This window comes from Streptomyces sp. NPDC034099 (genome assembly GCF_055575415.1).
Window position 1 is genome coordinate 1 of the sequence record NZ_JBVISR010000006.1, and the last position, 57,671, is coordinate 57,671.

Here is a 57,671-nt window from a genome sequence, read left to right on the forward strand (position 1 = left end):
TCGGCGTCACCGAGGCCGGCCCCGCCTTCCAGGGCACCATCAAGTCGGCCGTCGCCTTCGGCGCCCTGCTCTCCCAGGGCATCGGCGACACCATCAGGGTGTCGTTGAGCGCTCCGCCGGTCGAGGAGATCAAGGTCGGCATCCAGATCCTCCAGTCGCTCGGGCTCAGGGAACGCCGGCTGGAGATCGTCTCCTGCCCGTCCTGCGGCCGCGCCCAGGTCGACGTGTACAAGCTGGCCGAGGAGGTCACCGCCGGTCTGGAGGGCATGGAGGTGCCGTTGCGCGTCGCCGTGATGGGCTGCGTCGTCAACGGCCCCGGCGAGGCCCGCGAGGCCGACCTCGGCGTCGCCTCCGGCAACGGCAAGGGGCAGATCTTCGTCAAGGGCGAGGTCGTCAAGACCGTCCCCGAGTCGAAGATCGTGGAGACCCTCATCGAGGAGGCGATGAGGATCGCCGAGCAGATGGAGAAGGACGGCGCGTCGGGGGAGCCGGCCGTCACCGTGAGCTGAAACGCGGACCGAAGGGGGCCCGAGCGTGACGATTCTGGAGAACATCCGGGGACCACGCGACCTGAAAGCGCTGTCCGAGGCGGAACTCGGTGAACTGTCCGACGAGATACGTGACTTCCTGGTGCACGCGGTCGCCCGCACCGGCGGTCACCTCGGACCCAACCTCGGCGTGGTGGAACTCACCGTCGCCCTGCACCGGGTCTTCGAGTCGCCGGACGACCGCATCCTGTGGGACACCGGCCACCAGAGCTACGTACACAAACTCCTGACCGGCCGTCAGGACTTCTCCAAGCTGCGCGGCAAGGGCGGCCTGTCCGGCTACCCCTCGCGCGAGGAGTCCGAGCACGACGTCATCGAGAACAGCCACGCCTCCACCGTCCTCGGCTGGGCCGACGGCCTCGCCAAGGCGCGGCAGGTGCGGGGGGAGCGCAGCCACGTCGTGGCCGTGATCGGGGACGGCGCGCTCACCGGCGGCATGGCCTGGGAGGCGCTGAACAACATCGCGGCGGCCAGGGACCGGCCGCTGATCATCGTCGTCAACGACAACGAACGCTCGTACGCGCCGACCATCGGCGGCCTCGCCAACCACCTGGCGACCCTGCGCACCACCGACGGCTACGAGCGGGCCCTGGCCTGGGGCAAGGACGTGCTCCAGCGCACGCCCGTGGTCGGCAACACCGTCTACGAGGCCCTGCACGGCGCCAAGAAGGGCTTCAAGGACGCCTTCGCGCCGCAGGGCCTCTTCGAGGACCTCGGGCTGAAGTACCTCGGCCCGATCGACGGGCACGACATCGGCGCCGTCGAGTCGGCGCTGCGCCGTGCCAAACGCTTCCACGGTCCGGTACTGGTGCACTGCCTCACCGAGAAGGGCCGCGGCTACGAACCCGCCCTGCGCGACGAGGAGGACCACTTCCACACCGTCGGCGTGATGGACCCGCTCACCTGCGAGCCGCTGAGCCCGGCCGGCGGGCCGTCCTGGACCTCGGTGTTCGGTGAGGAGATCGTCCGGATCGGCGAGGAGCGCGAGGACGTGGTCGCGATCACCGCGGCCATGCTGCACCCGGTCGGCCTGGCGCCGTTCGCCGCGCGCTTCCCCGACCGGGTCTGGGACGTCGGCATCGCCGAGCAGCACGCCGCCGTGTCCGCCGCCGGTCTCGCCACCGGCGGACTGCACCCGGTCGTCGCCGTCTACGCCACCTTCCTCAACCGCGCCTTCGACCAGCTCCTGATGGACGTGGCGCTGCACCGCTGCGGCGTCACCTTCGTCCTGGACCGGGCCGGCGTCACCGGCGTCGACGGGGCCTCGCACAACGGCATGTGGGACATGTCCGTCCTCCAGGTCGTCCCCGGGCTGCGCATCGCCGCGCCGCGCGACGCCGACCAGCTGCGCGCCCAGCTGCGCGAGGCGGTCGCCGTGGACGACGCGCCGACGCTGCTGCGCTTCCCGAAGGAGTCCGCCGGCCCCGCCGTACCCGCCGTCGACCGGATCGGCGGTCTGGACGTCCTGCACACCGCGGACCGGCCCGAGGTGCTCCTCGTGTCCGTGGGCGTGATGGCGCCCGTCTGCCTCGGGGCCGCCGACCTCCTGGAGGCCCGCGGCATCGGCTGCACCGTCGTCGACCCCCGCTGGGTCAAGCCCGTCGACCCGGCGCTCGCGCCCCTCGCGGCCCGGCACCGGCTGGTGGCCGTCGTCGAGGACAACAGCCGTGCCGCCGGGGTCGGTTCCGCGGTGGCCCTGGCGCTCGGCGACGCCGAGGTCGACGTCCCCGTGCGCCGCTTCGGCATCCCCGAGCAGTTCCTCGCGCACGCCAAACGCGCCGAAGTGCTCGCGGACATCGGCCTCACCCCGGTCGACGTCGCCGGCCGGATCGCCGCGAGCCTGGCCCTCGCCGAAGGGGCGGGCGGGCCGGCAGTGGAACAGTCCGGCGACGGACGGATCGTCATGCCAGCGCAAGGAGAGAACTGAATGACCAAGGAGTTCGACCTCGCCGCGCTCTTGGCCGAGCGCGGGGCCGAGCGGTACGAGCTGCACGCCAGGCACCTCAACCACCAGCTGCCGCGCATGCTGCACACCATCGGCTTCGACAAGGTCTACGAGCGGGCCGAGGGCGCGCACTTCTGGGACGCGGACGGCAACGACTACCTGGACATGCTCGCCGGGTTCGCGGTCATGGGCCTGGGCCGCCACCACCCCGTCGTCCGCAAGGCGCTGCACGACGTCCTCGACGCCTCGCTCGCCGACCTGACCCGCTTCGACTGCCCGCCGCTGCCCGGACTGCTGGCCGAGAAGCTGCTCTCCTACAGCCCCCACCTGGACCGCGTCTTCTTCGGCAACAGCGGCACCGAGGCCGTCGAGACCGCCCTGAAGTTCGCCCGGTACGCGACCGGCCGGCAGCGGATCCTGTACTGCACGCACGCCTTCCACGGACTCACCACCGGCTCGCTCTCCGTCAACGGCGAGGACGGCTTCCGCAAGGGCTTCGCACCCCTGCTGCCCGACACCGCCGTCCCGCTCGGCGACCTGGACGCCCTGGCGCGCGAGCTGAGGAAGGGCGACGTGGCCGCCCTGATCGTGGAGCCGGTCCAGGGCAAGGGCGTGCACGAGGCCCCGCCCGGCTACCTGCTCGCCGCGCAGGAGCTGCTGCGCCGGCACAAGGCGCTCCTCATCGCCGACGAGGTGCAGACGGGCCTCGGCCGGACCGGCAGGTTCTACGCCTACCAGCACTCGGACGGCGTCGAACCCGACCTGGTCTGCGTCGCCAAGGCGCTGTCCGGCGGGTACGTGCCGGTGGGGGCCACCCTGGGCAAGGACTGGATCTTCCAGAAGGTGTACTCCTCGATGGACCGCGTGCAGGTCCACTCGGCGAGCTTCGGGTCCAACGCGCAGGCCATGGCCGCCGGGCTCGCGGTGCTGTCGGTGATGGAGAACGAGGAGATCGTCGCGAACGCGGCCGCGGTGGGGGAGCGGCTGAAGTCCCGGCTGGCGGAACTGGTGGACCGCTACGAAATGCTCGCCGACGTCCGGGGCCGCGGGCTGATGATCGGCATCGAGTTCGGCCGGCCCCGGTCCCTGAAGCTGCGCAGCCGCTGGACGATGCTCCAGGCCGCGCGGAAGGGACTGTTCGCGCAGATGGTGGTCGTGCCGCTGCTGCAGCGGCACCGGATCCTGACCCAGGTGTCCGGCGACCACCTGGAGGTGATCAAGCTGATCCCACCGCTGATCATCGACACCGCCGACGCCGACCGGTTCGTCGACGCCTTCACGGAGGTGATGGAGGACGCGCACAACGGCGGCGGCCTGATGTGGGACTTCGGGAAGACCCTGGTCAAGCAGGCGGTGGCCAACCGCTGAGAGGGACTTTGGGAACTTTTGCCTATGAGGCAAGAAATTTGCCCAGCGGGCAAGAATCGGGCTGAATGGAGGCATGAGTCCCTCCGAGACCGGCCCCGCCGAAGGGCCGGTCACCGCCGTCGCACCTCAGCTGCGTGAGCTGCGGCGGCGGGCCGCCCTCACCCTGGAGGCCGCGGCCCGCGCCGCAGGGCTCTCGCCCGCCCACCTGTCCCGCCTGGAGACCGGGCAGCGCCAGCCCTCGCTGCCGATGCTGCTCTCCCTCGCCCGCGTCTACGGTACGACCGTCGCCGAGCTGCTGGGGGAGACGGCCGCCGACCGGGACGCCGTGGTGCGCGCCGCCGACATGGAGCCCACGAGCGCGGGCGGCTGGACGTACTACCGGGCCGGGGCGCCGGGCCGCGGCATGCACGCCCTGCGCGTCCTGGTGCCGTACGGCTCCGAGGGCGACGTCGTGCGCGTGCACCCCGGTGAGGAGTGGCTCCACGTCCTCAGGGGCCGGCTGCGACTGCGCCTCGGCGACACCGAGCACCGGCTCACCGCGGGGGACAGCGCCCACTTCGACTCGACGACCCCGCACCGGATCGCCGCGCAGGACCCCGACGGGGTCGAGCTGCTCTTCGTCCACACCCTGCTGCAGAGCCCGACGGCCGCGCTGTGCCTCGGCCCGGCCCCCGGCCCGAACCCTGGAGAGACGCCATGAGCACCATGCAGGAGAAGTTCCCGCGCGCCCTGTGGGTGCGACTGCTCGTCTACATCGCCCTGGGGCACGTCTTCGGCGGCTTCCTCTACCTGCTGTTCGAGGTGGGCGCCAAGTAGCGCCGTCCGCGAGCGGGTGACCCGGCTCAGTCCAGCATCCGCTCGCGCAGCCGCTCCCGGGTCCCGGGCGTGAGCCGCAGGCCCTTCTCCAGGTACGCGTCGACGCCGCCCCACGTCTCCTCGATGGTCTCGAAGGCCGCCGCCAGGTACTCGGCGCGCGCGTCGAACAGGGGGCTGAGCAGCTCCATGACCTCGGGGGAGTAGGCCGAGGCGGCGGAGCCGCTGCGGCGCACCTTGTAGCGGCGGTGCGCGGCGTTCGACTTCAGGTAGTCCTCGACGACGGCCTCGCGCTCGACGCCCAGGGCGAGCAGGGTGACGGCGATGGACAGACCCGCACGGTCCTTTCCGGCCGCGCAGTGCATCAGCGCGGGGACGCTGTCCTCGGCGAGCGCGTGCAGGATCCGGGAGTGCTCCGCCGTGCGCTCCGTGACGATCGAGCGGTAGGAGCCGATCATCCGGTCGGCGCCCTTGCCGTCGGCGAGGATCTCGCGCAGCTGGTCGAGGTCTCCGTCCCGGACCATCTTCCAGAACTCGGCGCCGTCGGCCGGATCGCTCAGCGGCAGGTTCACATTGCGCACGCCCGGCAGGTCGACGTCCGGGCCGTCGAGCTTCTGGTCGGCCGCGTTGCGGAAGTCGAAGACCGTGTGCAGGCCCAGGGAGGCCAGGAACGCGGCGTCCTCACCGGTGGCGTGCGCCAGGTGACCGCTGCGGAACAGCACCCCCTGCCGTACCCGCCGCCCGTCCACGGTCGGCAGTCCGCCCACGTCCCGGAAGTTGCGCACACCGGTCAGCTCGGGTTCGGTCGACGGGACCTGCTGCGTCACGGGGGCTCCTCCCACTCCACCCCGCCGCCGCTGCTCGCCGGCGGGCACGACCCGACGATACGGCATCCCCCGTGCGTGAAATCGTGCTCCGAGGGATATTGCGAGCCGATAAGAGCCTTCTGTCCGAATTGGCGCCTTAATAACAACTGGCCCTGAAATGGCGGAGCGTGCGTGAGGAGCGCGTGAGCAGCGTCATATCCGTGACCGTGCGTGGCCCGTCATGTTCACGTAATTGGGCTGCATTCCAAGGGCCTTTCAGGAAAACGACGCGACGGAAATCGACGCAGGGTTACCGGTCATTCCCGTAAAGGATCAATCGGAACGCCGGTCGCGGGAAACCCTCGCTTGTCCCGGTGCGTCCTGGTCCCTTACGTTCACCACCGATCCGGGCGGACGCCTAATCCTGCCGCCGACCGGAGCCCGCACTCATCGACCACCCGTACACGGCAGGAGCGGGGGACCCACAGGTAGAACTGCCTGTTCCGGTTCCCGGAACGGCTTGGGGTAAAGCCGCGTTCCGACGCGGCCGGGCATCTCCAGCCCGCACCCGACAGCTCACCTCGCAGGCGCCGGAGAGGAATTCGCCATGCCCGCGAAGGGTAAGCACCGCCGTACCAGGGCCATGCGCCTGACCCGCACCATCGCCGTCGCCGGAACCGGTGGCGCCGCGCTCGCGCTCCCGCTGATGGGCGCCGCCGCCGCCAACGCCGCCCCCGCGCACTCCGTTTCCGAGCAGGCCGTGCAGGCCGTTCCGACGTCGGCCAAGAAGGCCGCCGCGAGCGGCGCCGAGAAGAACTCGGATTCCCGGACGTACACCGTGAAGAGCGGTGACTACCTTTCGAAGATCGCCGACGAGCAGCACGTCGACGGCGGCTGGAAGAAGCTCTACGCGGACAACCGCGAGGCCGTCGGTTCCGACCCGTCGCTGATCCACCCCGGTCTGAAGCTCTCGATCGGCGGCCACGCCGCCAAGTCGTCGGCGCCGTCCTCCGCGCAGTCCCAGAAGCCCGCGCAGAAGTCCGCCGAGAAGCCCGCCGCCGAGAAGCCGGCCCAGAAGTCGACGGACGCCGAGAAGGCCGCCTCCTCCTCGGACTCCTCGAACACCGGCACCCAGTCCGCGGGCACCACCAGCGGCTACACCTCCCCCGTCGAGGGCGGCACCGTCGGCACCCCGTACCACCAGTCCGGCAGCATGTGGTCCAGCGGCTACCACACCGGCACCGACTTCGTCGTCCCGACCGGCACCTCGCTGAAGGCCGTCGGCGCGGGTACCGTCGTCTCCGCCGGCTGGGGCGGCGCGTACGGCAACCAGGTCGTCATCCAGCTCGCCGACGGCCACTACGCCCAGTACGCCCACCTCTCCTCGCTCTCCGTCTCCGCCGGTCAGTCGGTGACGGCGGGTCAGCAGGTCGGCCTCTCGGGCGCCACCGGCAACGTGACCGGACCGCACCTGCACTTCGAGATCCGCACCACGCCGGACTACGGCTCGGACATCGACCCGATCGCGTTCCTGCGCTCGCACGGCGTCTCCGTCTGACGACCGGTTCCGCGCAGCCCCCGCGCCCCGAAGGTCGGACCCCGATCCCCGGGTCCGGCCTTCGGCGTATCCGGCCATGGCTGTACGGGCCGTGGATGTGTCCGACCTCCGCCGTATTCCGGAATTGACGAACACTTTAGGCGTGGCCTTTCTCACCGACCGTCAACCCCTTCCTACGGTCGCGTAGGTCACATTCCAAGGTGAATCATGGGCCGATGTGGCAGACGATTCGAAGAGTGACAGCAGAGCAGTGATCGGGTCGTACGTGGCGGTGGGGGACAGCTTCACCGAGGGCGTCGGCGATCCCGGCCCCGACGGGGCGTTCCTCGGCTGGGCCGACCGGCTCGCCGTACTGCTCGCGGACCGGCGCCCCGAGGGCGACTTCACGTACACGAACCTCGCCGTGCGCGGCAGGCTCCTCGACCAGATCGTGGCGGAACAGGTCCCGCGGGTCGTACGACTCGCCCCGGACCTGGTCTCGTTCGCGGCCGGCGGCAACGACATCCTCCGGCCCGGCACCGACCCCGACGAGGTCGCCGAGCGGTTCGAACTGGCGGTGGCCGCGCTGACCGCCGCGGCCGGCACCGTCCTGGTGACCACCGGGTTCGACACCCGGGGGGTGCCCGTGCTCAAGCACCTGCGGGGCAAGATCGCCACGTACAACGGGCACGTCCGCGCCATCGCCGACCGCTACGGCTGCCCGGTGCTCGACCTGTGGTCGCTCCGCAGCGTCCAGGACCGCAGGGCGTGGGACGCCGACCGGCTGCACCTGTCGCCGGAGGGCCACACCCGCGTGGCGCTGCGCGCGGGACAGGCCCTCGGCCTGCGCGTCCCGGCCGACCCGGACCAGCCGTGGCCGCCCCTGCCGCCGCGCGGCACGCTCGACGTCCGGCGCGACGACGTGCACTGGGCGCGCGAGTACCTGGTGCCGTGGATCGGGCGCCGGCTGCGCGGCGAGTCGTCGGGCGACCACGTGACGGCCAAGGGCACCCTGTCGCCGGACGACATCAAGACGTGGATCGCCCCGGTGGCCTGAGGCGGGGCGGGCGGCCGGCCGGGGCCCGTGCGACACCCTGGCGTCTAACGTCGCGTGGGCGCCAGGGCCGAGCGCTCCAGACCCAGTTCCCCGGCCAGTGCCTCGTCCACCCACTCCTTGGCCCGGGCCCGCGACACCGTTCCCGTGTACGACGTGAGCTGCACCGCCAGCCCGTCCAGCAACGCCGTCAGCCGCAGGGCCGCGGCGTCCGGCTCGGGGCAGGAGAACTCACCGGCGGCCACGCCCTCGGCGATGACCTCGGCGATCGCGGTCTTCCACTGGCGGTCCAGCTCGCGGGTGACCTCCCGCAGCGCGGGCTCGCGCGGCGCCGCCGCCCAGCCCTCGATCCACAGCCGCCAGCCCTTGGCCGGACCGGTCGGCGCGTACCACCGCACGGCCGCCCGCAGGCGGCGCAGCGCCGACGTACGACGGGCGAGCAGCCCCCGCAGATGGGCGAGGTCGTCCTCGGCGGCATGGGTGAACGCGGCGGCGACCAGGCGCTCCTTCGTGGCGAAGTGATAGAGCACCAGGGCGTTGCTGACGCCGAGCGCCGCGGCCACGTCGGCGATCCGCAACGCCGCCACGCCCCGCGCCGATATCTGCTCGATGGCGGCGCCCAGCAGCTCCTCGCGCCGCTCCGCCACGCTCAACCGGACTCTCCCCACGCACGTCACCCTATACAGGCGCCCGGACGTGCGATGACGCCCTTCCCGGTCGCGGTGGACCGGGGGAACACGGATGTGACATCCGTCGTTCGAGGTGACGTAGGACGAGACGACGACAACGAGAGCCTGAACCACCCCACCTGGAGGTACCGTGCCCGCTTTCCGTTCCCCGAGTCCCGGGTTCAGCGTGCCCCGGCCCGCGGCCTTCGGCGTGGACCCGAGCGGTGAGCGCATGGCGCGCATCCGCAGATCGCCGCACTTCCGCGACGGCGTCTTCCAGAACCCCGGGGGCACCGCCCGGACCCGGCCCTCCGGATCGGCCGCCGAATTCGCCAGGATCTACTTCGACAAGGAGGCGCGGCTGCGCCGGTCCCCGCGGGGGCCCGTTCCGGTGCACGCCACCACCCTGGCCGACCTCGCCCGGCCACCGGCCACCGGGCTCCGGCTGACCTGGATGGGCCACTCCAGCGTGCTCGCCGAGATCGACGGGCAGCGCGTGCTCTTCGACCCGGTGTGGGGCGAGCGCTGCTCCCCGTTCCCCTTCGCCGGCCCCAAGCGCCTGCACCCGGCGCCGCTGCCGCTCGCCGCCCTCGGCCCGGTCGACGTCGTCGTCATCTCCCACGACCACTACGACCACCTGGACATGCCGACGATCAAGGCGCTGGCCGGCACGGACACCCTGTTCGCCGTGCCGCTCGGCGTCGGCGGCCACCTCGAACACTGGGGTGTCTCCCCCGACCGGCTGCGCGAGCTGGACTGGCACGAGTCGACGCGCGTCGGCGGCCTCACCCTCACCGCGACCCCGGCCCGGCACTTCTGCGGGCGCGGGCTGCGCAACACCCAGCACACCCTGTGGGCGTCCTGGGTCGTCGCCGGTGACGAGCACCGCGTCTACCACAGCGGGGACACCGGCTACTTCGACGGCTTCCGCGACATCGGCGCCGCGCACGGCCCGTTCGACGCCACGATGATCCAGCTCGGCGCGTACGCGGAGTTCTGGCCGGACATCCACATGACCCCCGAGGAGGGCGTCCGGGCCCACCTCGACCTCCAGGGCGGCCGGTCGCACGGCGCCCTGCTGCCGATCCACTGGGGGACCTTCAACCTGGCGCCGCACGCGTGGGCGGAGCCCGGTGAGTGGACGAGGGACGCGGCCGAGGAGGCCGGCCAGGCGGTGGCGTTCCCGCGCCCGGGGGAGCCGTTCGAGCCGGCGGGGGAGTTGCCGGTGGAGCCGTGGTGGCGGGCGGTGTCGCAGCCGATCGCGCGTCCCTGGCGCCGTCCGCGGATCGCCGAGGGCGTGGCCGGGACGAACAAGGGGGATCTCGACCTCGCCGGTGAGCGGTGAGGGCGGTCGGAGACGAGGCCGCCTGAGGGGACCGGCGGGCGGCGGCACCCGCCTGCCGCCCGGCTGCCTCAGTACAGCTTCTTCCCCTCCGCCAGCATGGCGACGAACTTCTCGATGCGGGCCGCCCGGGTCTCCGCCTTCTTGGCGTCCTCGACCCGGTGCAGGATCGCGAACCGGTTGCGGCTGTCCAGGGTGGCGAAGAAGTCACGGGCCGCCGGCGCCGCGTCCAGGGCGGCCTGGAGGTCGTCGGGCACCGTCGCCTTGCTCTGCGACGCGTACGCCGCCTCCCAGCGGCCGTCCTTCTTGGCCCGGTCCACCTCGCGCTGCCCGGCCGGCCGCATCCGGCCGGCCTTGATCAGCTCGGTGGCCTTCTCCCGGTTCACCTTCGACCACTTGCTGCCGGACCGCCGGGGTGTGAAGCGCTGCAGCCAGTGCTGCTCGTCCTGCTTCTTCTTCTGCCCGTCGATCCAGCCGTAGCACAGGGCGGACTCCAGCGCGTGGGCGTAGTCGACGCCGTCGACCCCGGAGCCGGTCTTCGGGATCCGGAACCAGATCCCCGTGGTGTCCTCATGGTTTTCCTCCAGCCACTTCTCCCACTCCTCCTGCGTGGCGAAGGACAGGACCGGATCGGACGGCTTCCGCGCTCCCTCAGACATGGAGGCCATGAAATCCCACCCCCGGGGGCGGGTCAACAACCCCACCGGGTCACCCGGGCACGGGCCGCGCCGCCGCCCGCCCGGCCGTGCACAAAGTTGAGCAGCCGACCGGCGACGCCACGGCGTACCGTCCCCGCTGGTCGAGCGACACACCGAAAGGCGGACGCATGACGACGATGTACGAGCACGTCGGTGGGGAAGCGGCGCTGCGGCGGCTGGCGGAGCACTTCCACCACCTGGTGCTGGAGGACCCGCTGCTGGGCGACCTGTTCCGGGCCGGATCGCCGTACCACGCCGACCATCTCACCGCGTTCCTCGCCGAGATGCTCGGCGGCCCCGCCCGCTACACCGACGAACTCGGCGGTTTCATCGCGCTGTTGCGGGCCCACGCCGGCATGCGGATCACCCCCGAGCAGAGCGACCGCTTCGTCGCCCTGCTGCTCCGGGCCGCCGACGACGTCGGGCTGCCCGACGACGACCGCTTCCGCAAGGCGTTCACCGGCAGCCTCGAGAAGGCCGCCGGCTTCACCACCAAGGCCTCCCAGGAGGACGACCACCCCATGCTCCAGCCGCCGTACCCGGTGCTGGGCCGCTGGCAGTGGTGAAGCGGCGCCGCTGAGACCGACCGACGAGACGAGGGGGAACGTTGAAGTCCGCGGAGCCCGTCCCCGTGTCATCCGCCGAGGTGACCGCCGGCACCACCTGTGAGCGACTGCTCCGCGTCCTGGAGCCCCTGGTCACCCGGACCGGGCCGCTCGACCCGGACACCGACCTGGCCGACGCCGGACTCTCCTCGCTCGCCGCCGTCCGGCTGATGCTGGAGATCGAGACCGAGTTCGGCGCCGAAGTGCCGCTCTCCCTGCTCCTGGAGTGCCGCACCCCCCGCGACCTCGCCCACCGGATCGACCGCGCCGACCACGCCGACGGCGGGGGCCGCGGGGACGGCAACGGCGCCGCCGGTCGCGTGGAGGTGGTGGCCGAGCCCGCGTCCCGCCACGCGCCCGTCCCGGCGACCCCCATGCAGGAGGCGTACGTCGTCGGCAAGTATCCGGAGCTGGACCCGGACGCCCTCGGCTGCCACCACTACCACGAGTTCGCCCTCGACGGGCTGGACACCGACCGGCTGGCCCGCGCCTGGCGGCGGCTCGTCGAACACTTCGACGCCCTCCGGCTCACCGGCGTCGGCCGCAACCAGCACGTCCGGGAGAGCGCGCCGGTGCCCGAACCCGTCGTCCACGAGACGGCGGACGCCGACGCCCTGGAGGCCGAGGCGAGCGCCGTACGCCGCCGGCTGTCCCACCACCGCTACCCGCCGGGCCACTGGCCGCCGTTCCAGGTCGAGATCTGCCGGGAGCCCGCCGGCCGCGCCGTGGTCCATCTCAGCCTCGACGGCACGGTCACCGACGCGCACGGCACCGACCTGCTGCTGCACCACTGGTGGCACGCCTACACGGCGGAGGAACACCCGCTGCCCGAGGCGCCGTTCAGCCTCCGCGACACCCTGGACGCGCTCGCCCGCCACCGCGGCTCCGCCGCCCACCGCGCCGCCCTGTCCCGGGCCGCCGAACGGCACAAGGGCCTGCCCGGCGGCCCGCCCGTACTGCTCGCCGAACCCCCCGAGCCGCCGCCCGGCCTCGACGGCCACCCGCGCACCCCGCGCCGCGGCCGGCTCACCCCGGCCCAGTGGGCAGGCCTGCGCGCGCGGGCCGCCGAACTGCGCGTCTCACCCACCTCGCTGGTGCTGACGGCCTTCGCCGAAGCCCTGACACCGGCCGGTTCGGACGAACCGTTCACCCTCGTCCTGACCACCACCGACCGGCCCCGGCTGCCGTCCGCCGCCGAGCGGCTCGTCGGCCCCTACACCTCCGGTTGCCTGCTCGTCGTCGACGCGCGGCCACCCGCCCCGGACGAGGCCGCGCGCGCCCTCCACCAGAGGGTGTGGGAGGCGCTGTCCCACGCGAACGTCGGCAGCGTCGAGGTGCTGCGCGAACTGCGCGCCCAGGGCACCCGGGCGCCTGCACTGCCCGTGGTCTTCACCAGCCTGCTCGACCTGAGCCTCGACGGTGCCGGGCGGGGCAGCATGGCCGATCACGAGCGGTACGCCGTCGGCCAGACCTCCGGCATCGCCCTCGACCACCAGATGCGGGAGCGCGACGACGGCCTGGACTTCCGCTGGGACACCGCCGACGGCCTCTTCCCGCCGGGCACGCCCGACGCCCTCTTCGGCCGCTTCTGCCGGCTGCTGCAGGGGCTGTGCGAACCGGCGCCCGACACCCCCCTGCCCGCCCGGGAACTCCAGCAGGCGTACCTGGTGGCGCGGCTCGACGGCCACACCGGCCGCGGCTGCCAGTACCACCAGAGCTTCCACGTGGACGACCTGGACCTCGCACGGCTGCGCGGCGTCTGGCGGGAACTCGTCGCCGCACACGAGGCACTGCGGCTGCGCACCGGCGCCGACGGCACGCTCGGTGTGCTCTCCACGGCTCCGGCCGACACGTGGATCCCGGTCCTGGACGTCCCCGAAGGCGCGGACCCCGACGCCGTCGACCGTGCCGTACGCGCCGAGATGACCCACCGGCCGTTCGGGCTCGGCCGGGGAGCGCACACCGATCTCAGGGTCGTCCGCGCCTCCGGACGACCCGCCACCGTGCACCTGTCCGCCGACCTGCTCGTCGGGGACGCCCGCAGCATCGTGCTGCTCGCCCGCGACCTGCTGCGCCGGTACGCCGACCCCCTCGGCGCCCCGCCGGTCCCGACCAGGCTGCCCCGCGCGTCCCGGCCGGTGACCGAGGAGGCCCGCGCCCACTGGCGGGACCGGCTCGCCGGTCTGCCGGCCGGGCCGGAGCTGCGGGACGCGCGGCAGCCCTCGCGCCCGCGGCGCCGCGAGCGCCTCCTCACCCACCGCACGGCCCTCGCGGCATGGGCCGACCGGCACTCGGTGAGCCTCGACGCCACTCTGCTGGCCGCCTACTGCACCGCACTCGGAGCCCTCTGCGACAAGCCGTTCGCGCTGCCCGTGGTCTGCTTCACCGGCCCCGACGCGCAGCGCCCCGCGGAGTTCACCGAACTGACCTGGGTCCGCTCCCCGGCGCCCGGCACCGACCCGGCGGCCCTCGCCCGCGCCTACTGCCGACAGCTGGCCGAGGATCTGGAGCGGGGCGGCGGCGCCGGTCTCGCCGAGATGCGCTCCCTCGTCGTACGGCGCCGCAGGGACGCGGACTTCGCGCATCCCGTGGTCTTCACCACCGTCCTCGACGTCTCGGACCGCCCCCTGCCGGCCGGTGTGCGCCCCGGTCCCGCGGGCACGGCCACCACCGACGTCGCCCTCGACTGCGTGACGGTCGACGACGGAACGGCGCTGCACCTGGCCTGGGACGCGCTGGACGAGCGGTTCGAGGACGGCGTGCTGGACGAGGCGTTCCAGCGGTACGCCGACCTGCTCACCGCGCTGGCCACGGAGCCCGGCCCGGCCCCGGAAGACGGTCCGGACCCGGAAGACGGTCCGGCGACGGGCGGCGGTGCTGCGAAGGGCGGCGCCCCGGCCGACGCCGAGCGCCACCGCCTCCTGTACGGCTTCAACGACACCGCCCGCCCCTACCCGGCCGAGGGCCCCGTCCACCTGCTCTTCGAACAGCAGGCCCGCAGCCGCCCCGACGCGGTCGCGCTGCGCTGGCGCGAGGGCACCATGACGTACGGCGAACTGAACCGCCGGGCCAACCTGCTCGCGCACCGGCTGCGGCGAGCGGGCGTCACGGACGGCACCTCCGTGGGTATCAGTGTGCGGCGCGGCCCGGCGATGGCCGTGTCCGTGTTCGCCGTGCTGAAGGCGGGCGGCGCCTACGTCCCCGTGGACCCGACTCTGCCCCGCGACCGGGCGCACGGCATGCTCCAGGACACCGGCACCCGGCACCTGCTGGTCACGGCGGGCGGCCCCGGCTGGCAGGTGCCGGACGGCGTGGACGTCCTCGACCTGGACGCCCCCGGGGCCACCGGAACGGACCTGCCCGACCCCGGCGATCCCGAGCCCGTCACGGGCCCGGACTCGGTCGCCTACCGGCTGTTCACCTCCGGCAGTACCGGGCGCCCCAAGTGCGTGGTGGTGGCACACCGCTCCCTGCACAACCTCCTCGACTGGTGCCGGCGCACCTTCGACTTCGGTCCGGGCGACACCGGGCTGTGCGTCACCTCCCTCGGCTTCGACCTGTCCGTCTTCGACATCCTCGGACTCCTCGCCTACGGCGGCGGCCTGTACATCGCCGACGAGGCCGAGCAGCGCGACCCCGAACTGCTCGTCGACGCCCTGCTGCGCGAGCCGGTCACCTTCTGGAACTCGGCGCCCACCACCCTGGCCCGGCTCGCACCGCACCTGGCCGAACACCGCGGACGTCCCGGCACCGCCGACCTGCGCCTGGTCTTCCTCAGCGGCGACTGGATCCCGCTGTCCCTCCCCGACGACGTGCGCGAGGTGTTCGGCGGGGCCCGGGTGATCAGTCTCGGCGGTGCCACCGAGGCCACCGTCTGGTCCAACTGGTACTCCGTCGGCACCGTCGACCCCGAGTGGCGCAGCATCCCGTACGGCAGGCCCATCGACAACGCCCGCTACTACGTGCTGGACGGGCACATGGAGCCCTGCCCCGTCGGCGAGGAGGGCGACCTCTACATCGCGGGCGACTGCCTCAGCCTCGGCTACCACGGACAGCCCGGACTGACCCGGGAGCGGTTCGTCCCCGAGCCCTTCGGGAACGGCCCGGACTCCCGCATGTACGCCACCGGGGACCGGGCGGCCTACCGCGACGACGGCGTCCTGGTGTTCCTGGGACGACGCGACCACCAGGTGAAGATCCGGGGCTTCCGGGTCGAACTCGGCGAGATCGAGCACCGGTTGTGCGCCCACCCCGCCGTGCACGACGCGGTGGTGGTGGCCCGGCCCGACGGCAGCGGGGACCGGCGCGTGGTCGCGTACCTGATCGCCGAACCGGGCGCCGCCCGGCCCTCCGTGTCCGAGCTGCGCGCCCACGCGGCCCGGACCCTGCCCGACTACATGGTCCCGAACTTCGTGGCGTTCCTGCCGTCCTTCCCCGCGACGGACAACGGCAAGCTGGACCGGGACGCCCTGCCGTGGCCGCTGCCCGCCGGGCCGTCCGTGTCCGGCGAGCCGGACCAACCCACCCCCGCCCGACGCCCCGCCACCGGCACCCCGTTCCCGTCCGCCGGTGAACTGGCCGAGGAGATCGGCGCGTTGCTGGCCGACCTGATCGGCGTGCCCCAACTGGACGCCACGCTCGACCTGTGGGACCAGGGCGCCACCTCCTTCACCCTGGCCCAGCTGTCCTCGGCCCTGCGGTCCCGGTACGGCCGCCGCGTCCCCGTCTCGGCCCTGCTGGCGGAGCCGACCATCGCCGGGATGGCCCGCCACCTCGCGGGCGGCGATCCGGCGACGGCGCCCGCCGAGCCCGCGGAGCCCGCGCGGGAGGAGCCGTCCCCGCAGGGCCGTCCCCCGGCGCCGGAGGCCGTGGAGTTCTTCTCCGCCGAGGACCGCGACCGCTTCAAGTCGGGCGCCTGGCACCTGCGGCAGCGCAGTGACGACGAACCCCTCCTCGCGCTCGACGGCCCGCTCCCGCCCGCCGAGCGGTACCGGGAACGCGCCACCCACCGGGACTTCGCCGACGGCCCGCTGGCCCACGACGCCTTCCTCCGCTTCCTGGCCGCCCTGCGCTCCCGGCCGGCCGGTGACGGCCCACGCCGCCTGTACGCCTCCGCCGGCGACACCTACGCCGTACAGACCTATCTGCACGTCAAGCCGGGCGCCGTCGAGGGCGTCCCGGGCGGCGTCTACTACCACCGCCCCGACGACCACGTCCTGCAACGCGTGAGCACCGGCCCCGGGATCGACCGCACCGTCCACTTCGCCTACAACCGGCCCGTCTTCGACCGCGCGGCGTTCGAGGTGTACCTGGTCTCCGAGCCGCGCGGCATCGAGCCGCTGTACGGCGAGGAGTCGCAGCTCTACCTGGCCGTCGAGGCCGGATACATGGGGCAGTTGCTGATGAGCGGGCAGCGGGAGAGCGGCGTCGGCCTGTGTGCCGTCGGAAGCCTCGCCTTCGACCGCGTCCGTGACACCCTGCGGCTGCGTCCCGGCCAGCGGCTGCTGCACGCCTTCCTCGCCGGACCGCTGCCCCGCGAGTCCGCGGCGGGTGCCCGGCCGGTCCGCGAGCGGCGGGTGCCCGGTGCGGGACCGGCCGCGCGGCCGGCACCGGCGGACATGGCCGTGATCGGCGCCGCCGGGCGCTACCCCGGAGCGGACGGCCTGGAGGAGTTCTGGGACAACCTGCGCTCCGGACGCCGCTCCCTCGGCCCGCTGCCCGCCGAACGGCTGGCCGCCTTCGCCGCCGCCACCGGCACCCCGCCGGCCCCGGCGGGGACCTGGCCGCACGGCGGCTACGTGCGCGGCGACGACGGGTTCGACGGCCGGCTGTTCCGAGTCTCACCCCAGGAGGCCGAGGGGCTGGACCCGCAACTGCGGCTGCTGCTGCCCGTGGTGTGGCAGTGCCTGGAGGACGCCGGCCACACACCCGGCAGTCTCAGCCGCGACGGTGAGCGGGTCGGGGTGTTCACGGCGACGATGTGGCACGACCACCGGCAGGCGGGCGAGGCCCGGTGGCGGGAGGGCGGACCGGCCCGCCAGGCGGCCGCCGCCTCGGACCTCCCGGCGCGGATCGCGCACTGCCTCGGGTTCGAGGGCCCCGCCGTCGCGGTGGACACCGCCTGCTCCTCCTCGCTGACCGCCCTGCACCTGGCCGTGACCAGCCTGCGCCAGGGGGAGTGCGACGCGGCGCTGGTGACGGGCGTCAACGTCGTCGCCCACCCCTACCACCTGGCGCTCCTGCGCGACCTCGGCCTGGCGGCGGCCCGGCCGTCCGCCGGGGCCTTCGGCGCCGAGGACACCGGCTGGTCGCCCGGCGAGGGCGCGGGCGCCCTGCTGCTGCGTCCGCTGCGGGACGCCGTGGAGCGCCGGGACGTCCTGCACGCGGTGGTCGAGGCGACCGGCACCGGTGCGGCCGGACGGCCGGGCCCCTTCGGGATGCCCGCCGCCGAACCGCTCGCCCGCTCCCTCGCCCGCATGCTGCGCCGGCACGGCCTCGACGGCGCCGACATCGGGTACGCCGAGTGCGCAGCCTCCGGCGCCCTGCTGGCCGACGCGGCCGAACTGGACGCCCTGCTCACCGCGTTGCGTCCGCCCGGCACGGACGGGAACCTGCTCGTCGGCACCGTGAAGCCGTCCATCGGGCACCTGGAGGCGGCCTCCGGGCTCTCCCAGCTGACCAAGGTCCTCCTGCAACTGCGCGAGCGCACCCTCGCCCCGACCGTCCCGGCGCCCCGGCGCACCGAGCTGCCCGACTGGGACCGGCTCACCGTCCCCGACACCGCCCGGCCCTGGACGCCGGCCGCACCGGGCGCGCCGCTGCGCGCGCTCGTCAACGCCGTCTCGGCAACCGGCTCGTACGGGCACGCCGTGCTCAGGTCCGCCGACGGCACCCACCGACGACCGGGCGCGCCCGCCCTGGACCCGGCCGAACGAAAGGACAGCGGTGACCGGTACCTGGCTGAAGAACGGTAGCGCCGGCACGGACGCACCGCTGCGCCTGTTCTGCTTCGCCCACGCCGGTGGGGGCGGCGGCTTCTTCCAGCCCTGGCGGGAGAAGCTGCTGCCGGAGGTCGAGGTGTGCCCGGTGATCCTGCCCGGCCGCGAGACCCGCGTCGCCGAGCCCGCCTTCCGCAGCATGGAGGACCTCCTCGGACCGCTCTGCACCGGCCTCGCCCCCCATCTGGACCGGCCGTACGCGCTGTTCGGCCACAGCACCGGCGCGGCCATCGCCTACGAGGTCGCCCGCCGCTTCCAGGACGACCCGGCGCGCGCCCCGCGCCGACTGCTGGTCTCGGGGCGGCGGGCCCCGCACCTGGCGGCACGCCGGCCGCCGTACGCGGGGCTCGCCGACGACGACTTCCTGCGGGTCGTCGCCGAGCTGGGAGGCACTCCGCGGGAGGTGATGCGCCAGCGCGACCTGATGCGGATGTTCCTGCCCGCGCTGCGCGCCGACTTCCACCTCAACGAGACCTACCGGCCACTGCCCGGTCCCCGGCTGACCTGCCCGCTGTCCGGCTTCACCGGCGACCACGACCCGGAGGTCACGCCGCTGGAACTGCGCCTGTGGGAGACCACCAGCGACGGTCCGTTCCGCATGCGCGTGTACGAGGGCGACCACTTCTACCTGGCCGGGCTGCCCGAGCCGCTCCACTCGGACCTGCGCCGGGACCTGAGCGAGACCGTCCGGCAGTCGGTGTCCTGACCCGGGTCACGGCGGGCCGGGGTGCCGCACCACCGTCACGTCCGGCCCGTGGCCCCGCCGTACGGCCACCGCGAGCAGATGCCGGTCGCCGCGGGGCCACTGGGCTAACTGCCACCGCGAGCCGTCGTCGTCGGCCGCGGTCAGCCGGGGCCCGCCGGGGGCGTCCGGCGCGACGGCGTAGGAGTCCGGAGGCAGCAGGAAGCCCAGGCCGCGCGCCTTGCCGTACGCCTCCTTCAGCGTCCAGTGCCGCAGGAACACGCCGCCGCGTTCGCCCGGCGGTGCCGCGAGGACCCGGGCTGCCTCCCGGGGGTGGAACATCGTGCGCGCCACCCGCACCGGGTCCGCCGGGCGGCCGGTGACCTCCACGTCGACGCCGCAGTCCAGCTCGGGACAGACCAGGCAGACCGCGAGGCCCGGGGCATGCGCGACGCTGAAGCGCAACCGGGGCACGGTGGGCGGCCCGGCCGGCTCGGGACGGCCGTGCGGCCCCGTCGTGAAACGCCATTCCGCGGGCGCCACTTCGGGCACGCACCGGCTGAGCGCGGTCCGCAGCAGGGTACGGGCCGCGACGTACAGGCGCCGGTCCGCGTCCCGGCGAAAGGCCGCGGAACGCCGCCGCTCCTCAGCCGACAGCGGGCCCCGGTCGCCGTGGGCGTCCGGGGCGGCGGCCCAGACATGCGCGAGGGGAGCGCCGGTGACCGCGTGGTGCAGGGCGACCCGGGACGGCGGCGGCGTCCCCTCGACCACGGCGCCCCCCGTTTCCCGTGCACGGCCGTCGGGCCTTCCGCGGCGCGTGTCGAGCCTGCGGCGCGCACAAACGGCCCCGCCGTGCAAAAGTGAGCAGATCCGCGAGGCCCGTGCCGGTTACAACCGGGAGAACCGGGGCCCGGTGGCGGCCCCCGACCGCGGGAGCGACCATGGCCGTCGGCATCGAGGCGATCAACGCCTACGTGGCACGCGCCTGTTTCGACGTGGCGGAACTCTTCCGCGGCCGGGGCCTGGACATGAGCCGGTTCGACAACCTCATGATGCGGCAGAAGTCGGTCAACCTGCCCTGCGAGGACGCGGTCACCAACGCTGTCAACGCGGCGAAGCCCCTCCTGGACCGGCTCACCATCGAGGAACGCGACGCGATCGAACTGCTCGTCGTCGGCACCGAATCGGGGCTCGACCTGGGCAAACCCCTCTCCACGTACATCCATCACCACCTCGGGCTCAGCCCCCGCTGCCGCTCCTTCGAGGTCAAGCACGCCTGCTACGGCGGCACGGCGGCCCTCCAGACGGCCGCCGGCATCATCGGCGCCTCACCCGTGGAGACCGCCAAGGCACTGGTGATCGCCGCCGACGCACCGAGCGCGGCGGCCCGCGGCACCTACTGGGAGCCCTCGGAAGGCGCCGGCGCGGTCGCCCTCCTCGTCGGCCGCGATCCGCGGGTCCTGGAACTGGACCCGGGCGCCAGCGGTCTGCACACCTTCGAGGTGATGGACACCCTGCGGCCCCGCCCGGATCTGGACTACGTCGACTCCGACGTGTCCCTGCTGTCGTACCTGACCTGTCTGGAGCGCAGCTTCGCCGCCTACCGCGAGCGGGTGGCCGGCGCCGACGTCGTCGACAGCTTCCAGCACCTGGTGCTGCACACCCCGTTCGCCGGCATGGTCAAGGGCGCGCACCGGAAACTGCTGCGCACCCACAAGGGCCTGGGGCCCCGCGAGGCGGCCGAGGACTTCACGCTCCGGGTCGCCCCCACCCTCCACTACGGCTCCCGGGTCGGAAACCTCTTCTCCGCCTCCCTGTACCTCGCCCTGTGCTCCCTCCTGGACCACGGCGACCCGGAAACCCCCTGCCGCATCGGGCTGTTCTCCTACGGTTCCGGGTGCGGTTCGGAGTTCTTCAGCGGCGTCCTCGGGGAGGAGGCCGCGGCCGTCGCCGGCCGGATGCGGATCGGCGCCGCGCTCGAATCCCGGCGGGCACTGACCATGGAGGAGTACGACGCCGTCACCGAACTCGGCGGCGACCGCGCGTTCGGCGTGCGGGACCTGGACGTCGACACCAAGCCCTACGCGGACCTGTACGGCGAACTCGCCGACGGAGCCGGGCTGCTGGTGCTCGACCGCATCGAGAACTTCCACCGCCTCTACTCCTGGAGCTGACCGACCGATGAGCCACGGCACCGTCCGGGTCCGGCATCAGGAACCCGCCGTCCTGCGCATCACCCTGAACCGGCCCGAGCGCGGCAACACCGTCGACTCCGCCCTGATCGCCGACCTGCACGAAGCCCTGGACGGCGCCGAGAAGGCCGACGACTGCCGGCTGGTCGTGCTCGACTCGCCGGGAGGGACGTTCTGCAACGGCATGGACATGGGTGAGGCGGCGGGGGACATCCGGACGGGAGCCGCCCACGGCCGGGACGCGGAACGGGGAGCAGACAGCGGTTCGGCGTTCTTCGGACTGCTGCGGCGGCTCACCGAGGTGCCGCGGATGACCCTCGCCTGCGTGGACGGAAGGGTGGCGGGCGGCGGGGTGGGACTCGCCGCGGCCTGCGACCTCGTCCACACCACCGAGCGCGGCGTGTTCAGCCTCCCCGAGGCCCTGTGGGGACTGCTGCCGTGCAGCGTGCTCCCGTTCCTGGCCCGCCGCACCGGCGCGCACACCGCGGGCACGATGACCCTCACCACCCTGCCGCTCACCGCCCAGGAAGCCGTGCACCGGGGACTCGCCGACGAACTCTCGCCGGACGCGGGCCCGTTGGTGCGCCGCCTGCTGTCCCGGCTGACCAAGATCGACGCCCGGATGATCGGAGAGGCCAAGGGGTACCTGGCCGCGCTGCAACCCGTCACGGCCGAGACCGAGCGGCGGGCGGTCACCGAGTTCGCCCGGCTCGCCGCGGCGCCCGGCGTCCGCGAGGGCATGGCACGGTATGCCGCCGAAGGACGCTACCCGTGGGAGCGGTGAGCGCCGGGTCCGGGCAGTGCCGGACGGAGCACGGGGGAGGCGGCCGATGAGAGTCGTATGGGCCTTCCCGGGCCAGGGCTCCCAGCGCAAGGACATGGGCGCCGGCCTCTTCGACCGCCACCCCGGCACACTCGCCCGCGCGGACGCCGTGCTCGGCCGCTCGGTCCGCGAACTGGCGGCCGATCAGGCCGCGTTGCGCGACACCCGCGCCCTGCAGCCCGTCCTCTACACCATCGGCGCGCTGACCTACCTCGACCGCGCCGCCCGGGAGCCCCAGCCCGACTGCATGATCGGACACAGCCTCGGCGAGTACACCGCCCTCTACGCGTCCGGCGCCCTCGACTTCGAGACCGGACTGCGGCTCGTCGTGGCCCGCGCCGAGATCATGGGGCGGGCGAGCGGGGGCGGCATGCTCGCCGTCGTGGGACTCGACGTCGAGCGGCTGCGGGAGGTCATGCGCCGCGAGGGCGCGGACGACATCGACGTCGCCAACCACAACTCGCCCGTGCAGACGGTCCTCTCCGGCCCCGAGGACTCCGTCCGCGCCCTCGCGCCCGTGCTCCGCCGCGAGGGCGCGGGCAAGTGCGTGCTGCTGCACATCAGCGTCGCCGCCCACTCCCGCTACATGGCCGGGGCAGCCGACGAGCTCGGCGCCGTCCTCGACACCGTCACCTTTCACGAGCCCCGCGTCCCCGTGGTCTCCAACGTGACGGCCCGCCCCCACCGGGCCGACCGGATCGCCCGCCGGCTGCGCGAGCACATGTGCCGGGGGGTGCGCTGGTGGGACAGCCTGGCCCACCTCGTCGAACAGGGCGTCACCGAGCTGGTCGAGCTGGGCCCGGGAAACGTGCTGACCAAGCTGTGGGCGACGGCCAGGACCGAGCTGGCGCCACCGCCGGGCGGGCACCGCGCGGCCCGCACGGCCCCGGAGCCGGGACCGGGGGCAGGCGGTGACGGCGCGGCGGCACCGGGAACGCGCACGCCGACGACCGCGCCGGGACGCCGCCGTGCCCCGGTGACCCGGGAACGGCTCGGCTCGCCCCGGTTCCGGGAGCGGTACGGGACCGACCTGGCCTGGCTCGTGTCCGGGACCGGCGACGGGGCCGTCGGCGACGAGGTCTGCCGGGCCGCCCGGGCCGCAGGGCTCGCGGCCTGCACCGATCCGGTCCCCGGCGCTCCACGGCAGGAGTCGCTGGACCGTGCGGGCCGACACGGCTGGGGGATCGGACTGCGCCCCGGGGCGGACGCGGACGAACAGGTCACCGCGCTGCTGGCGCACGAGGTGCGGTACGTCGAGGTCGGCCACCCGCACGGCCCCGACGCGGCACTCGTCCGCTTCCGCTTCACCGGTGCCCACCGCCGCCCGGGCGGCGCCCCCGTCGCCGTACGGCACGTTCTCGCCCGCGTCACCGGACCCGACCAGGCCGCCGCCTTCCTGCGCCCCCCCGCCCCCGCCCTGCTCGACGAACTCGTCGGCACCGGAGCCCTGTCGGCGCGCGAGGCGGACGTCGCCCGTGAGCTGCCCGTCGCCTCCGACCTGGCCGTCCAGCACCCGGGGGGCTGGCACGACGACGGCGCCGACGCCTGCCAACTGCTGCCCGCCCTGGTCGCGCTCGCCACTTGGAGCCCCGGGCCCGAACCCGTGCACGTGGGTCTGTGCGGAGTCGTCGGCACACCGGAACAGGCCGCCACCGCCTTCGCCCTCGGCGCCGCCTTCCTCGTCTCCACCTCGCTCACCGCCTGCGCTCCCCAGGCCCGGCTGGCCGACCCGCTCAAGGACACCCTCGCGAGGGCCGGCGACGACGACGTCACCTGGGCGCCCACCGAACGGCACGCCAGCCTGGGGGTCCTCGCGCGGGTCGTCCGCCGGGGCACCCTGTTCCCCGCCCGGGCCGGTCTGCTGTACCGGCTCCTGCGCGAACACCGCTATTTCGCCGACGTCCCCGAACCTCGGCGCAGGCACGTCGAGGAGCACCTCCTGGGCGGCCCGGCCACCGAGCCACCGGCGGACGCCCGAGCCGACGGGCGCCCGCGCACGGCCGACGTGTTCCGCAGGTACGTGCGGGAGACCGCCCGCCGCACACCGGCCGGCGATCCCCTGCGGCCCCTGGACCACCAGCTGCCGTGCGACCCGGACCTCACCCACTTCAACCGTGCGGCGGCCGGCACCCCGCTGGCCGCGTGGACCGCCCGCACTCCGGCCGCGGTGGCCGGACACCTCCTGACAAACGCCGCGGAACTGCTCACCGAGAGAGCCCCGGAACGGGCCGAAACGCGCCCATGAACCAGCGGACACACCAAGCAATCGCTACGGTCTGCGACGGACAGTGGGGCCCCGCCCACGGGACCCCACGGGCATGCGGCATGCCCGGACCAGCCCGGACCGAGCCCAGGCCGACACCCGTGGAGTGAGACGGCATGAACTCTCTGGAGCGCACCGACACCGACACCCCGCCCGACGGCCCCGGGACGGGCCCGGTCGACCCGTGCGTCGTGCTCGTCTCGGCCGGCGACCCCGACCGGCTCGCCCGCGCCGCCCGCGACCTGCGCGACCGGCTCGTCTCGCTGCTGCGCCAGGACCGGGCGCCCGCCGCCGCCGACGTGGCCTGGACCACCCAGACCGGCAGGGTGCCCATGCGGCACCGGCTCGCCGTCGTACGCCCCGACCTCGACGGGGTCGTCGCCGCGCTGGGAGCCTTCCTCACCGGCAGCCCCGACCCCGCCGTCCACACCGGACGGGCCGGGCACGCACCGCCCGGTGCGCCCGGCACCGCCACCGACGCGGCCCGGCTGTGGGCCCGGGGCGCCGACCTGCCCTGGGAGACCTACTGGCACACCCCCAGGGCCCGCGTCGCCCTTCCGGTGTACCCGTTCACCACCACCGACGCGCCCGCGCTGCCCCCCACGTCGGCACCTACCGCCGACACCGCCCGGGACCCGGGAGCGGACGCCCGGGCGGCCGACCTGGAGGCGGCCCTCCTGGACCGGTACGCCGAGGTGTCCGGGATACCCCGGGACGAACTCGACGCCCACACGCCCTTCGTGGAGTACGGGCTCACCTCCCTCCAGGTGGGCGAACTCAACCGGCTGCTCGCGGACGACTGGGGCGTCGGCACCCGGACCCTGTTCTTCGAACACGGCGACATGGCCCACGTGGCCGAGGACGCCGTGCGCCGCTGCGGGGCCGCCCCGCGCCGCGCGCCGGACGCCGGACGACCGCGGACCACGGCCCGGCCGGCCGCCGCACCGAGAGCCGCCGCGGAGCCCGGCCCGGCCGACGAGACCGACGGCGCGACCGCCGTCATCGGTGTCGCGGGCCGTTTCCCGCAGGCCGGGGACCTGGAGGCGTTCTGGGCCAACCTGGAATCCGGACGCGACTGCGTCACCGGTCTGCCCGCCGACCGGCACCGGCCCGGCTGGCCCGTCGACGAGATGACCGGCGGCTTCCTCGACGGCGTCGACCGCTTCGACCCGCTGCTGTTCGGCATCACCCCCCGCGACGCCGCCCTCATGGACCCGCACGAGCGCCTCTTCCTGGAGACGGCCTGGGCCGCCCTGGAGAACGCCGCCCACCCCCGGCACCGGCTGCGCGAGCGGCACGGGTCCCGCGTCGGCGTCTACGCGGGCGCCATGTACGCCGACTACGCCTTCTTCGGCGTGGAGGAGACCCTGCGGGGGCGCCCCGCCTACAGCGGCGGCGCGCTCGGCAACATCGCCAACCGGGTCTCCTACATCCTCGACCTGCACGGCCCCAGCCTCGCCGTGGACACCATGTGCTCCTCGTCGCTGGCCGCCCTCCACCTGGCCGTCCGCGCGCTGCGCGCCGGGGACTGCGAGATCGCCCTCGCCGGGGCCGTCAACCTCTCCCTGCACCCGAACAAGTTCGTGCAGCAGCGGCTGATGTCCCTGACCTCGAGCTCCCGGCGCTGCCGCAGCTTCGGTGCGGACGGAGACGGGTTCGTGCCGGCCGAGGCGGTGGGCGTACTGGTGCTGAAACCACTGGCCCGTGCCCTGGCCGACGGCGACCGGGTGCGCGCGGTGATCCGGGGCACCGCCATGGTGCACGCCGGACGCACCAACGGCTACATCGTGCCGTCCCCCGTCGCGCAGGGGCAGGTCGTCCGGGACGCCCTCGCCGACGCCGGGCTGCGGCCCGCCGACATCGACTACGTGGAGGCGCACGGCGCCGGCACCGCGCTCGGGGACCCCGTCGAGATCGACGGACTCACCCGGGTGTTCGGCGGCGACGACCGCCCCCCGGGGTCGCTGCCCATCGGCTCGGTGAAGTCCACCATCGGGCACGCCGAGGCCGCCGCCGGCATGGCCGCGCTCACCAAGTGCCTCCTCCAGATGGAACACGGCACCCTGGCCCCGACCCTGCACGTGGACCGCCTCAACCCGAACATCGACTGGGACGCCGTGCCCTTCCGCGCCCAGGACAGGGCCGCCCCCTGGCCGCGGCCGACCGGACCGGACGGCGCACCGCGCCCCCGCCGGGCGGGCATCAGTTCCTTCGGCGCCGGCGGGACCATCGCCCACGTGGTGCTGGAGGAGTTCCCCGCCGCCGCCCATCAGGACCCGCCCCCCGCCCCGGCACCCCGGCTGCTCGTGCTCTCCGCCCATGACGAGGCGCGCCTCAGGGACGCCGCGTCCCGCCTCGCCGCCTGGCTGCGCCGTCCGGACGGGGCTCCGCTCGCCGACGTCGCCTGGACCCTCCAGACCGGCCGCGAACCCCTGCGTGAACGCCTCGCGCTGGTCGCCGACGACGCGGCGGACGCCGCCGCCCGCCTGGCGGAGTTCGCGGCCGGCCCGGACCCGGACGCCGGGAGTGCCGCACGCGGCCGGGCGCCCCACGGCGGCCGGCCCCAGGGACGCCTGCTGCCGGACGGCCCGGACCCCGACCTCGCCGCGCTCGCGCGGCACTGGGTGACCGGCGGGCCCGTCGACTGGACCCGGCTGTACACCGGCGCCGCACCGCGCATCACCACCCTGCCGGCCTACCCCTTCGCCGCGATGCGCTGCTGGATCCCCGAGGGGGACACCACCGGCGGACCCGCCGCCTCCCCGGACCCGCGTCCCGACCGTGCCGCCCCGGCCGCTCCACAGGACGCCGGGGACATCGAGTTGCTGCGCCGCGAATGGCTGCCCACCGGCGAGGCGGCCGACGGGAGCGGCCCCGCCGAGGGCGCCGTGGTGTGCCTGTACGGCACCGCGACCCGAGCCGTGGCCGACGCGCTCGCCCGCACGGCACCGCCCGGCGCCCTCGTCCCGGTCCTCGTGCACGACGGCCACTCCCCGGACAGCGCGGGCGAGTTCGGCGACGACGCCCAGGCCGACACCGTCACCGGCGGACTCCTCGCCCGCCACCCGGTGATCGCCGGCTGGATCGACCTCACCGACCTCGACCGGCCCGACCCCGCCGCCCCCGGACCCTGGACCGCCCGCCTGCTGCTGATCCGCCGGCTCCTCGGCGCCCGGCCCGGCGCCCGGCTGCGCGGTCTCCAGGCGGTACGAGGACTCCAGGACCTCGACGGGCCCGCTCCCTGCCCGTCCGGTGCCCGCATGGCCGGGTTCCTGCGCTGCCTCGGCGCCGAGTACCAGCGACTGGACACCACCGTCCTCGACACCGACCTGCCCACCGCCGACCCCGAACGGCTGGCCGCCGCGCTCTGGGGCGAGTGGCACCGGCCGGGCGGCCGCGCGGAGGTCTGCCACCGGAACGGACTGCGCTACGAACCCGTCCTGCGCCCCACCCTGGCCCGGCACACCCCGCTCGTCCCGGACCCGGGCCGGGCCTACGTCGTCACCGGCGGTACCCGGGGCATCGGCGCCCGGGTCGCCGCCCACCTCGTCCAGCGCGGGGCACGGGCCGTCGCGGTGCTCGGCGGCAGGCCACTGCCGCCCCGCGAGCGGTGGGACACCCCGGGAGCCCTCGATGCCGCCGGAGCCGAGGCCGTCGCCGGCGTACGGCGACTGGAACGGCTCGGCGCGCGCGTCCTGGCCCACGGCGGCCCACTCACCGACCGCGCCGCCGTCGGTGCCTTCCTGGACCGGGTGCGGTCCGAACTGGGCCCCCTGGGCGGCGTGGTGCACTGCGCCGGCGGTCTGGGCGGCGGCCGCCCCGCCTTCGTCGGCAAGGACACCGCCACCGTCCGCGCGACCTTCGCGCCCAAGGCCGACGGCCTGGAGACGCTCGCCGACCTGTGCGAGGGCGACCGGCTCGACTTCTTCGTGGCGTTCTCCTCGGCCTGCGCCCTCGTCCCGCGTCTCGCCGTCGGCGTCACCGACTACGCGGCGGCCAACGCGGCGGCGGACCTGCTGCTCGGCCACCGGGTCCGTACCGGGGGCGCCCACCTGCGCTCCGTGGCGTGGCCGATGTGGACCGAGAGCGGCGCGGCACGCGGCAAGGACAACGTCTGCGCCCCCGTCGGCCTGGACACCGTCGACGACGCCACGGGGCTGCGCATCCTGGAGCAGGTGATCGCCATGCCCTGGGGCGGCACCGTCCTGCCGGCCCTGCCCCTGGACGCCTCCTTCGACGCGGAGACCCTGCTGGACACCCGGACGGGCGGGAGCCCGGTCGCAGCACCGGAACCGGCACCGGAGCCCGCGCGCGCCGGCAGCGGCCCCGCCTGGCTGGTGCCGCTGGTGTGCGCGGTCCTCGGCACCCCGGAGACCGACCTCGACACCACGGCCGACTTCACCGACCTCGGGGTGGAGTCCGTGATGCTGGGGGAACTGCTGGAGCGCGTCGAGGACGCCGTCGGCAAGCGCCTGCCCCCCTCGCTGCTGCTGGAGCACCCCTCCGTGCGGCAACTCCACGACCACCTGACGTCCCTCGGCCTGGCTCCGCGGCCCGTACCGGCGGCCGAGGCACCCGTACCGGCCGATGCCGATGCCGCCGCGCCGCCGCCCCCTGTCCCGGCGCCGGCCACCGCGGCCACCGGGGCCACCGCGGGCCCCGCCGACCGCCGTACTGACGGCCGCGTGGCCGTCATCGGCATGGCAGGGCGGTTCCCGGGCGCCCCGGACGTCGCCACCTTCTGGCGCAACCTGGTCGAGGGCCGCTGCGCCGTCACCGAGGTACCGGCCGACCGCTGGGACACCGGAGCCCACTACCGTCCGGAGTACGAACCGGGCCGCAGCACCGGGAAGTGGGGCGGCTTCCTGGACGGTCTCGACCTGTTCGACCCCGCGCCGTTCCAGCTCGGCGACGACGAGGCGACCGTGCTTGACCCGGGGATCAGACTGTTCCTGGAGGCCACCCGCGACTGCCTGGCCGACGCCGGCTACCGGGGCGAGGAACTGCGCGGCCGGGACGTGGGCGTCTTCGTCGGCGGGCGGATCTCCTCCTACCCGCTGCGCGCGCCGCTGCGCCCCGACGTGCTCCAGTCCGACCAGAACTTCCTGGCCGCCCAGGTGGCCCACCGTTTCGACTTCCGGGGCCCCGGCCTCGTGGTGGACAGCGCCTGTTCGTCCTCCCTGGTGAGTGTGCAGCTGGCGTGCCGCAGCGTGCTGTCCGGGGAGACGGAACTGGCCCTGGCCGGAGGGGTGGAGGTCCTGCTGGACGAGCGGCCCTACCTGGAGTTCAGCGCGGCCCGCGTGCTGTCGCCCACCGGCCGCTGCCGCCCCTTCGACGAGGGGGCCGACGGCATCGTGCCGGGGGAGGGCTGCGGTGCGGTCCTGCTGAAACCGCTGGCCGCCGCCCTGCGCGACGGCGACCGCGTGCACGCGGTGATCGAGGCGGTCGCCGTGAACAACGACGGCCACACCATGGGCACGACCACGCCGAACCCGGCCGCGCAGACCGACGTCGTCCGCAGGGCCCTGGCCGCGGCCGGGCGCCGGGCCGAGGAGATAGGGCTGGTGGAGGCGCACGGGACGGCCACCAGGATCGGCGACCCGATGGAACTCAAGGCGCTCACCGACGCGTTCGCGGGCTCCGAGGAGCCGTACGGCCGCTGCGGCATCGGCAGTCTGAAGGCCAACGTCGGTCATCTGCTGAACGCGGCCGGCGTGGCGGGCCTGATCAAGGTCGCGCTGAGCCTGGAGCACGGGGTGGTGCCGCCCACGCTGTTCTGCGAGACGCCCAACCCGCGCTTCGACTTCGCCCACTCGCCGTTCCGGCCCGTGACCGCGGCCGAACCGTGGACGGTACCGCCCGCGCGACGGGTGGCGGGGATCAGTTCCTTCGGCCTGGGCGGCACCAACGCCCACCTCGTCGCCTCCGCCCTCGACCCGGCCGAGCGGCCGGCGGACGTACCGGTGCGCGAGCCGCTGCCCGCGCCCGTGTACACCCGGCGGCGGCTGTGGCTGGACCGGAAGGCGGACGCCGGCCCCGCCCCGGGCCCCGTGCCGCCGGCCGAACGCCCGACCTCTCCCGTGCCGCGGGCGGAACCCCGGCCGGCGGCCGCCCGCGCCGCCATCCTCGACCTGCACTTCGTCACCCGCCAGGTGACGGACGGCGTTCCCGCATCAGGCCCGGCGGCGCGGGTGCCGTAACACCCGGCCGCCCTTCACCACCACGGAAGGAAGCACCCCCCATGGAGAACTCCGCAGAGGCGGCCCCCGGGCCCGCGGACGCGGCACCGGCCCTGCCCACGCCTCGTCAGGCCGCCCTGGCCATCGCCGGTGTGATGGCGGGGATGCTGCTGTCGGCCCTGGACCAGACCGTCGTCAGTGTCGCCCTGCCCAGCATCGTCGGCGAACTGGGCGGTCTCGAACGCCTGCCCTGGGTGGTCACGGTCTACCTGGTCACCTCCATGGCGGTCACCCCGCTGTGGGGCAAGGTGTCCGACCTCTACGGCCGCCGGACCGTGGTGCAGTGCGCCATCGGCGTCTTCGTCGTGGGGTCCGTGCTGTGCGGCGTGGCCCAGAGCATCGGGCAGCTCATCGTCTTCCGCGGCATCCAGGGCCTCGGCGCGGGCGGTCTGTTCGTGCTGGCGCTGGCCGTGATCGCCGACGTGGTGCCACCGGAGCGCCGAGGCCGCTACCAGGGCCTGTTCGGGGCCGTGTTCGGCCTGTCGAGCGTGGTCGGGCCGCTGGTCGGCGGCTGGTTCACGGACGGTCCGGGCTGGCGCTGGATCTTCCTGATCAACGTGCCGGTCGGCGTGCTGGCGCTGGCGGCGACCGCCGTCGGCCTGCGCGTCCGCGGCCCCCAGCGCCGGCACACCATCGACTTCACCGGCGCCGCCCTGGTGGCCGGTGCCGTCGTCTGCGCCCTGCTGTACCTCAACTGGGCGGGCGAGGCCCACGGCTGGGCCGCCCCGGGCTCGCTGGCGCTGGCCGCCGGTGCCGTCGTGCTGGGCGCCCTGTTCGTGTGGGCGGAGAACCGGGCGGCCGAACCCGTCATTCCCATGCGCCTGTTCCGCAATCCGGTCTTCGGTGTCGGAGCCCTGTTCGGACTGCTCGCCGGGGCCGCCATGTTCGCCGGCATCGTGTACCTGCCGCTGTACTTCCAGGCTGTCATGGGCATGTCGTCCACGCGCTCCGGACTCGCCATGCTGCCCGCGATGTTCGGACTGACGTTCACTTCCATCGCATCCGGGCAGCTGATCAGCAAGACCGGACGGTACAAGGTGTTCCCGGTCTCCGGTTCCGCACTCCTGGTCGTCACCATGCTGCTGCTGTCCCGGGTCGACGCGGGCACTCCCTACTGGCAGATCGGCGTGTACGCCTTCCTGTTCGGCGCCGGTGTCGGCCTGGTGATGCAGCCCGTCATCACCGCCGTACAGAACTCCGTGCCGCCGCAGGACATCGGCGCGGCCACCAGCTCCGCGAACTTCTTCCAGCGCATGGGGTCCGCGATCGGGGTCGCCGTCCTCGGCACCGTCCTCACCAGCCGGGTGGCCGACCGGCTGGCGGACGTCGGCCAGGACGCGGCACGCGCCGCCGACCAGGGCGTCACGGCCCTGCACCGGCTGCCCGAACCGGCGCGCGGGGACGCCCTGGACGGCTACGCGCACGCCATGGGCGACATGTTCCTGGTGTGCGTCCTGCTGGTCGGGATCGCCCTCGTGGTGTCCCTGTTCCTCAAGGAGATGCCCCGCGGGAACGACCCGGCCGCCGAGGAGCCGGCGCAGGAGACGTCCACGGCCGGCTGACCCGTCCGGGCCGGCGGGACCGTCCCCCGCCTGCTCAAAGTTGTGCAGCCCCCGGACGACGGTCCGCCTAGCGTGGCTCGCGCCGGCCCCAGGCCCGGCACGAGCCACGCATCCTGCGCACTGGAAGGACGGCCATTCATGGACCAGCGGACACCCCGGAGCGCGGCCGGTCCCAGCCCCGCGTCGGCCCAGAGCCCCGTGCCCGCCGACAAACTGCTGCACTCGGGCAACTCGGGCTTCACCATCGCCCGCAGCGCCCAGCTGAAGTACGAGCACCGCTACGAGGGCCGCAAGCTCTTCGCCGACGTGATCGCCTACATGAACCAGTCCGACCTCAACGGTGCCTCCTTCTACTTCTACGAGGAGGCGTTCGGCAAGCAGGACCGGGTGCACTGGCTGATCCACTGGAAGACCCCGAACGACTACGCCATCAGCCTGCACATGGTCGACCACGACGAGAAGATGATCGACCTGCTGGAGAGCGACCGGGTGCCCGAGGACGCCGGAGCCGGCGTGTGGGGCCGGGCCGTCGTCGAGGGCTCCGTGCGCGAACGCATCCTCGTCCCGCAGCACGGGCTCGTGCACGAGGAGGACGATCACGACAGCGGCGAACTCTGGGTGGACCCGGCCAAACTGCAGACCGACCAGTCCGACACCGAGCTGCTGCACTCCGCGAACTCCCTGCTCACCCTGCACCGCACCGGCCAGGCCTCGCACGAGTTCCGCAAGGAGGCCCGGCTGTACGCGTTCGCCTGGCAGAACGAGGTCAACCGCAAACTGCCCGGTCGCGCCACCTCGTACCTCTACGAGGAGACCTTCGGTGTGATGGACCGGCTGCACTGGCTCATCCACCTCAAGGACTTCGACGCCTACCAGGAACTGCTCGAACTCGAGCGCACGGACGCCGACTTCCGGGCGCTGGGCGAGCGGCAGTTCGTCGCCGAACGCAAGGGCGGCGGCACCTGGGGCCGTTCCTTCGTGCCCGGCACCATCGAGGACACCGTGCTGCTGCCGTACCAGTTCAGCCCGGGCGCGTGAGGGCCTGGCTCTTCGCCGGCCAGGGCGCGCAGCGCGTCGGAATGGGGCAGGAGCTCTTCGACCGCTTCCCCGAGTACGTGGCGGCCGCCGACCGCGTCCTCGGCGAGTCCGTGCGCGAGCTGTGCCTGGACGACCCCGACGGCCGGCTGAACCGCACCCGGTGGACCCAGCCCGCGCTGTACGTGGTCAACGCGCTCGCCTGTGCGCAGGCGCTGGCGGAGGGGCCCGCACCCGACGTCCTGGCGGGACACAGCCTCGGCGAGTACAACGCGCTGCTCGCCGCGGGCTGTTTCGACTTCGAGACCGGCCTGCGGATCGTGTGCCGGCGCGGTGAGCTGATGGGTGAGGCGGACGGCGGCGCCATGCTGGCCGTCGTCGGCCTGTCGCCGGACGCCGTCCGAGCCCTGCTCGACCGCAGCGGCGCCGCCGACGTCGACCTGGCCAACCTCAACACCGCCACCCAGGTGGTGGTGTCGGGGCCGGCCGAGAGCGTCAAGGCGCTCCGCGCCGCCGTGCGGGCGACCCCGGGTGCCCGCTGCGTCCCGCTGGCCACCAGTGGCGCCTTCCACTCCCGGCACATGCGCCCGGCTCAGGAGCGCTTCGCCGCGTTCCTCGACACCGTCGGCTTCCGGCCACCGCGCATCCCCGTGATCGCCAACGTCACCGGCCGGCCCTATCCGGCCGACGGCGTGGCGGACCTGCTGGCCCGGCAGATCGCGGCCCCGGTGCGCTGGCACGAGACGCTGCGGGAACTGATCCGGCGGGGCGTGACCGAGGCCGACGAGTTCGGCCCGCGCCCGATGCTGCGGCCGATGTGGGAGTCGGTACGGGCCGAGCCGGACACCGTGCCGCAGCCGCAGCCGCAGCCGCAGCCGCAGCCGCAGCCGCAGCCGCAGCCGTCGCAGCGCGTCCCCGTGCTGCAACCGCCACCGCAACCGCAGCCGCAGCGGGAGCAGCCCGCCCCCGTGCCGGTGGCGGTGCGGCGAAAGGCCCCGGTCGTCGCCCCGGGGCCGGAAACCGCACGGGACCCCGCCGCGGCCCGGCTCGGCAGCGCGGAGTTCCGGCAGGACCACGGCGTGCGCTACGCCTACCTCGCCGGCAGCATGTTCCGCGGGGTGTCCTCGGTGGAACTGGTCGCCCGGCTCGGAAGGGCGGGCCTGCGCGGCTACTTCGGCGCCGGCGGACTGGACCCGGACACCGTCGACAAGGCTCTCGCCGAACTCGCCCGCACCCCGGGCCTCGACGGCCGCTACGGCGTCAACGTGCTGCACGACCTGACGCGTCCCGGTGCCGAGGACGCCCTCACCGACCTGTTGCTGCGGCACGGCGTCCGGCACGTGGAGGCCGCCGCCTTCACCACCGTCACCCCGGCGCTCGTCCGGTTCCGGTTCACCGGCGCCCACCGCACCCCCGACGGCACCCCCGTCGCCGTACGCACCCTGATCGCCAAGTGCTCGCGTCCCGAGGTGGCCGCCCACTTCATGGCGCCGCCCGCCGAGGAACTGCTGCGGCGCCTGGTCGCCCGGGGCGCGCTGACCACGGCCGAGGCCGACGCGGCACGCGGGCTGCCGGTGGCGCAGGACATCTGCGTGGAGGGCGACTCGGCCGGCCACACCGACGGCGGGGTCAGCCTGGCCCTGGTGCCGACGACGGCCGCGCTCGCCGCGCGACTGACCGCACGGCACGGCTACGTCCGCCGTCTGCGGGTGGGGGCCTGCGGAGGGCTGGGCACCCCCGAGGCGGTCGCGGCGGCCTTCGTGCTCGGCGCCGACTTCGTGGTCACCGGCTCGGTCAACCAGTGCTCGCCCCAGGCCGGCACCTCGGACGCCGTCAAGGACCTGCTGGCCGCCCTGGACGTCCAGGACACCGCGTACGCGCCCGCGGGCGACCTGTTCGAACTCGGCTCCCGCGTCCAGGTGGTCCGCAAGGGCACCCTCTTCGCGGCCCGGGCCAACAAGCTGTACCAGCTCTACCGCGGCCACAGCGGCCTGGACGACCTGGACGAGGCCACCCGCACCTGGCTGGAACGCGACTGTCTGCGCGCCCCGCTGGACCAGGTGTGGAAGCAGACGTGCGCCCATTACCGGGACACCGGACGCGGCCACGAGATCGAACGGGCCGAGCGCGATCCCCGGCACCGGATGGCGCTCCTGTTCAAGTCGTACTTCGCCCGCACCAACCGGGCCGCCCAGGACGGCGACCCCGCCGAGCGGGCCAACTACCAGGTGCACTGCGGACCCGCGGCCGGCGCGTTCAACCGCTGTGTCGCCGGCACCGCCCTGGAGCCCTGGCGCGAGCGGCACGTCGAACGCATCGCCGAGCTGCTGATGACCGGGGCGGCACGGGTCCTCGACGAGCGCCTGGCCGCCTTCACCCAGCCCGGCCCCCACCCCTCGACCCACCCATGACACACACGAGGAGAGCGACATGACCCTGGACAGCGGCACGCCCGGTGTTCCGCCCGCCCGGCACCAGACCACGCAGCCCACCGACCGGATCCTGCACTCGGCGAACGCCGGGGTCGTCGTGGAGCGGGTCGCGCAGATCGCCGCCGGCCAGGGCGACAGCGCGCGCCGGCTGGCCCGTGAGGCCGCGGAGTTCGTCAACACCAAGCATCCCGGCCTCGCGACCGTGTTCGTCTACGAGGAGACCTTCGGTGTCAAGGACCGCCTGCACTGGCTGATCCACTTCCGGTCCCTGGAGGACTACGAGCGGCTGCTGCACATGGGCGGCCCCCGGGACTTCCGGGACGGGGTGCTCGGCGGCCATGTCTCCCAGCACCAGGCCGACGCGTGGCAGGCCGCGTTCGTGCCCGGCAGTGTGCGGGAGACCATGATGCTCCCGCACCGTTGGGGGATGTTCGGCACCGCCACCCAGACCATGGCCCAGGACCCGTCGATGAGTCCGCTGGCCGCCGACCGGGACGAGCCCTGGTTCGAGGTGCAGCCGGCGCACCACCAGACCGCCGTCCCCGCAGACCGGCTCCTCAACACGGCCACCGCCGGGGTGATCATGCACCGGGTGGTCGACTTCAGCTACAAGTACCGGGCCGAGGCCCGCCTGTTCGCACGCACGGTCGCCGAGAACACCAACCTGAACGCCGACGGGGACGCCACCGCGCTGGTCTTCGAGGAACTGTTCGGGACCATGGAGCGGATGCACTTCCTCATCCACATGAAATCGCTGGGCACGATGTACAAGCTGATGGGCATCGACGCCCGCACCGACCCCGCGGCGCCGCGTGCCACGTACATGCAGGACTGGGTGCCCAAGGAGCAGGGCGGTGGCCGCTGGGACAGCCTGATGCTGGAGGGCAGCGGGAACGACGGCTGCCTGACCCCGCAGTACTGGGCGGACTGAGGCCGCACGAGGAGGCCGCGGCACTCGGGTGAGCGCCGCGGCCTCCTCGCGTGGTCGTCGTCCGGCGGGGCCGGCGTCAGGCCATGGTGGTGACGCAGAACGGGTGACCGGCCGGGTCGATCAGGACGACCCACTTCTCGCCGCCCGGCTGGTGGTCCGGCTTGGTGGCCCCCAGGGAGGTCAGCCGCTCCACCGACTCGTCCAGGTCGCTGACGCTGAAGTCGAGGTGCATCTGCTTGTCGTCACCGGGCCAGGTGGGCTGCTTCAGGCTCTGGACCCGCTGGAAACCGATGCGGCTCGAGCCGTCCGCGGTACCGATGTAGGCGAAGTCCTCGCTCGCGAAGAGCGTCTGATAGCCGGTGACGGCGCTGTAGAACTCGGCCAGAGCCTTCGGGTCCGGCGCGTCGAGGGTGACCGCTGCCAGCTGCCCAATGGGGGACATGAAAGGTTTCCTTCCTCAGGACGATGATCGTCTCGGCGTGCAACCTCCGCGTGCACCTCCGGCGTTCGCGAGCCTAGGCCCTCACCGGTGCGGGCGCACGCGGATCGCCGGGACTACTCGAAGGAGTGGTCCAACGCGATCGCCGCGTGACCGTCCGGACCCGGGTTGTCGCAGAAGTAGGTGCCGGTCCCGCGCAAACCGGCCAACCCGCCCGTTCCGGAGCCCTCCAGCACCTCCAGGGTCGCCTTGGCCGCGCCCCCGCCGGTGGTACCGGTGACCTGGAGGACGAAGCTGCCGCTGCGGTCGCCGATCCGGCCCGTCACCCGTTCCAGCGCCGTGAACACACTCGCCCCGTCGGGGGACAGGGCGATGAGGACCTGCTGGACGCCCTCGCCCTCGATCTGCCCCCGGTAGTGGTTGGCCACCTGGCCGTGCAGCAGCAGCGGAGCACCCTCCGTCTGCTCGTAGGGCGCGGGCTGCCAGGGATCCCAGGTCATGGTGCTGGTCGACTGCATGTGCTGTCCTCTCGCTCGCGGAACCTCGGCGAACCGGTGGCCGGACTGCCGACGGGGATCAGCCGGATTCTCGCGCCTGTACACCGCTGGATCTGCTCACTTTTGAGCGATGCGGAGAAAGGCAATTCCGGGGTACCGGGACCGGAAAGCGCGCTGTTATCTTCGGGGCATGACCGATGAATTCCAGGAAATGCCCGAGGACTGGACCCGCGCCCTCGCCGTGGTGGCGCACCCCGACGACATGGAATTCGGCGCGGCGGGCGCCGTGGCGCGCTGGACCGCGGCCGGGAAGTCGGTCGCCTATCTGGTGGCCAGCCGGGGCGAGGCCGGCATCGACTCGATGGCGCCCGAGAAGGCCGCCGAGGTCCGCGAGGCGGAGCAGCGGGCCAGCGCGGCGGTGGTGGGGGCGGCCGGAGTGGAGTTCCTCGACCACCCCGACGGCCGGATCGAGTACTCCGCCGAGCTGCGCCGCGAGTTCGCCGCCGCGATCCGCCGCCACCGTCCCGAGCTGGTCCTCGGCTTCTGCCACCACGACCACACGTCGACGGGACGCTGGAACTCGCCCGACCACCGCAACACCGGCCGCGCCCTGCTCGACGCGGTGGGTGACGCGGCCAACCGCTGGATCTTCCCCGAGGACGGCCCCGGCCCCTGGCAGGGCGTGCGCTACGTGGCGGTCTCCAACTCGCCCAGGCCGACCCACGCCGTGGACGTCACCGACCACATCGACCGGGCGGTGGCCTCGCTGGAGGCCCACGCCAGCTACCTGGCGGCCATGCAGCCGCCCGTCACCGACGTCCGCGGCCCGCTGCTGGGCCTGGCCCAGGCGATGGGGGCGCGCTTCGGCGGCCGTCCGGCGATCGCCTTCGAACTCATACCGCGCTGACCCGACGCGCCGAGCACCCCGGTCCGCACACCGCCGGCCCGGGGACGACGGGCGGCCCGCCCCGTCGCCCCCGGCCGGCGCGAGCGGGGTTACGGCGACTCAGCTCCTGACGTACACGCTGCGGTGCACGCGCCACTGCTGCACCCGGGGACGGTCCTGGTCGGGCAGGGCGCGCAGGGCGGCCAGCGCGGGCTCGACGACCCGCGCCCAGGTGCCCTCGTCCACGTCCCACAGGTACGGCGGCAGCCGGCGCTCCAGGCTCTCCAGGAGCTGCCGGGGGGTCGTGGCCCGCTCGTAGTCGGGGGCGAACTCGTGCCGCAGCCGCTCCAGCCCCACCTCCCGCGCCGCCGCGTCGAGGCCCTCGGGTGTGTCGGGACGCCGCGGCTGCAGCACCGCCAGCCGGTCCAGTACGGCGACCAGCTCGTCCGGATCGGCGGCGGGATCTCCGTGCACCGCGAGCAGCCGCCCCCCGGGACGCAGCACCCGCGCCGTCTCGCGCAACGCCCGGGGCATGTCCCCGACGAGATGCAGGACGTGGGTGAACACCACGTTGTCGAAACTGGCGTCGGCGAACGGCAGCGCCCTCGCGTCCCCCACGCAGACCCGCCCCGGGAGCCGTTCGGCCGCCCTTGCCAGCATCGGCGGCGACACGTCGACCCCCCGCACGTCGTGGCCCAGTTCGGCCAGCCCCGCCGCCACGATGCCCGTGCCGACGCCCACCTCGAGCACCGGGCCCGGAGCCAGGTCCCCGGCCAGCTGTGCCGCGGCCTGCCTGCCGCGTTCCATTCCGCCCCGCATCCGGTCGTAGTCGTCCGCGACCCGGTCGAAGGCCTTGGCCTCGGTCACCGCGCAGTTCCTTCCGTGTCGATGTGCCAGGTGATCTCCGCGTACCGCACGAGATCGGCGACCTCGCGCGGCGCGCGGACGAACTCCGTGATCAGCTCCGCCACCAGGGCGGGGCGGTCGTGCGGCGCGTAGTGGCCGGCGACGGCCAGTTCCGCGTACCGGGCGTGCGGGAAGCAGCGCGCGGCCTCGCGGGCCCGGGCGGGGGAGGAGATGCCGTCGAACTCCGAGCAGACGAACAGCGTCGGCACGGCCACCCGGGGCGCCTGCGCCGCCGAGTCGAGCCGCCAGAGGTCCACGAGCTGACGGGCGTACCGCACGAGCACCTCGGCGTCCCGGAAGGGCCGCCGCACCTCGTCGGTGAGTGCCCGGCTCAGCACCCCGAGCACGCCCGCGTCCCGGGCGCCGGGGCTGCCTGAGCCGCCCGCGGTGCCCGGGGCCAGCAGGTCCAGCATCCACGCGGCCTTCTCCGGCCTGCGGTCCAGCGCGCGGCACACCGCCGCCAGATCGGACTCGTACTTGGTGTCCATGCCGTCCCAGCGGTCGTTCTGCCGGAACGTGGCGTTCAGGAACACCAGGGAGGCGACGGCGCCCGGGCGGTGCTGCTGGAAGGCGGTGGCGATCTTGGCACCGGTGCACCAGCCGAGGAGATGGGCGCGCTCGGCGCCGACGGCCTCCAGCACCGCGTCGATGTCGTCGAGCTGGTGCCGGGTCCCCCAGGGCGGGTCCTCCCGCTCGGTGCCGCGTACCTGCCAGGTGACGACGCGGTGGTGCGGGACCAGATGGGCGCACAGCCGGGTCAGGAAGCCCGGCCCCTGCCCGAGCGCGTTCAGCACCAGCAGGGGCGGACCCTCGCCGGTCCCGCCCTCGAACAGCACCAGCGGCCGCCCCGCCACGTCCACGACGCGCTGCCGCAGACCACCCGTGCCCCGTGCCGCGTCCGGCGACGCCCGATGGGCCCGGACCGCGCCGAACAACTCCCACTGCCCGGCGGGGGAGAGGGACGGGGCGTCCTGCGAGGGGGCGGTCCCGCCGGCGGGAGGCGGCAGCGGAGCCCGCGCAGACCCGGTCGCGGTCGCGGCCGTGTCCGTTCCGTCCGGCTCGGACCGTGAGGTGCCGCGCGCCGGGCCGCCCGACCGGGCCGCCTCCGCCGCACCGGACGGTCCTCCCGGTGCCGTCCCGCCCAGGCGTACCGCCTGACGGCGTACGTCGGTCAGGCGGAGGTCCAGGAGCCGGTCGACGGCGTTGAAGTCCGCCCGGTCCGGTACCGGGCGGACGTCGATGCCGTGCACCGCGCCGGCCCGGGCGAGCACGTCGGTCAGCGGGACCGGCGCGGGCCGGGGCACCGAGGCGAAGCCGTCGGACAGGTCCCCGGGGGCGCCGGCCCGCCAGAGCTCCCCGGCGGCCCGGTCCGCGGTCAGCAGGGGCAGGCCGAGACCCGCCACACCGGCCACCCGCAGCGGTTGCCGCTCGAACCAGTCGGGCACCCGGTCCGCCACCTCCGCGCGCACCGAGTCCAGCGCCCACAGCAACCGGTGGGCGCCCGGCGGGCACTCACCCAGCGCCGGGGCCCGCGCGTCCACCACCGGTGCCGTGCGCAGCATCCGCCAGGACACCCCGGAGTCCAGGCACGCCTCCACGGCCGGCCGTTCCAGGTCCCGGCAGGACCGCCGCGCCCGGTCGTCGGCCGGCGCCGGGTCCTGGCCCACCTGCACATAGCGGCGGGCCCCGAGGCCGGGCAGCGCGGCGAGCAGCGAGCCGGCCAGCGCGGCGTCCGCGCGTGCCCCACGGGTCCGCGACCGGTCCCAGCCCGGCACCACGCACCACACCTGCTCCGCCGTCCAGGCCTTCAGCTCGGCGTCCACGCCGTCCGGCTCGACGCACACCACGGTCAGCCGACCGGCGCCGAGCGCGTCCGGCCCATCGGGCCCGCTGCCGTGCTCCGTCACGAACGCGGCCAGCTCCCGACGCCCCGGAGCGGGCGCCCCGGGACGGGACCGGACGACGGAGAGCAGGACCACCTCGGTGTCGGCGGCACGATCCCCGGCCGCCAGGTAACGGGCGGCGAGCCGGCCCGCGAGGAGCGGCGACGTACCGGCGATCAGCACCCGCTGCGGCATGCGTGACGTCCTCCTGTGGCGACGGGCGCCGCCGAGCTCCTGATTCCCGGAGGCTGGAAACAAAAAGAAGAACCCAGATGGTCCGCTCCTTACGGGCCGTAATTCTGCTCAATAGTGCGCACGCCGAAAAAGTGCCCGGACGCCCTTGCGGCGACGGAAATTCCGTCGTTAGCATCCCCGCGCCGGATTTATCTCGAACGGGCCCGCACGCCCATTCCGCGACGTTCCCGGAACCGGCCGCGCGCCGCACGGCGATACGGATCACCCGGCACACCGGCACCACCCCGGCGACGACGAGAAGGACGAGGCGCACCGTGGCGACGAACTGGGACGAGACCTTCGAGAAGCTGGTCAGGGCCGCACTCACCGACTACCCCCCGACCGCCGCGCTGCGCGCCGACCTCCCGCTGCCCGCGCACGGCCTGGACTCCCTCGGCATGGTCGGCCTGTCCGCCCGGCTGGAGGACGCCTACGGCATCGAGTTCCCCGACGGGGCCCTGGCCCCGGCCAGTTTCGCCACCCCGGCCGACCTGTGGCGTGTGGTCAGCGGCTGTCTGGCGGACCGGTGACGCCCGGCGCACCGGGCACCCGGCCGGGCGCCGCCAGAATGCTCCAGGACTGGTTCGCCGACGGCCTCGCCCGCAACCCCGACGGCCCCGCCCTGCGCATCCTCGACCGCCACTGGACCTACACCGAGGTCGACGCGCTCGCCCGCACCTGGGCCGCCGCCGTCGTCGCGGCCGCCGAGCCGGGCGCGCCCGTGGCCGTGCTCGCCGCCAAGACCCCCGAGGCGTACATCGGCCTGCTCGCCGCTCTGCACGCCGGCGCCCCCGCCGTACCGATGAACCCGGAGAACCCGGTGACCCGCAACGCCGCCGTACTGCGGGCCGCCGGCTGCGGTGCCGTGATCGCCGCCCCGGACGCGGCGGGGCAGGTGGCCCGCCTTCTGGAGTCCGCACCCGTCCACGTCGCCCTGGCCCCGGGCACGGACCGCACCGCCCTGCCCGCGAAGCTGCCCAGCGCCGTCGGCGGAGCCCGCGTCCTGACGGCGGAGGAACTGTCCGAGCCCGGCGCCGGGCTCGGCCGGCGGCCGGCCGCGGGGACGCCCGACGACCTCGCCTACATCCTCTTCACCTCCGGCTCCACCGGCACCCCCAAGGGCGTGCCCGTCAGCCACGGGAACGTCTCGGCGTTCCTCACCGCCTCGCTCTCCCGCTACGGCGTGCGGCCCGAGGACCGGTTCAGCCAGGTCCACGAGACCACCTTCGACCTGGCGATGTGCGACATCTTCCCGGCCTGGGCCGGTGGGGCGTGCGTGTGCGTCCTGTCCCGGCTCCAGGCCCTGGACCCGGCACGCTGGGTGCGCCGGTACGGCCTGACCGTCTGGCACAGCACCCCCAGCCTCGCCCGCGGCCTGCAGCGTGCCGACCGGCTCGCTCCCGGGAGCCTCGCCGGCCTGCGCCAGTCCGTGTTCGCCGGTGAGCCCCTGCACCTGGACACCGCGCGCTACTGGCAGCGCGCCGCGCCCGACGGCGTCCTCGACAACATCTACGGCCCCACCGAACTGACCATCGCCTGCACCGCGTTCCGCTGGCATCCCGGCCAGGACCTGTCCGCCCCGGACTACGGGGCCACCATACCGATCGGCGTCCCGAACACCGGGATGGAGGCGATGCTCCTCGGCCCGGACGGCACGCCCGTCGACGGCACCGGCGAACTCGTCATGACCGGACCCCAGATGTTCCGCGGCTACCTCGAACCGGCCCAGGACGCGGGCCGGTTCCTGGAGCACGGCGGCCGGCGCTGGTACCGCACCGGGGACCAGGTGCGCGCCACCACGCACGGCTTCGTCCACCTGGGCCGCAAGGACGCCCAGGTGAAGGTCAACGGCTACCGGGTGGAGGTCGGCGAGGTGGAGGCGGCCCTGCGTGACACCTCCGGCACCGACGCCGTCGTGTTCGCGCTCGCGGCGCCCGGCGGCACCCGGCTCGTCGGCTACCTGCTCGGCGACGCCGAACCCGACACCACGCACCTGGCCGAACGGCTCGCCGACCGGCTGCCGCCCTACATGCTGCCCCGACACCTGTGGTGGCTGCCCGACGCACCACTGAACACCCATGGGAAGACGGACCGGACCCGGCTGCGCGAGGACGCCGTCCGCCGGCTCGGACACGAGGGGGAAGCCACGCCGTGAACGACCCGATCGAGTGTCATCTCTCACTGCCGCACGACGACTTCATCATGCAGAACCACCGCATCCACCAGGTGTCGGTGATGCCGGGCGCGACCTTCCTCGACATCGTGTACCGCATCCTGCGCGCCCAGGACCTGGACACCGAGCGGGCGGCACTGCGGGACGTGCTCTTCGCCGAGCCCATGGCCACCGCCGTGGGACGCGACCTCGCCGTACGCGTCACGATCGGCGCCCCGGACGCCACCGGCGCCCGCCCCGTGGAGGCGGCCGGCGCGATCGTGGCACCGGGCACGGACCCGGCGACGGCGGAGTCCGACGGCATACCGTGGCGCCCGCACTTCTCGGCCCGCCTCGAGTTCACCGACGAACCCCCGCCCCCGCCGATCGACCCGCGCGCCCTGCTCACCCGCGCCCGGGGGAGCAGGGACATGGCCGAGCTGTACCGGCAGGCACGGACCGAGGACATCGAGCACGGGCCGCCCATGATGGGCTTCGGCGAACTCCACCTCCTCGACACGGGCGGTCTGCTGGCCCGCCTCGAACTGGACCCCGCCTCCCGGGACCAGGAGAGTGCCTTCCACCTGCACCCGGCGAAGCTCGACGCCGCCACCCTGGTCACCTTCGGCCACCGCCCGCCGCGAGGACCCGACCCGTTCATCCCGGTCCACATCGCGAGGTTCCGCGCCCCGCGGGCGGTGACCGGACCCTGCTGGGTCCACGTCCCGACGGCCGAGACCGTCGCCCCGTCCGGCGACCTGATGCACAACGACTGCCTGGTCTACGACGAACAGGGCCGCTTCGTCGCCGAGTTCACCAAGCTGAGCTGCAAGCGGGTGCGACACGCCGGACTCATCACCCGCCTGCTGGACACCGCGCCCGCACCGCCGGAGCAGCGGTCCCGGCCCGCCGCCGCGACCGGCGGCGATCCCGAGCAGCGGCTCGCCGCGCACCTGCGCACCCTGATCGGCGGCCTGCTGGGCCGGACTCCGGACGCCGTGGACCCCCACCGGGGCTTCTACGAACTCGGCCTGGACTCGGTGACGCTGCTCGCGCTGAGCACCGAACTGGAGAAGGCCGTCGACGGGCGCCTCTACCCGACGCTGCTCTTCGAGCACCCGGACGTCGCCTCCGTCGCCCGCCACCTGGCCCAGCGGCACACCGTCACGCTGCCGGCCGAGGACCGGCCCGCCGCGGCACCGAGCGCGGCGACGGACACCGCCGCCGCGCAGCCGCCGGGGCGGCCCGCGACACCCCCGGCATCCGCTCCGGGCCTCGGCCTCCACCGACCCCGCTGGGTCCCGCGGGCCGCCACCCCCGCACCGCAGCCCTCCGGCGACCTGCTCGTCGTGACCGCCGACCCCGCGCTGCCCGACGCCCTTCGCCACCGCGCCGCCTCCGGCCGGCGCACGGTGCACGTGCTGCCCGCCACCGCCTACCAGCGCACCGGGACCGACACCTGGCACCTGCCCACGGGCAGCCGCGCCGACTTCGGACGGCTGCTGGACGAACTCGCCGCCGAGGGCGCCGTCCCGACCGTCCTGGCCGTCTGCCCCGCACCCGCGCCCGGCCCCGCCGCCGACACCGCCGACGCCTACGACGTCGTCTGGTCGCTCGCCGGCGCGCTGGCCGCCCGCCCCGCCGACACCACCCGCGAACTCCGCTTCCTGTACCGCGCCGACCACGAGGACGCAGCCCCGCAGCACGGCGCGATCGGCGCCCTGGCCCGGGGCATCACCGCGGAGAACCCGGCCCTGCGCTGCCGCAGCACCTGCGTCGTCGGCGCGCCGGACGCGGAGGAACTCGCGGACGTCCTGCTGGCGGAGGCGGCCGACGGCGGCGAGGACAGCGAGAGCTTGCACCGGCACGGCGAGCGCCACGTACGCCGCCTCACCCCGCACAGCCTCGACGGACCGGAAACGCCCGCCCTGCCCCGGGGAGCCGTCTGCCTGGTCACCGGTGGGGCGGGCGGCATCGGCTCGCTCCTGGCCGAGCACCTGGCCGGCACGCACGGGGCCCGTCTGGTGCTGTGCGGGACCCGGCCGGCCGACGCCACGACCACCGCCCTGCTCGACCGCTGCGCCGCACGGGGCGGCGAGGCGCACTACCTGCGCGCGGACGTCTCCCGCCCCGAGGACGCCGCCGCCGTCGCCGCCCGGTGCCGCGAGCTGTACGGCCGTATCGACGCGGTGCTGCACTGCGCCGGCCGCACCGACGACGCCCTGCACTTCCGCCGGGACCCGGCCGAGACCCACGCCGTGCTCGCCCCGAAACTGGCCGGCACCCTCCACCTCGACCGGGCCACCGCCGACAGCGACCCGGCCCTGTTCGTCCTGTTCTCCTCGCTGTCCGCGGTCGTGCCCAACACCGGCCAGTGCGCCTACGGCTACGCCAACGCCTTCCTCGACGCCTTCGCCGGCCACCGGGCGGCCGACCCCGCGCGCACCGGACGCACCCTGTCCCTCGCCTGGCCCTACTGGGCCGAGGGCGGCATGCGCGCCGACGCCGCCGCACTCGCGCGCTCCGCCCAGTCAGGGATGCGGCCGCTGCCCACCGGGACCGCGCTCGGCCTGCTGGACCGCTGCCTGGCCGGTCCGGACACCCCGGCCCGGCTGGTCGCCGTACACACCGAAGGGAACGCGGCCGGACCGCTCGCGACCGGGCTGTTCGCCCCCGCGCCGGACCGGGCCGCCCCGGCGCCGTCGGCCCCCGTGGCCGCGCCCGCACCCGCGACCCCCTCGGCCCGCGGGCGGAGCACCCGCCCGGTACCCGGACCCGTGGCGATCGTCGGTGTCGCCGGGCGCTACCCCCAGGCCGCCGACCTGGACGCCTTCTGGGCCAACCTGGCGGCCGGCCGGGACTGCGTCACCGAAGTACCGCCCGACCGCTGGGACCACGACGCCCTCTTCGACCCCGAGCCCGGCCGGCCCGGACGCACCTACGGCCGTTGGGGCGGCTTCCTGGCCGGGATGGACCGCTTCGACCCGCTGTTCTTCGGCATCTCCCGGCGCGAGGCCGAGCGCATGGACCCGCAGGAACGGCTGTTCCTGACCATCGCCTGGCAGACACTGGAGGACGCCGGCCACCCGCCGGAGTCCCTCACCGCCGAGCAGGTCGGCGTCTTCGCGGGCGTGATGTGGAACCACTTCCAGTTCGTGCCGGACCCCGACGACGAGGCCGCTCCGGTGGCCCTGCACTCCTCCGTCGCCAACCGCGTCTCCTACACCTTCGACTTCCGGGGCCCCAGCATCGCCGTCGACACCGCCTGCTCCTCGTCGCTGACGGCGCTGCACCTCGCGGTGGAGAGTCTGCGCCGCGGCGAGAGCACCTGCGCGCTCGCCGGCGGTGTCAACCTCATGCCGCATCCGCAGAAGTACCTGCAACTCGCCCGCGGACGCTGGCTGTCCCGGGACGGCAGGTGCCGCGCCTTCGGCGAGGGCGGGACCGGCTACGTACCCGGGGAAGGGGTCGGAGCGGTCCTGCTCAAGCCGCTGGACCGGGCCCTGGCCGACGGCGACCACGTCCACGGCGTCATCCGCTCGGCCCGCGTCAACCACAGCGGCCGCACCAGCGGGTTCACCGTGCCCAGCCCGACCGCGCAGGCCGCGCTCGTCGCCGACGCGGTCCGCGAGTCCGGCTCCGACGTGCGCGACCTCGGCTACGTCGAGGCCCACGGCACCGGCACCTCGCTCGGCGACCCCATCGAACTGGACGGCCTGCGCACCGCGTTGGCCACCTTCTCGCCCGGGCCCGAGCACGTGGCCATCGGGTCGGTGAAGACCAACATCGGCCATCTGGAGAGCGCGGCCGGCATCGCCGGACTCACCAAGGTGCTGCTCCAGTTCCGGCACGGCGTCCTGGCACCCTCGCTGCACGCCGACACGCTCAACCCGCACCTCGACTTCGGGGACGGCCGGCTGGCGGTGCAGCGCGGTGCCGCGCCCTGGCCGCGACCGTCCGGCGGCCGGAGGCTCGCCGGAATCAGCGCCTTCGGCGCCGGCGGCTCCAACGCCCACGTCGTCCTGGAGGAGCCGCCGGCGGTCCCGGCCCGACCCGCACCGAGAGGCCCTCGGCTGTTCGTGCTGTCCGCCAAGGACGAGGAGGCCCTGAGGGAGCGGGCCGCCGCCCTGCTCGCCCTCCTCACACCGGACACGGAAGGGCCCGGGAGCGCCGTCGCCAGGGAGCCCGCGCCGATCCGGTCCCTGGTCGCCCGGCGCCTCGCGGTGCCCGAGGAGTCCCTGGGCGGTGGCGAGACCTTCGAGGACCTCGGCCTCGACCCCGCGGGCCGGCTGGCCCTGGCCCACGACCTGGCCGCACACACTAAGACCGAACAGGCCGTACCGGCGGCGGAGTTCGCGGCGGCGGTGCACTCCGGCACCACCCTGGAGGAGGCCGCCGAGACCTGGGCCGACCTGACCGTGGCGGCCCGCGCGGGCGAGCACGGTCTGCCGAGGCTCGACGACCTCGCCCACACGCTCCGGGTGGGCCGCACGGCGATGCCGGTCCGGTTCGCGGTCGTCGCCGACGATCTGCCGGAGCTGCGCGCGGCCCTGGAAGGCCTGGTCAAGGGCGCCGAACCGGGGCCCCGCGCCTACCGGGGGACCGCGTCGGCCGAGGTCCGCACACCCCCGCGCGGGGCGGCGGCCACCGCGGACACCCTGGAGGACCGGGCCCGCCGCTGGGTCACGGGCGACACCGACGACGCCGAAGGGCCCGAGGCGGGTCCGCCTGCCCGTCGGGTGCCCCTGCCCGGCTATCCGTTCCGCGAGGAGAGCTGCTGGCCCGGCGGATGGACGGGACGGCCGGTCACGGACCGGGAGGCGGCGCCCGCGCGGGGCCCTGTCACGCCCGCCCCGGTCCCGGCGGAGCGCACCCCGGACGCTTCCCCGGTCACCGCCCCGGACCCCGCCCCGGCCCTCACCGGTTCCTCCCGCGACGACGGTGCCGAACTCGTCGTCCTGGACGGAGGGATCGGCCTGATCAGGATGAACTCGCCCATGTTCACCGAGCGGCTGCTGGGCGACCTGCGCGCGGCCTTCGACGCGGTCGCCGTGCGCACGGACGTCAAAGCGGTCGTCATCACGGGCTCCGACGGCGTCTTCAGCATGGGCGGCACCGCCGAGGCACTGGAGACACTGGCCGACGGCGAGGGACGCTTCACCGACCAGGCCTTCGTGTACGAGGGGTTGCTGCGCTGCGACCGCCCCGTGGTCGCCGCGATCGACGGGCACGCCTCCGGAGGCGGACTGGCCTTCGGGCTGTACGCCGACGTCGTGCTGTTGGCCGAGGAGAGCGTCTACAGTGCCAACTTCGTCGCGTACGGCTTCACCCCCGGTATGGGGGCCACCTACGTCCTGGAACGCCGGTTCGGCTCGGCCCTCGCGGACGAGATGATGCTCACGGGCAGGCCCCTGTCCGGCGCCGAACTGCACCGCCACGGTGCCATGGTGACGGTCCTGCCGCGCGGTGAGGTGCTGCCGGCGGCGCTGGACCGCGCCCGCGCGCTCGCCGCCCGGCCGGAGGGAGCCGTACGCCGTCTCAAGCAGGAACTGGCCGGCCGGGTGCTGGCCCGGCTGGACGAGGTGGTCGGGCGAGAGGTCCGGATGCACGAGGAGGTGCTCGGCACCGGCGCCCGCGACCGGGTCAGGGGTCACTTCGCCCGCGTGGAGGCGTTCGGGAGGCCGGGGGACACCACGGCGAGGACTCCCGGCCCCGCGCTCCCGCCCGAGCCCTCGGTGGCGCCGGCGGAGGAGGCCGTACCGGACGCCGTCGCCGGGCCCTCCGAGACCGAGGTGCGCGCGGACGTCGTCGCGTCCCTGGTGCAAGTCCTCTACCTGCGGCCGGAGGAGATCGACGACGAGCGGACCTTCGCCGAGATGGGACTGGACTCGATCGGCGCCGTCGAGGTCGTCCGCCACCTCAACGAACGGTACGGCGCCGGTCTGGAAGCCGTGGCGGTCTACGACCACCCGACCGTGCCGGCGATGACCACGGCCCTCCTGAGCGCCCGCCGCCGGACGGCGGCCCTCCACCGCGCGGCCCTCGAACCGGCGGCGCAGACCGAGGACGACGGCCGCGACACCGACACCGACACCGACACCGGCACCGGCACCGGCACCGACACCGGCACCAGCGCCGGAGGCACCGCCCCCGGTCCCACCCCCGGTCCGGAAACCGCCCCGCCGACCGCCCCGGGGCTCCGGCCGGTGCCCCCGGCGTCCAGCACCGCCGTACCGACCACGTCCACCACCCCTGCCCGGACGGTGACCCTGCGCCCGGTGCCCCGCCGTTCCCCGGCCGGGACCAAGGCCGTACCCGGTGAGGAGGAGCGGAGCCCCGACCCGGAACCCGAACCGGCCGGTCCACCGGACGGACCGGACGTCGCCTGCGCCGACATCGCGGTGATCGGCATGTCCGGCCGTTTCCCCGGCGCCGACGACCTCGACACCTTCTGGCGGAACCTGCAGGCCGGGCGCAGCGAGATCGCCGAAGTGCCTTCGGAACGCTGGTGCGTGGACCGCTGGTACGACCCGGACCGGTCCGTCACCGACCGCACCGACAGCAAGTGGGCGGCGCTGGTACGCGGAGCGGACGAGTTCGACCCCGCGTTCTTCCGGCTCTCGCCGCTGGAGGCGGAGGCCATGGACCCCCAGCAGCGCCTCTTCCTCCAGGAGGCGTGGAAGGCGCTGGAGGACGCCGGTCACGGCGCCGGCGGGACCGACCGGCCGACCGAACGCGGCACCCGGGACTGCGGCGTCTTCGTCGGCTGCGGCGCGGGGGACTACGCGGACCTCCTCGCGGCGGCCGGACAGGCCGACACCGGGCACGCCTTCCTCGGCTCCTCGCCGTCCGTGCTCGCCTCCCGCATCTCCTACTTCCTCGACCTGACCGGCCCCACCCTCGCCGTCGACACCGCGTGCTCCTCCTCCCTCACCGCCGTCCACCTGGCCTGCGAGAGCCTGCGCCGCGGCGAGTGCCGTACCGCCCTCGCGGGCGGCGTCGCCCTGATGTTCACCCCGCGACTGCACATCCGCTGCAGCAACGCCGGAATGCTGTCCCCCTCCGGCACCAGCGCCCCCTTCGACGCGCGGGCCGACGGCATCGTGCTCGGCGAGGGCGTCGGCGTGGTCGTACTGAAGCCGCTGGCACGGGCGGTGGCCGACGGCGACCACATCCACGGCGTCATCAAGGCCACCGGCGTGAACGGCGACGGCCGGACCAACGGCATGACCGCGCCCAGTGCCGCGGCCCAGACCGAACTCCTGCGCCGCGTCCACCGCGCGGCCGGCGTCACCGCCGCGGACATCGGATACGTCGAGGCCCACGGCACCGGCACCCCGCTCGGCGACCCGATCGAGGTGAAGGCGCTCCAGGACGCGTTCCGCCCCGACGGCCCGGACGACCCCGACGGACCCGACCGCGCCGCTCCCGCCGCGCCTACCCTGCTCGGCTCGGTGAAGGCCAACATCGGGCACACCACCATGGCCGCCGGCATCGCGGGCCTGCTGAAGGTCCTCCTGGCGCTCCGGCACCGCCGGATCCCCCCGACCCCGCACTTCAGCGAGGCCAACCCGGAGATCGACCTGTCCCGTGGCCCCTTCCGCGTACTCACCGGCGCCGAAGACTGGCACCCCGGCCCCCGCGGCACCCGGATCGCCACGCTCAGCAGCTTCGGATTCAGCGGCACCAACGCGCACGCCGTCATCGCCGAGGCGCCGCCCCGGCCGCCCGCTCCCGCCGAGGCCGCCGAGAGCGGCCGGGCCCGTCTGATCCCGGTCTCGGCACGCGACCGGAACGCCCTGGGCCGGGCCCTCACCGGGCTCGCCGACGCCCTCGAGGCCGAGGACGCGCCCGCCCTCGCCGACATCGCACTCACCCTCGGCACCGGCCGCACCCACTTCCCGCTGCGTGCCGCGTTGGTCGTCCGGGACCGGGCCGAACTCGTCCGCGCGCTCCGCGACGCCGCCGCGTGTCGCGAGGCGCCGTACGTGTACGCACCGGAGACCGCCGAGCCCTCTCTCCGGGCCCTCGCCGAGACGTACGCGCACGGCGGGCCCGTCGACTGGGCGGCCCTGAACCCCCGCGGCGCCGCGCGCCGGGTGCCGCTGCCCACCTACCCCTTCGCCCGCGACCGGCACTGGCTGCCCGGCGCCGGGCCGGACACCGGTGCACCCCGCCGCTCCGAGGACGCCCCCGGCACCCTGACCCAGGCCCTCGACCCGCGCGACCGCGTCGTGGCCGACCACCGGCTCGCCGGGCGGCCCGTGCTTCCCGGGGTCGCCGGTCTCTCGCTCGCCGTACGCGCCGCCGCCCGGCACGGGATCACCGGGGCCGTCCGCGTCTCCCGGGTGCAGTGGCTGCGCCCGGTGGAGGCAGGCGCCGTACCCGGCGTCCGGGTCACGACGAAGGAGGACCCGGACGGCGGAGTGACCTTCGAGCTGACGGCCGCCGACGGCGCACGGGTTCCGTGCGTCCGGGGCCGCGTGGAGCCGCTCACCGGCGAAGACGCCCCGGAGGGCCCGCTCCCCGTCGAGGCGGTGCGCGAACGCTGCCCGTCCTGGCACCCGGGGAAGGACCTCTACGCCGCCTTCGCCGCCGGAGACCTCGCGTACGGGCCCGCCTACCAGGCGCTGGAGGGCGTCTGGGCGGGCACCGACGAGGCGCTCGGCGTGCTGCGGGCCCCGGACACGCCCGCGGGAGAGGAGGCGTCCTGGCCGCTCGACCCGGCCGTCCTGGACGCGGCCCTCCAGACGCTGACCGTGCTGGTCCGCGACGCCGGCGACGGACCTCTCGTCCCCTTCGCGCTGCGGGCCCTGGAGGTACGGGCCCCGCTGCCGGCCCACGGCCACGCGCACGCGGTACGGGACGGCGCCACGTTCACGGTACGGGTGTCCGATTCCGGGGGCCGGGTGTGCGCGTCCTTCCTGGGAGTGGCGCTGCGACCGCTGCCGGTGGCGGACGACGAGCGGGAACCGGCGGCCGGACGACCCGAGACCCTGGTCCTCGTCCCGCGGCTGAGGGAGGCCGGTCCGCCGGACCGGGGGACACCCCCGGACGAGGGGACGACCTGGGTGTTCCACACGCCGGCTGCCCAGCCGCTCGCCGGGGCCCTTGCGGACACGGGGCGGTCGGTGACCACCGTCGCCCTCCCCGCCGCCGACGGCACCGCGTCCCTCGCGGTGCCCGACGGGGTGCCGGACACGGTCTACTGGCTCGCCCTGCACGACCCCGCCGAGCCGGTGCCCCTACCGGGTCCGGACCCGGCGACCCTCGGCCTGTTCCGGCTGCTGAAGACACTGCTCGGGCGCGGAGCCGGCAGCCGTCGGCTCGCCCTGAAGGTGGCACTGTCCGGTGCCGTCGCCGACGAGGAGCGCGGACCCGTCCAGCCGCACAGCGCCGGTCTGATCGGACTGACGCGGTCGGCCGCCGCCGAGTACCCCAAGTGGCGCGCGGGCTGCGTCGACCTGCCCCCGGAGCCGCCCGCACCGGGCGAGTCGGCGGACCTGCTGCTGGCCGAACCCTGCACGGAACCCCTCGTCGTCCTGCGGGGCACCCGTCGGCTGGTGCGCGACCTGGCCCCGCTGCCGGTCCCGCGCCCGGCCGGGCCGGGGAAGGCACTCCACGACGACGGCGCGTACGTCGTGATCGGCGGTACGGGCGGCATCGGCACCGCGCTCGCCCGCCACCTGGCCCGGCACCACCGTGCGCGGCTGGTGCTGGTCGGCCGCCGTCCGCAGGACGACTCCGTGCGGGCGCTGCTCGCCGAACTCGACGCGCTGGGCGGGCACGCCGCGTATGTGCGCGGCGACGTGGCCGATCCGGCCGACGCCCGGCGGATCGTCGCCGAGGCACGCGAGCGGACGGGCGGCCGGGTCGACGGCGTCTTCCACAGTGCCCTGGTGCTGCGCGACCGCACGCTGGCCGCCATGGACGAGGACACCCTCCTGGACGTGCTGGCGGCGAAGACGAGCGGCCTGACGGCGCTGACCGCCGCGCTCGACGACGAGCCGCCCGGCTTCCTGGTCTGCTTCTCCTCGGCGATCTCCTTCACCGACGCACCGGGACAGGCCAACTACGCCGCGGCCAGCACCTTCGAGGACGCCTTCGCCGGGTACCTGCGCGAGCGCTCCTTCCCCGCCTCGGTGATCAACTGGGGTTTCTGGGGAAGCGTCGGCGTGGTCGCGCAGCAGCGTCGCGTCGAGCGGTTCGCCGAGCTGGGCATCGGCTCACTGGACCCCGCCGAGGGCATCGACGCGCTCACCCGCGCCCTCGGGGCGGATCTCGCCCAGGCGGTCGTCGTGAAGGCCGACCGGCGGGGACTCGCCCTCCTCGGCGCCGAACCCGACGACACCACGGACGTCCTGGCCCGGGCCCGCGCCGGGTTCGCCGCACTGGAGCGGGTCGCGGCGAGCCTGCTGCGCGCCCGGCTGCCCGGAGCGGACGGCGATCCCGACACCGTCCTGGCCCGGTGGAGCGGCCGGCACCCCGAGGGCGGAGCCGGTGAGCGGCTGCTCCGGGCCGTGGTGGACCTGCTGCGGCGCTCCGGACCCGGGGGACCCTCCGCGCAGGAGGTGATCGCCCGTCATCCCGCCATGCGCCCGCACGTCACCCTCCTGCGGCGCTGCGTCGAAGCCCTGCCCGAGGTGCTCGACGGCTCCCGGCCGCCCACGGACGTGCTCTTCCCCGACGGATCCGTGGACCTGGTCGAATCCGTCTACCGGGGCCAGCCGTTGTCCGACCACCACCACCGGCTCATGGCGGCCCAGACCCTGGCCGCCCTGAGCCGCCACCGGTCGGCCGGCGGCGGGCGTCCGTTGCGGATCCTGGAGATCGGCGCGGGCACCGGCGCCGGGACGGCGTTCGTCCTCGACGCCCTCGAAGAGGCCCCGCACGGCACGGGCGGCACGGGCGGCGCTCCACCGGTGTCGTACACCTACACGGACGTTTCCGCCGCCTTCCTCGCGCACGGCGAGCGGGAGTTCGGACCCGGCAGGCCCCACCTGTCCTTCCGGATCCTCGACATCGAACGCCCGCCCGCGGCACAGGACTTCACCCCCCACGGCTACGACCTGGTCCTCGCCACCAACGTGCTGCACGCCACGGCCGACATCGGGCGGACCCTGGCCCATGTGCGCGAACTGCTGGCCCCCGGCGGCACGCTGCTGGTCAACGAGGTCACGCGGGCCTCCGACTTCCTCACCCTCACCTTCGGACTGACGCCCGGCTGGTGGGCGTTCCGGGACGCGGAGCGCAGGCTCCCGCACACACCCCTGCTGGGGCCGGACCAGTGGCACCGGGCGCTGACCGCCGGCGGATTCGGGCCGGTCCGGACCCTGGGCGTACCGGACACCCCCGTCGAGCGCCTGGACCAGTGCGTGTTCGTGGCCCGGACGGCTCCCGAGCCCGTCGCCCCCGAGGCCGCACCCGACGGCGCCCGGGTCCGCGCGTACGTGCGTGACGTCTTCGCCGAGGTGCTGAAGTTCGACCCCGGCGCGCTGGCCGACGAGGTCACCTTCGACAACTACGGGGTCGACTCACTGGTCAGCCTGCGCATCGTCAGCCGCTTCGAGGAGGACTTCGGAGAACTGCCCGCGACGCTGCTCTTCGAGCGGCTGACGATCGCGCGGCTGGCCGACTACTTCGCCGAGGAACACCCCGCGGCCGTCGCCGAGCTGCTCGCCCGCGGAGGCGCGCGCCCGGAGACACCCGCGCTCGCCGAGACACCGGCCCCGGACCCCCGACCACTGCCGGCCCCGGACCCCCGACCACTGCCGGGCCCGTCCGCGTCCGGGGACATCGCCGTGATCGGGGTCAGCGGCCGCTACCCGGGCGCACCCGACCTGGACACGTTCTGGCACAACATCGCCTCCGGCACGGCCTCCTTCAGCGAGGTGCCGGCCGAACGCTGGGACTGGCGGCCGACGTTCGACGCCCGGCGCGGCACGCCCCAGCACACCTACAGCCGATGGGGCGCCTTCCTGGACGGCATCGACCGGTTCGACCCCGCGTTCTTCGGCATCCTGGGCCGCGACGCGGCACACATCGATCCGCAGGAACGGCTGTTCCTGGAGACCGCCTGGAACCTGCTGGAGGAGAACGGTCACCTCGGTCCGGACACCCACGACCCGGACACCGGTGTCTTCGTCGGAGTCATGTACGGCACCTACGGACAGCTCGCGGCCACCGGCTGGCCCCGGGGCCGCCTGTCCGGCGCGCACTCGGCCCACTGGTCGGTCGCCAACCGGGTGTCGTACTTCTTCGACTTCCAGGGCCCGAGCCTCTCCGTCGACAGCGCCTGCTCGTCCTCGCTCACCGCCGTCCACCTGGCCTGCGAGAGCCTGCGGCGCGGCGAGTGCCGTACCGCCGTGGCGGGCGGAGTGAGCCTGATCCTGCACCCCGCCCACCATGTGTCGCTGAGCGCCCTCAACATGCTGTCCGCCGACGGCAGGTGCAAGGTGTTCGACGCCGACGCCGACGGGTTCGTGCCCGGCGAGGGCGTCGGCGCCGTCCTGCTCAAGCCGCTCGACCGCGCCGTCGCCGACGGCGACCGGATCTGGGCGGTGATCAAGGGGGGCGCCATGAACGCCGGCGGCAGGACCGGCGGCTACACCGTCCCCAACCCCAACGCGCAGGCCGCCCTCGTCCGCCGGGTCCTGGAGCGCACCGGCGTGCCGCCCGAAACCGTGTCGTACGTCGAGTGCCACGGCACCGGCACCTCCCTCGGCGACCCGATCGAGATCGCGGCACTCGGCAAGGCATTCGGCGCGGCCCCCCGCTCGACCCCCTGCGCGGTCGGCTCGGTCAAGTCCAACATCGGGCATCTGGAGGGCGCGGCGGGCATCGCCGGACTGACCAAGCTGCTGCTCCAGCTGCGGCACCGCCGCCTCGCACCCTGCGTCAACCTCGACACCCCCAACCCCAGGATCGATTTCGCCGGCGCGGCCCTGGAACCGGTCACGACGCTCACCGACTGGCCCGCGTCGCCCGACGGGACCCCCCGCCGGGCCGGCGTCAGTTCCTTCGGCGCGGGCGGCGCCAACACCCATCTGATCCTGGAGGAGTACCTCCCACCGCACACGACCGCTCCCGAGGTCACCGGACCGCAGCTCTTCCTGCTGTCGGCGCGGTCCGCCGAAAGTCTCCGCGTCTACGCCCGCCGCGTGGCCGACCACCTCGCGGGTCCGGACGGCACCGGGACCGCCCTCGCCGCCCTCGCACGGACCAGCCAGACCGGCCGCCGCCACTTCCCGGAACGGCTGGCGGTCGTCTGCGCCGACACCGACCGGCTCGCCGTCCTGCTGCGCTCCTTCGCCGACACCGGCCGTGCCGAGATCCCCGGCCTCGTCGTCGGCAGGGCCGCCCCCGGCCGGGGCGACCGGCGCCACGGGCCCGGCTCCGCCCTGCTGCGCGACGCCCGTGGCACCGATCCGGCGCAGGCCCTCGCGCGGCTCGGTGGACGCTGGGCCAGCGGTGACGACGTCGACTGGGCCGCGCTGTGGGAGGGGAGCGCGGTACGGCGGGTGCCGTATCCCACGTACCCCTTCGACCGGACCCGGCACTGGCTCGACACGGGCGTGGCGGACCCGACCATGGGAGGCACCACCACGCGGGAACCGGTTCAGGAAGCGGCCGGGACGCCGCGCCCCCCGTCGCGGGAAGACGGGTCAGGAGCCCTGCACCGCCTCGTTCCCACCCTGGAGCCCTGCCCTCAGGACGTATCCGTGCCGGTCGATCCGCCCCGCCGGGTCCTGCTGCTCGGACCGGACTCCTCCGTGCGCCGTGCCCTGGCCGAGGAGTTCGACCGCCGGGGCGCCCACTGCCTCGCGGTGAGCGCGGGCGAACCGGGAGCGGACGGCGCCGGGCCGGCCACCCCCGACGCCCTGCGCCGGTTCGTGCACGACCTGGCCGAACGCGACCTGCTGCCCGACACGCTCGTCCTGGCCTGCCCGCCGGAGGCCGGACCGCCCGGGCCCGGCACCGTCGCCGACGACCTCGACCGCGGACCCCACCCGCTCCTGTGGACGGCGGCGGCCCTGCTCGCCCGCGACCGCCGGGTGCGGCTGCGTACGGCCGTCGCCCACGGGCCGGCCGCGCGGCAACCGCAGTTCTCCGCGACCGGCGCCCTGCTCAAGT

31 protein-coding genes and 1 riboswitch (1 of these 32 running past the window's edge) are annotated in these 57,671 nt (G+C 74.6%); of the genes, 23 read left to right on the plus strand and 8 right to left on the minus strand.

Translation table 11 applies throughout. The annotated features are described in order from the left end of the window. The 5 genes from ACZ56V_RS18745 to ACZ56V_RS18765 form a co-directional block, all read left to right on the plus strand. Nucleotides 1-509: flavodoxin-dependent (E)-4-hydroxy-3-methylbut-2-enyl-diphosphate synthase (locus tag ACZ56V_RS18745; protein ID WP_386207344.1), on the plus strand; the 509-nt coding region annotated here is incomplete at its 5' end. 25 nt (nucleotides 510-534) lie between these two features. Beyond that, nucleotides 535-2,475: a 1-deoxy-D-xylulose-5-phosphate synthase gene (gene dxs, locus ACZ56V_RS18750; RefSeq protein ID WP_467384377.1), complete on the plus strand. Its 1,941-nt coding sequence runs from the start codon at nucleotides 535-537 to the stop codon at nucleotides 2,473-2,475. Beyond that, nucleotides 2,476-3,861, plus strand: a complete 1,386-nt coding sequence (locus ACZ56V_RS18755) for an aspartate aminotransferase family protein (protein WP_467384376.1) — start codon at nucleotides 2,476-2,478, stop codon at nucleotides 3,859-3,861. Between the two features lie 73 nt (nucleotides 3,862-3,934). Continuing rightward, complete coding sequence (locus ACZ56V_RS18760; RefSeq protein WP_398917813.1) at nucleotides 3,935-4,561, plus strand: helix-turn-helix domain-containing protein; 627 nt, start codon at nucleotides 3,935-3,937, stop codon at nucleotides 4,559-4,561. After that, nucleotides 4,558-4,677 carry a DUF6126 family protein gene (locus tag ACZ56V_RS18765; RefSeq protein WP_104635973.1) on the plus strand — a complete coding sequence of 40 codons (120 nt, stop codon included), beginning with the start codon at nucleotides 4,558-4,560 and terminating at the stop codon, nucleotides 4,675-4,677. Before ACZ56V_RS18760 ends, ACZ56V_RS18765 begins: the two co-directional genes overlap by 4 nt. Before the next feature lie 26 nt (nucleotides 4,678-4,703). Here the strand turns inward: ACZ56V_RS18765 and ACZ56V_RS18770 are convergent, their stop codons facing one another. Beyond that, nucleotides 4,704-5,501 carry a tyrosine-protein phosphatase gene (locus tag ACZ56V_RS18770; RefSeq protein WP_467384373.1) on the minus strand — a complete coding sequence of 266 codons (798 nt, stop codon included), beginning with the start codon at nucleotides 5,499-5,501 and terminating at the stop codon, nucleotides 4,704-4,706. A 424-nt stretch (nucleotides 5,502-5,925) separates the two neighbouring features. Further along, nucleotides 5,926-6,085: riboswitch (cyclic di-AMP (ydaO/yuaA leader) on the plus strand. A gap of 2 nt (nucleotides 6,086-6,087) precedes the next feature. Between ACZ56V_RS18770 and ACZ56V_RS18775 the strand changes: the two genes are divergently transcribed. Both ACZ56V_RS18775 and ACZ56V_RS18780 read left to right on the plus strand, forming a co-directional pair. Beyond that, a complete protein-coding gene (locus ACZ56V_RS18775; protein WP_467384371.1) occupies nucleotides 6,088-7,038 on the plus strand; it encodes a M23 family metallopeptidase in 951 nt (316 codons plus the stop codon). Between the two features lie 250 nt (nucleotides 7,039-7,288). Continuing rightward, nucleotides 7,289-8,074 (plus strand): SGNH/GDSL hydrolase family protein, encoded by a 786-nt coding sequence (locus ACZ56V_RS18780; protein ID WP_398917839.1) that lies wholly within the window; start codon nucleotides 7,289-7,291, stop codon nucleotides 8,072-8,074. A 44-nt stretch (nucleotides 8,075-8,118) separates the two neighbouring features. Here the strand turns inward: ACZ56V_RS18780 and ACZ56V_RS18785 are convergent, their stop codons facing one another. Then, nucleotides 8,119-8,739 (minus strand): TetR/AcrR family transcriptional regulator, encoded by a 621-nt coding sequence (locus ACZ56V_RS18785; RefSeq protein ID WP_468943539.1) that lies wholly within the window; start codon nucleotides 8,737-8,739, stop codon nucleotides 8,119-8,121. Between the two features lie 151 nt (nucleotides 8,740-8,890). Between ACZ56V_RS18785 and ACZ56V_RS18790 the strand changes: the two genes are divergently transcribed. Further along, entirely contained in the window at nucleotides 8,891-10,084 is a 1,194-nt protein-coding gene (locus ACZ56V_RS18790; RefSeq protein ID WP_468943542.1) for an MBL fold metallo-hydrolase, read from the plus strand. Between the two features lie 68 nt (nucleotides 10,085-10,152). Here the strand turns inward: ACZ56V_RS18790 and ACZ56V_RS18795 are convergent, their stop codons facing one another. Beyond that, nucleotides 10,153-10,749 carry a YdeI/OmpD-associated family protein gene (locus ACZ56V_RS18795; RefSeq protein ID WP_467384364.1) on the minus strand — a complete coding sequence of 199 codons (597 nt, stop codon included), beginning with the start codon at nucleotides 10,747-10,749 and terminating at the stop codon, nucleotides 10,153-10,155. A gap of 158 nt (nucleotides 10,750-10,907) precedes the next feature. Here ACZ56V_RS18795 and ACZ56V_RS18800 point away from each other — a divergent pair, with 158 nt between their 5' ends. The 3 genes from ACZ56V_RS18800 (at nucleotide 10,908) to ACZ56V_RS18810 (ending at nucleotide 19,088) form a co-directional block, all read left to right on the plus strand. After that, the gene (locus ACZ56V_RS18800) at nucleotides 10,908-11,345 is read left to right on the plus strand and encodes a group II truncated hemoglobin (protein ID WP_157953360.1); all 438 of its coding nucleotides are present in this window, start codon (nucleotides 10,908-10,910) and stop codon (nucleotides 11,343-11,345) included. Between the two features lie 65 nt (nucleotides 11,346-11,410). Then, the gene (locus ACZ56V_RS18805) at nucleotides 11,411-18,358 is read left to right on the plus strand and encodes an amino acid adenylation domain-containing protein (RefSeq protein WP_468943547.1); all 6,948 of its coding nucleotides are present in this window, start codon (nucleotides 11,411-11,413) and stop codon (nucleotides 18,356-18,358) included. Further along, a complete protein-coding gene (locus tag ACZ56V_RS18810) occupies nucleotides 18,330-19,088 on the plus strand; it encodes a thioesterase II family protein (RefSeq protein ID WP_398916484.1) in 759 nt (252 codons plus the stop codon). The genes ACZ56V_RS18805 and ACZ56V_RS18810 overlap by 29 nt, the downstream gene beginning before the upstream one ends. Nucleotides 19,089-19,094: 6 nt before the next feature. Here ACZ56V_RS18810 and ACZ56V_RS18815 read toward each other — a convergent pair whose 3' ends face one another. Next, nucleotides 19,095-19,835, minus strand: a complete 741-nt coding sequence (locus ACZ56V_RS18815; RefSeq protein WP_468943551.1) for a 4'-phosphopantetheinyl transferase family protein — start codon at nucleotides 19,833-19,835, stop codon at nucleotides 19,095-19,097. 170 nt (nucleotides 19,836-20,005) lie between these two features. On the opposite strand from ACZ56V_RS18815, the gene ACZ56V_RS18820 reads away from it, so the two are divergent. The 8 genes from ACZ56V_RS18820 (at nucleotide 20,006) to ACZ56V_RS18855 (ending at nucleotide 36,541) form a co-directional block, all read left to right on the plus strand. Continuing rightward, nucleotides 20,006-21,238 carry a hydroxymethylglutaryl-CoA synthase family protein gene (locus tag ACZ56V_RS18820; protein ID WP_468943554.1) on the plus strand — a complete coding sequence of 411 codons (1,233 nt, stop codon included), beginning with the start codon at nucleotides 20,006-20,008 and terminating at the stop codon, nucleotides 21,236-21,238. A gap of 7 nt (nucleotides 21,239-21,245) precedes the next feature. Beyond that, the gene (locus tag ACZ56V_RS18825; RefSeq protein WP_468943557.1) at nucleotides 21,246-22,040 is read left to right on the plus strand and encodes an enoyl-CoA hydratase-related protein; all 795 of its coding nucleotides are present in this window, start codon (nucleotides 21,246-21,248) and stop codon (nucleotides 22,038-22,040) included. Between the two features lie 46 nt (nucleotides 22,041-22,086). Next, entirely contained in the window at nucleotides 22,087-24,324 is a 2,238-nt protein-coding gene (gene fabD, locus ACZ56V_RS18830; protein WP_468943560.1) for an ACP S-malonyltransferase, read from the plus strand. A gap of 134 nt (nucleotides 24,325-24,458) precedes the next feature. Then, nucleotides 24,459-30,542, plus strand: a complete 6,084-nt coding sequence (locus tag ACZ56V_RS18835) for a beta-ketoacyl synthase N-terminal-like domain-containing protein (RefSeq protein ID WP_468943563.1) — start codon at nucleotides 24,459-24,461, stop codon at nucleotides 30,540-30,542. 41 nt (nucleotides 30,543-30,583) lie between these two features. After that, entirely contained in the window at nucleotides 30,584-32,143 is a 1,560-nt protein-coding gene (locus ACZ56V_RS18840; protein WP_468943565.1) for an MDR family MFS transporter, read from the plus strand. Between the two features lie 138 nt (nucleotides 32,144-32,281). After that, a complete protein-coding gene (locus ACZ56V_RS18845) occupies nucleotides 32,282-33,181 on the plus strand; it encodes a DUF6039 family protein (protein WP_468943568.1) in 900 nt (299 codons plus the stop codon). Continuing rightward, nucleotides 33,178-35,589, plus strand: a complete 2,412-nt coding sequence (fabD, locus tag ACZ56V_RS18850) for an ACP S-malonyltransferase (protein WP_468943570.1) — start codon at nucleotides 33,178-33,180, stop codon at nucleotides 35,587-35,589. Before ACZ56V_RS18845 ends, fabD (ACZ56V_RS18850) begins: the two co-directional genes overlap by 4 nt. Before the next feature lie 19 nt (nucleotides 35,590-35,608). Then, nucleotides 35,609-36,541: a DUF6039 family protein gene (locus ACZ56V_RS18855; RefSeq protein WP_052841998.1), complete on the plus strand. Its 933-nt coding sequence runs from the start codon at nucleotides 35,609-35,611 to the stop codon at nucleotides 36,539-36,541. A 76-nt stretch (nucleotides 36,542-36,617) separates the two neighbouring features. Here ACZ56V_RS18855 and ACZ56V_RS18860 read toward each other — a convergent pair whose 3' ends face one another. Both ACZ56V_RS18860 and ACZ56V_RS18865 read right to left on the minus strand, forming a co-directional pair. Beyond that, nucleotides 36,618-36,983 (minus strand): VOC family protein, encoded by a 366-nt coding sequence (locus ACZ56V_RS18860; RefSeq protein WP_362022593.1) that lies wholly within the window; start codon nucleotides 36,981-36,983, stop codon nucleotides 36,618-36,620. Between the two features lie 113 nt (nucleotides 36,984-37,096). Next, nucleotides 37,097-37,498, minus strand: coding sequence for a DUF3224 domain-containing protein (locus tag ACZ56V_RS18865; protein ID WP_104636385.1), 402 nt, complete (start codon nucleotides 37,496-37,498; stop codon nucleotides 37,097-37,099). A gap of 169 nt (nucleotides 37,499-37,667) precedes the next feature. On the opposite strand from ACZ56V_RS18865, the gene ACZ56V_RS18870 reads away from it, so the two are divergent. Beyond that, nucleotides 37,668-38,384 carry a PIG-L deacetylase family protein gene (locus ACZ56V_RS18870; RefSeq protein WP_398916464.1) on the plus strand — a complete coding sequence of 239 codons (717 nt, stop codon included), beginning with the start codon at nucleotides 37,668-37,670 and terminating at the stop codon, nucleotides 38,382-38,384. A 99-nt stretch (nucleotides 38,385-38,483) separates the two neighbouring features. Here ACZ56V_RS18870 and ACZ56V_RS18875 read toward each other — a convergent pair whose 3' ends face one another. Further along, nucleotides 38,484-39,230, minus strand: a complete 747-nt coding sequence (locus tag ACZ56V_RS18875; RefSeq protein ID WP_398916462.1) for a class I SAM-dependent methyltransferase — start codon at nucleotides 39,228-39,230, stop codon at nucleotides 38,484-38,486. Further along, complete coding sequence (locus ACZ56V_RS18880; protein ID WP_468943574.1) at nucleotides 39,227-41,347, minus strand: alpha/beta fold hydrolase; 2,121 nt, start codon at nucleotides 41,345-41,347, stop codon at nucleotides 39,227-39,229. The genes ACZ56V_RS18875 and ACZ56V_RS18880 overlap by 4 nt, the downstream gene beginning before the upstream one ends. Nucleotides 41,348-41,661: 314 nt before the next feature. Between ACZ56V_RS18880 and ACZ56V_RS18885 the strand changes: the two genes are divergently transcribed. The 3 genes in view from ACZ56V_RS18885 to ACZ56V_RS18895 are tightly spaced (each overlapping or abutting the next) and all read left to right on the plus strand, a layout consistent with a single transcriptional unit that may run on beyond the window. Continuing rightward, on the plus strand, nucleotides 41,662-41,916 hold the full coding sequence (locus tag ACZ56V_RS18885; protein WP_157953365.1) for an acyl carrier protein: 255 nt from the start codon (nucleotides 41,662-41,664) through the stop codon (nucleotides 41,914-41,916). Then, a complete protein-coding gene (locus tag ACZ56V_RS18890; protein WP_468943577.1) occupies nucleotides 41,913-43,541 on the plus strand; it encodes an AMP-binding protein in 1,629 nt (542 codons plus the stop codon). The genes ACZ56V_RS18885 and ACZ56V_RS18890 overlap by 4 nt, the downstream gene beginning before the upstream one ends. Then, nucleotides 43,538-57,671 carry the 5' portion of an SDR family NAD(P)-dependent oxidoreductase gene (locus ACZ56V_RS18895; protein WP_468943580.1) on the plus strand. The gene runs 6,926 nt beyond the window's last position, so only the first 14,134 of its 21,060 coding nucleotides appear in the window; it begins with the start codon at nucleotides 43,538-43,540; the stop codon falls past the right edge of the window. Before ACZ56V_RS18890 ends, ACZ56V_RS18895 begins: the two co-directional genes overlap by 4 nt.

Bases quoted from the DNA above. Each gene is read 5' to 3' on its own strand.
- ACZ56V_RS18755 (WP_467384376.1), top strand. From the start codon at position 2,476: ATGACCAAGGAGTTCGACCTCGCCGCGCTCTTGGCCGAGCGCGGGGCC.
- ACZ56V_RS18760 (WP_398917813.1), top strand. From the start codon at position 3,935: ATGAGTCCCTCCGAGACCGGCCCCGCCGAAGGGCCGGTCACCGCCGTC.
- ACZ56V_RS18765 (WP_104635973.1), top strand. From the start codon at position 4,558: ATGAGCACCATGCAGGAGAAGTTCCCGCGCGCCCTGTGGGTGCGACTG.
- ACZ56V_RS18775 (WP_467384371.1), top strand. From the start codon at position 6,088: ATGCCCGCGAAGGGTAAGCACCGCCGTACCAGGGCCATGCGCCTGACC.
- ACZ56V_RS18795 (WP_467384364.1), bottom strand. From the start codon at position 10,749: ATGGCCTCCATGTCTGAGGGAGCGCGGAAGCCGTCCGATCCGGTCCTG.
- ACZ56V_RS18800 (WP_157953360.1), top strand. From the start codon at position 10,908: ATGACGACGATGTACGAGCACGTCGGTGGGGAAGCGGCGCTGCGGCGG.
- ACZ56V_RS18820 (WP_468943554.1), top strand. From the start codon at position 20,006: ATGGCCGTCGGCATCGAGGCGATCAACGCCTACGTGGCACGCGCCTGT.
- ACZ56V_RS18825 (WP_468943557.1), top strand. From the start codon at position 21,246: ATGAGCCACGGCACCGTCCGGGTCCGGCATCAGGAACCCGCCGTCCTG.
- fabD (WP_468943560.1), top strand. From the start codon at position 22,087: ATGAGAGTCGTATGGGCCTTCCCGGGCCAGGGCTCCCAGCGCAAGGAC.
- ACZ56V_RS18835 (WP_468943563.1), top strand. From the start codon at position 24,459: ATGAACTCTCTGGAGCGCACCGACACCGACACCCCGCCCGACGGCCCC.
- ACZ56V_RS18840 (WP_468943565.1), top strand. From the start codon at position 30,584: ATGGAGAACTCCGCAGAGGCGGCCCCCGGGCCCGCGGACGCGGCACCG.
- ACZ56V_RS18845 (WP_468943568.1), top strand. From the start codon at position 32,282: ATGGACCAGCGGACACCCCGGAGCGCGGCCGGTCCCAGCCCCGCGTCG.
- ACZ56V_RS18855 (WP_052841998.1), top strand. From the start codon at position 35,609: ATGACCCTGGACAGCGGCACGCCCGGTGTTCCGCCCGCCCGGCACCAG.
- ACZ56V_RS18860 (WP_362022593.1), bottom strand. From the start codon at position 36,983: ATGTCCCCCATTGGGCAGCTGGCAGCGGTCACCCTCGACGCGCCGGAC.
- ACZ56V_RS18865 (WP_104636385.1), bottom strand. From the start codon at position 37,498: ATGCAGTCGACCAGCACCATGACCTGGGATCCCTGGCAGCCCGCGCCC.
- ACZ56V_RS18870 (WP_398916464.1), top strand. From the start codon at position 37,668: ATGACCGATGAATTCCAGGAAATGCCCGAGGACTGGACCCGCGCCCTC.
- ACZ56V_RS18880 (WP_468943574.1), bottom strand. From the start codon at position 41,347: ATGCCGCAGCGGGTGCTGATCGCCGGTACGTCGCCGCTCCTCGCGGGC.